Source organism: Actinotalea soli, from assembly GCF_017565425.1.
GTDB lineage: Bacteria > Actinomycetota > Actinomycetes > Actinomycetales > Cellulomonadaceae > Actinotalea > Actinotalea soli.
This window is the reverse complement of record NZ_JAGEMK010000008.1, coordinates 111,812-168,426: the sequence shown is the minus strand read 5'-3', so window position 1 is coordinate 168,426 and position 56,615 is coordinate 111,812. Positions and strand designations below refer to the sequence as shown.

52 protein-coding genes, 1 tRNA gene and 1 riboswitch (2 of these 54 running past the window's edge) are annotated in these 56,615 nt (G+C 73.2%); of the genes, 35 read left to right on the top strand and 18 right to left on the bottom strand.

What is annotated here, in order from left to right:
* Together J4G33_RS14115 and J4G33_RS14110 are read right to left on the bottom strand one after the other, a co-directional pair.
* Positions 1–608 carry the 5' portion of a glycoside hydrolase family 6 protein gene (locus J4G33_RS14115; protein WP_208056623.1) on the bottom strand. It extends 1,327 nt beyond the left edge of the window, so the window shows 608 of its 1,935 coding nt (coding positions 1–608); the start codon lies at positions 606–608; its stop codon lies off the left edge, out of view.
* Between the two features lie 405 nt (positions 609–1,013).
* Positions 1,014–1,316 (bottom strand): GNAT family N-acetyltransferase, encoded by a 303-nt coding sequence (locus tag J4G33_RS14110; RefSeq protein WP_208056622.1) that lies wholly within the window; start codon positions 1,314–1,316, stop codon positions 1,014–1,016.
* 217 nt (positions 1,317–1,533) lie between these two features.
* On the opposite strand from J4G33_RS14110, the gene J4G33_RS14105 reads away from it, so the two are divergent.
* The 4 genes from J4G33_RS14105 to J4G33_RS14090 all read left to right on the top strand — a co-directional run bounded on the left by J4G33_RS14105 (position 1,534) and on the right by J4G33_RS14090 (position 7,082).
* A complete protein-coding gene (locus tag J4G33_RS14105; protein WP_208056621.1) occupies positions 1,534–3,555 on the top strand; it encodes a SpoIIE family protein phosphatase in 2,022 nt (673 codons plus the stop codon).
* Positions 3,556–3,569: 14 nt separating this feature from the next.
* A complete protein-coding gene (locus J4G33_RS14100) occupies positions 3,570–4,559 on the top strand; it encodes a pirin family protein (protein ID WP_208056620.1) in 990 nt (329 codons plus the stop codon).
* 91 nt (positions 4,560–4,650) lie between these two features.
* Positions 4,651–6,096 (top strand): MFS transporter, encoded by a 1,446-nt coding sequence (locus J4G33_RS14095; RefSeq protein ID WP_208056619.1) that lies wholly within the window; start codon positions 4,651–4,653, stop codon positions 6,094–6,096.
* The gene (locus J4G33_RS14090) at positions 6,093–7,082 is read left to right on the top strand and encodes an alpha/beta hydrolase (protein ID WP_307793911.1); all 990 of its coding nucleotides are present in this window, start codon (positions 6,093–6,095) and stop codon (positions 7,080–7,082) included. Before J4G33_RS14095 ends, J4G33_RS14090 begins: the two co-directional genes overlap by 4 nt.
* Here the strand turns inward: J4G33_RS14090 and J4G33_RS14085 are convergent.
* Positions 7,079–8,302, bottom strand: coding sequence for an MFS transporter (locus J4G33_RS14085; protein ID WP_307793910.1), 1,224 nt, complete (start codon positions 8,300–8,302; stop codon positions 7,079–7,081). The two genes, J4G33_RS14090 and J4G33_RS14085, sit on opposite strands and share 4 nt — an antisense overlap.
* A 128-nt stretch (positions 8,303–8,430) precedes the next feature.
* Between J4G33_RS14085 and J4G33_RS14080 the strand changes: the two genes are divergently transcribed.
* The 9 genes from J4G33_RS14080 (at position 8,431) to J4G33_RS14040 (ending at position 17,594) form a co-directional block, all read left to right on the top strand.
* Positions 8,431–8,967 carry a UTRA domain-containing protein gene (locus J4G33_RS14080; RefSeq protein ID WP_208056617.1) on the top strand — a complete coding sequence of 179 codons (537 nt, stop codon included), beginning with the start codon at positions 8,431–8,433 and terminating at the stop codon, positions 8,965–8,967.
* A gap of 469 nt (positions 8,968–9,436) precedes the next feature.
* Positions 9,437–10,867: an LLM class flavin-dependent oxidoreductase gene (locus J4G33_RS14075; RefSeq protein ID WP_208056616.1), complete on the top strand. Its 1,431-nt coding sequence runs from the start codon at positions 9,437–9,439 to the stop codon at positions 10,865–10,867.
* Entirely contained in the window at positions 10,864–12,090 is a 1,227-nt protein-coding gene (locus tag J4G33_RS14070; RefSeq protein WP_208056615.1) for an acyl-CoA dehydrogenase family protein, read from the top strand. The genes J4G33_RS14075 and J4G33_RS14070 overlap by 4 nt, the downstream gene beginning before the upstream one ends.
* Before the next feature lie 50 nt (positions 12,091–12,140).
* Entirely contained in the window at positions 12,141–13,541 is a 1,401-nt protein-coding gene (locus tag J4G33_RS14065; RefSeq protein ID WP_243759110.1) for an ABC transporter substrate-binding protein, read from the top strand.
* Positions 13,531–14,487 (top strand): carbohydrate ABC transporter permease, encoded by a 957-nt coding sequence (locus J4G33_RS14060; RefSeq protein ID WP_243759109.1) that lies wholly within the window; start codon positions 13,531–13,533, stop codon positions 14,485–14,487. The genes J4G33_RS14065 and J4G33_RS14060 overlap by 11 nt, the downstream gene beginning before the upstream one ends.
* On the top strand, positions 14,484–15,401 hold the full coding sequence (locus tag J4G33_RS14055; protein WP_208056614.1) for a carbohydrate ABC transporter permease: 918 nt from the start codon (positions 14,484–14,486) through the stop codon (positions 15,399–15,401). Before J4G33_RS14060 ends, J4G33_RS14055 begins: the two co-directional genes overlap by 4 nt.
* A 29-nt stretch (positions 15,402–15,430) precedes the next feature.
* Positions 15,431–16,678, top strand: a complete 1,248-nt coding sequence (locus J4G33_RS14050) for an acyl-CoA dehydrogenase family protein (protein ID WP_208056613.1) — start codon at positions 15,431–15,433, stop codon at positions 16,676–16,678.
* On the top strand, positions 16,675–17,307 hold the full coding sequence (locus J4G33_RS14045) for a malonic semialdehyde reductase (protein WP_208056612.1): 633 nt from the start codon (positions 16,675–16,677) through the stop codon (positions 17,305–17,307). Before J4G33_RS14050 ends, J4G33_RS14045 begins: the two co-directional genes overlap by 4 nt.
* 122 nt (positions 17,308–17,429) lie before the next feature.
* Positions 17,430–17,594, top strand: a complete 165-nt coding sequence (locus J4G33_RS14040) for a hypothetical protein (RefSeq protein WP_208056611.1) — start codon at positions 17,430–17,432, stop codon at positions 17,592–17,594.
* Between the two features lie 38 nt (positions 17,595–17,632).
* Here the strand turns inward: J4G33_RS14040 and J4G33_RS14035 are convergent, their stop codons facing one another.
* Both J4G33_RS14035 and J4G33_RS14030 read right to left on the bottom strand, forming a co-directional pair.
* Positions 17,633–18,130, bottom strand: coding sequence for a hypothetical protein (locus J4G33_RS14035; protein ID WP_208056610.1), 498 nt, complete (start codon positions 18,128–18,130; stop codon positions 17,633–17,635).
* 133 nt (positions 18,131–18,263) lie between these two features.
* The gene (locus J4G33_RS14030; RefSeq protein ID WP_243759108.1) at positions 18,264–18,629 is read right to left on the bottom strand and encodes a winged helix-turn-helix transcriptional regulator; all 366 of its coding nucleotides are present in this window, start codon (positions 18,627–18,629) and stop codon (positions 18,264–18,266) included.
* A 100-nt stretch (positions 18,630–18,729) separates the two neighbouring features.
* Between J4G33_RS14030 and J4G33_RS14025 the strand changes: the two genes are divergently transcribed.
* The 3 genes from J4G33_RS14025 (at position 18,730) to J4G33_RS14015 (ending at position 22,872) form a co-directional block, all read left to right on the top strand.
* Positions 18,730–20,946: an LLM class flavin-dependent oxidoreductase gene (locus tag J4G33_RS14025; RefSeq protein ID WP_208056609.1), complete on the top strand. Its 2,217-nt coding sequence runs from the start codon at positions 18,730–18,732 to the stop codon at positions 20,944–20,946.
* Between the two features lie 115 nt (positions 20,947–21,061).
* Positions 21,062–22,243 (top strand): RtcB family protein, encoded by a 1,182-nt coding sequence (locus J4G33_RS14020; protein WP_208056608.1) that lies wholly within the window; start codon positions 21,062–21,064, stop codon positions 22,241–22,243.
* Positions 22,244–22,377: 134 nt separating this feature from the next.
* Positions 22,378–22,872 carry a DUF6584 family protein gene (locus J4G33_RS14015; RefSeq protein ID WP_208056607.1) on the top strand — a complete coding sequence of 165 codons (495 nt, stop codon included), beginning with the start codon at positions 22,378–22,380 and terminating at the stop codon, positions 22,870–22,872.
* Between the two features lie 2 nt (positions 22,873–22,874).
* Here J4G33_RS14015 and J4G33_RS14010 read toward each other — a convergent pair whose 3' ends face one another.
* Positions 22,875–23,630: a TetR/AcrR family transcriptional regulator gene (locus J4G33_RS14010; protein ID WP_208056606.1), complete on the bottom strand. Its 756-nt coding sequence runs from the start codon at positions 23,628–23,630 to the stop codon at positions 22,875–22,877.
* A 109-nt stretch (positions 23,631–23,739) separates the two neighbouring features.
* On the opposite strand from J4G33_RS14010, the gene J4G33_RS14005 reads away from it, so the two are divergent.
* From J4G33_RS14005 to J4G33_RS13980, 6 genes are read left to right on the top strand one after another with little or no spacing between them, the layout of a single operon-like run.
* A complete protein-coding gene (locus tag J4G33_RS14005; protein ID WP_243759107.1) occupies positions 23,740–25,257 on the top strand; it encodes an ABC transporter substrate-binding protein in 1,518 nt (505 codons plus the stop codon).
* A gap of 3 nt (positions 25,258–25,260) precedes the next feature.
* Positions 25,261–26,226 carry an ABC transporter permease gene (locus J4G33_RS14000; protein ID WP_208056605.1) on the top strand — a complete coding sequence of 322 codons (966 nt, stop codon included), beginning with the start codon at positions 25,261–25,263 and terminating at the stop codon, positions 26,224–26,226.
* Positions 26,223–27,041: an ABC transporter permease subunit gene (locus tag J4G33_RS17285; RefSeq protein WP_208056604.1), complete on the top strand. Its 819-nt coding sequence runs from the start codon at positions 26,223–26,225 to the stop codon at positions 27,039–27,041. Before J4G33_RS14000 ends, J4G33_RS17285 begins: the two co-directional genes overlap by 4 nt.
* Complete coding sequence (locus tag J4G33_RS13990) at positions 27,038–28,447, top strand: ABC transporter ATP-binding protein (protein WP_208056603.1); 1,410 nt, start codon at positions 27,038–27,040, stop codon at positions 28,445–28,447. Before J4G33_RS17285 ends, J4G33_RS13990 begins: the two co-directional genes overlap by 4 nt.
* Complete coding sequence (locus tag J4G33_RS13985; protein ID WP_208056602.1) at positions 28,444–30,186, top strand: ABC transporter ATP-binding protein; 1,743 nt, start codon at positions 28,444–28,446, stop codon at positions 30,184–30,186. The genes J4G33_RS13990 and J4G33_RS13985 overlap by 4 nt, the downstream gene beginning before the upstream one ends.
* Positions 30,186–31,946 carry an ABC transporter ATP-binding protein gene (locus J4G33_RS13980; protein WP_208056601.1) on the top strand — a complete coding sequence of 587 codons (1,761 nt, stop codon included), beginning with the start codon at positions 30,186–30,188 and terminating at the stop codon, positions 31,944–31,946. The genes J4G33_RS13985 and J4G33_RS13980 overlap by 1 nt, the downstream gene beginning before the upstream one ends.
* 30 nt (positions 31,947–31,976) lie before the next feature.
* On the opposite strand, the gene J4G33_RS13975 is transcribed toward J4G33_RS13980, so the two are convergent.
* A tRNA-Gly gene (locus J4G33_RS13975) sits at positions 31,977–32,047 on the bottom strand.
* A gap of 668 nt (positions 32,048–32,715) precedes the next feature.
* On the opposite strand from J4G33_RS13975, the gene dcd reads away from it, so the two are divergent.
* The 3 genes from dcd to J4G33_RS13960 all read left to right on the top strand — a co-directional run bounded on the left by dcd (position 32,716) and on the right by J4G33_RS13960 (position 35,804).
* Positions 32,716–33,291, top strand: a complete 576-nt coding sequence (gene dcd / locus J4G33_RS13970) for a dCTP deaminase (RefSeq protein ID WP_208056632.1) — start codon at positions 32,716–32,718, stop codon at positions 33,289–33,291.
* Positions 33,292–33,376: 85 nt separating this feature from the next.
* Entirely contained in the window at positions 33,377–34,453 is a 1,077-nt protein-coding gene (locus J4G33_RS13965; protein WP_208056600.1) for a hypothetical protein, read from the top strand.
* A gap of 103 nt (positions 34,454–34,556) precedes the next feature.
* Entirely contained in the window at positions 34,557–35,804 is a 1,248-nt protein-coding gene (locus J4G33_RS13960) for a serpin family protein (protein ID WP_208056599.1), read from the top strand.
* On the opposite strand, the gene J4G33_RS13955 is transcribed toward J4G33_RS13960, so the two are convergent.
* Together J4G33_RS13955 and J4G33_RS13950 are read right to left on the bottom strand one after the other, a co-directional pair.
* The gene (locus J4G33_RS13955; protein ID WP_208056598.1) at positions 35,786–36,193 is read right to left on the bottom strand and encodes a hypothetical protein; all 408 of its coding nucleotides are present in this window, start codon (positions 36,191–36,193) and stop codon (positions 35,786–35,788) included. The genes J4G33_RS13960 and J4G33_RS13955 overlap by 19 nt on opposite strands.
* 34 nt (positions 36,194–36,227) lie before the next feature.
* Positions 36,228–38,603 carry a (Fe-S)-binding protein gene (locus tag J4G33_RS13950; RefSeq protein WP_208056597.1) on the bottom strand — a complete coding sequence of 792 codons (2,376 nt, stop codon included), beginning with the start codon at positions 38,601–38,603 and terminating at the stop codon, positions 36,228–36,230.
* Positions 38,604–38,814: 211 nt separating this feature from the next.
* On the opposite strand from J4G33_RS13950, the gene J4G33_RS13945 reads away from it, so the two are divergent.
* Genes J4G33_RS13945 through mnhG form a run of 6 tightly spaced genes read left to right on the top strand, consistent with a single transcriptional unit; the run spans position 38,815 to position 45,550 of the window.
* Positions 38,815–41,934 (top strand): Na+/H+ antiporter subunit A, encoded by a 3,120-nt coding sequence (locus J4G33_RS13945; protein ID WP_208056596.1) that lies wholly within the window; start codon positions 38,815–38,817, stop codon positions 41,932–41,934.
* A complete protein-coding gene (locus J4G33_RS13940; RefSeq protein ID WP_208056595.1) occupies positions 41,931–42,398 on the top strand; it encodes a Na(+)/H(+) antiporter subunit C in 468 nt (155 codons plus the stop codon). The genes J4G33_RS13945 and J4G33_RS13940 overlap by 4 nt, the downstream gene beginning before the upstream one ends.
* On the top strand, positions 42,395–44,011 hold the full coding sequence (locus J4G33_RS13935) for a Na+/H+ antiporter subunit D (RefSeq protein ID WP_208056594.1): 1,617 nt from the start codon (positions 42,395–42,397) through the stop codon (positions 44,009–44,011). The genes J4G33_RS13940 and J4G33_RS13935 overlap by 4 nt, the downstream gene beginning before the upstream one ends.
* Positions 44,008–44,700: a Na+/H+ antiporter subunit E gene (locus J4G33_RS13930; RefSeq protein WP_307793909.1), complete on the top strand. Its 693-nt coding sequence runs from the start codon at positions 44,008–44,010 to the stop codon at positions 44,698–44,700. Before J4G33_RS13935 ends, J4G33_RS13930 begins: the two co-directional genes overlap by 4 nt.
* The gene (locus tag J4G33_RS13925) at positions 44,697–45,089 is read left to right on the top strand and encodes an MrpF/PhaF family protein (RefSeq protein ID WP_307793908.1); all 393 of its coding nucleotides are present in this window, start codon (positions 44,697–44,699) and stop codon (positions 45,087–45,089) included. Before J4G33_RS13930 ends, J4G33_RS13925 begins: the two co-directional genes overlap by 4 nt.
* A complete protein-coding gene (mnhG, locus tag J4G33_RS13920; RefSeq protein WP_208056593.1) occupies positions 45,086–45,550 on the top strand; it encodes a monovalent cation/H(+) antiporter subunit G in 465 nt (154 codons plus the stop codon). Before J4G33_RS13925 ends, mnhG begins: the two co-directional genes overlap by 4 nt.
* Here mnhG and J4G33_RS13915 read toward each other — a convergent pair.
* A complete protein-coding gene (locus J4G33_RS13915; RefSeq protein WP_208056592.1) occupies positions 45,543–45,791 on the bottom strand; it encodes a DUF4235 domain-containing protein in 249 nt (82 codons plus the stop codon). The two genes, mnhG and J4G33_RS13915, sit on opposite strands and share 8 nt — an antisense overlap.
* 74 nt (positions 45,792–45,865) lie before the next feature.
* Positions 45,866–46,309 carry a hypothetical protein gene (locus J4G33_RS13910; RefSeq protein WP_208056591.1) on the bottom strand — a complete coding sequence of 148 codons (444 nt, stop codon included), beginning with the start codon at positions 46,307–46,309 and terminating at the stop codon, positions 45,866–45,868.
* 120 nt (positions 46,310–46,429) lie between these two features.
* Positions 46,430–46,550, top strand: a riboswitch (TPP riboswitch).
* Positions 46,551–46,634: 84 nt separating this feature from the next.
* On the opposite strand from J4G33_RS13910, the gene J4G33_RS13905 reads away from it, so the two are divergent.
* The 3 genes from J4G33_RS13905 to J4G33_RS13895 all read left to right on the top strand — a co-directional run bounded on the left by J4G33_RS13905 (position 46,635) and on the right by J4G33_RS13895 (position 50,633).
* Entirely contained in the window at positions 46,635–47,747 is a 1,113-nt protein-coding gene (locus J4G33_RS13905) for a thiamine ABC transporter substrate-binding protein (protein ID WP_208056590.1), read from the top strand.
* A gap of 151 nt (positions 47,748–47,898) precedes the next feature.
* The gene (locus J4G33_RS13900; protein ID WP_307793907.1) at positions 47,899–49,584 is read left to right on the top strand and encodes an ABC transporter permease; all 1,686 of its coding nucleotides are present in this window, start codon (positions 47,899–47,901) and stop codon (positions 49,582–49,584) included.
* Entirely contained in the window at positions 49,584–50,633 is a 1,050-nt protein-coding gene (locus J4G33_RS13895; protein ID WP_208056588.1) for an ABC transporter ATP-binding protein, read from the top strand. The genes J4G33_RS13900 and J4G33_RS13895 overlap by 1 nt, the downstream gene beginning before the upstream one ends.
* Before the next feature lie 39 nt (positions 50,634–50,672).
* Here J4G33_RS13895 and J4G33_RS13890 read toward each other — a convergent pair whose 3' ends face one another.
* Positions 50,673–51,782, bottom strand: a complete 1,110-nt coding sequence (locus J4G33_RS13890) for a GNAT family N-acetyltransferase (protein ID WP_208056587.1) — start codon at positions 51,780–51,782, stop codon at positions 50,673–50,675.
* A gap of 117 nt (positions 51,783–51,899) precedes the next feature.
* Here J4G33_RS13890 and J4G33_RS13885 point away from each other — a divergent pair, with 117 nt between their 5' ends.
* Entirely contained in the window at positions 51,900–52,640 is a 741-nt protein-coding gene (locus J4G33_RS13885) for an SRPBCC family protein (protein ID WP_208056586.1), read from the top strand.
* A gap of 40 nt (positions 52,641–52,680) precedes the next feature.
* Here J4G33_RS13885 and J4G33_RS13880 read toward each other — a convergent pair whose 3' ends face one another.
* From J4G33_RS13880 to J4G33_RS13855, 6 genes are all read right to left on the bottom strand, one after another.
* Positions 52,681–54,003 carry an RNA polymerase sigma factor gene (locus tag J4G33_RS13880; protein ID WP_208056585.1) on the bottom strand — a complete coding sequence of 441 codons (1,323 nt, stop codon included), beginning with the start codon at positions 54,001–54,003 and terminating at the stop codon, positions 52,681–52,683.
* Positions 54,000–54,344, bottom strand: coding sequence for a YciI family protein (locus J4G33_RS13875; RefSeq protein WP_208056584.1), 345 nt, complete (start codon positions 54,342–54,344; stop codon positions 54,000–54,002). The genes J4G33_RS13880 and J4G33_RS13875 overlap by 4 nt, the downstream gene beginning before the upstream one ends.
* On the bottom strand, positions 54,341–54,775 hold the full coding sequence (locus tag J4G33_RS13870) for a YciI family protein (protein ID WP_208056583.1): 435 nt from the start codon (positions 54,773–54,775) through the stop codon (positions 54,341–54,343). Before J4G33_RS13870 ends, J4G33_RS13875 begins: the two co-directional genes overlap by 4 nt.
* A gap of 88 nt (positions 54,776–54,863) precedes the next feature.
* On the bottom strand, positions 54,864–55,496 hold the full coding sequence (locus J4G33_RS13865; RefSeq protein WP_208056582.1) for a YdeI/OmpD-associated family protein: 633 nt from the start codon (positions 55,494–55,496) through the stop codon (positions 54,864–54,866).
* Positions 55,497–55,570: 74 nt separating this feature from the next.
* Positions 55,571–56,389, bottom strand: a complete 819-nt coding sequence (locus J4G33_RS13860) for an ABC transporter permease (RefSeq protein WP_208056581.1) — start codon at positions 56,387–56,389, stop codon at positions 55,571–55,573.
* Positions 56,386–56,615, bottom strand: the final stretch of a protein-coding gene (locus tag J4G33_RS13855) for an ATP-binding cassette domain-containing protein (protein ID WP_208056580.1). The gene runs 868 nt beyond the window's last position; the window shows 230 of its 1,098 coding nt (coding positions 869–1,098); its start codon lies beyond the right edge, outside the window — the gene reads right to left on this strand; the stop codon is at positions 56,386–56,388. Before J4G33_RS13855 ends, J4G33_RS13860 begins: the two co-directional genes overlap by 4 nt.

The window sequence follows — 56,615 nt, the reverse complement described above, 5'->3', positions numbered from 1 at the left end:
GAGCGCCACACGGCCCGCGCGCCGGCCCAGAGGACGAGGTCGCCGTCGGGCTGCATGCGGAGCTCGTGGGACCCGTCGGCGGTGCTGATGGCACCGCCGGACACGAGCATCCCGCCCGAGGCGATGCGGTCGGTCGGTGCGACCTCCCCGACGTCGTGCTTGGCCTGGGTCGACCAGATGACGGTGTGCGCGACGGAGATGCCGTAGAGGTACCCGTCGGGCTTGACCACCAGGCGGGCGCCGGGGGAGCTGACGCGGGTGGACCACAGCACGACGTCCTCGGTGGAGAGCACCTCGAGGGCTCCGTGCCCCTGCATGACGAGCCGGGCGCCGGGATGGCCTGCTGTGCCCGTGCTCCACCGCGTCGCCGCTCCCTCGAGGAGCCGGACGTCGCCGTCGAGCTGGACCACCAGACGGTGGGTGCCGATGTCGCGGTGCTCGCCGGGGCCGAGGGTCTGCCCGCTGAGCAGGCGGTCGGTGAGCACGGTGACCTCGGTGCCGGTCGGCAGCGGGACGAGGACGGCGGCACTGGTCGAGATGCCCACGGCGGTCGTGACGAGGAGGGCCAGGACGGTGCGGATGAGCCAGGGACGGGTCGGGGACGGCATGGGGTGCTCCAGCGGGACGGGGGGCCGGGGAGCTCGACGACGGCCCCCTGTCACAGTGACTTCGACCGTGGGTCAGCACTTGTGAAGGATCGAGCTGCGAGGAGTGGGCGCAGCGCGGCGGGCTGCGGCGCGTCGTCCACAGCCTCGGTCCACAGGGCTGGGGATGCGGCGCATCCTGGGCCCCCAGCCTGTGGACGGGCCTGTGGGCGACCGGTGAGGCGGCGGCCGGCTCGGCCTGGACGAGTCGAGGCCCCTCGGACGCTTACTCCGAGGGGCCTTCAGCGACCACGGTAGGCAGTGAGGGGTGACGGGGGGACGACCGACACGCGGCGGGTCGATGACCTCTCGGTGACGCCGTGCCGACGTCAGCCGGCCCTCTCCCCGCGGAGCCCTGCCGATGAGACCTCAGACCGGGTCGACCAGGTCGTCGAACTCGTGGTGCCGACGCAGGAAGGCCGCGACGAAGGGGCACTGCGGCACGATCCGCAGCCCGCGCCCCCGCACGTCCTCGAGGGCCTTGCGCACCAGGGTGGTGCCGAGCCCGTGCCCGTCGTAGGCGTGGCGGACCTCGGTGTGGAAGAACACCGCCCGGCCGTCCTCCTCGCGGAACTGCGCGTAGCCGGCGGCCTCCTCGCCCAGCCGGAGGATGTACCGCGACCGGTGCTCGTCACGCGTCACGACCGGCTCTGCCGGGTACGTCTCGACCATGCTGTCTCGACCGCCTCTGATCGCCCACGGGGGGATGCGCCGCCACCAGCCTAGTCGGGGCCGAAGCCTTCACCTCGGCGCGTAACGTGCCGATAGGTAGTGAGATCCGGTTCGTGGAGCTGAGCCGTCGCAGGACGCGACGGTGCCCCGCGGGCCTGAGTCCCTGGGTTCGAGCAGGAGGCACGGCACCCAGCCTGCGGGAGCTGGTGCACCCCCCATGGCACGACGACGCGCGTTCGGTGTGACCGCCGTCTTCACCCTCGCGTACGTGATCGCCGTCTCGGTGGGCCGCGAGGCCCTGGTCATCGGCGACAGCGGCGTGAGCCTCGCGACCCCTGCCGCGGGCGTCGCCGCCCTGTGGTTCGTGGTCCGTGCGGCGGCCCAGCGCTGGTGGGTCGACGCCCTCGTGCTCACCTGCGCCACCGCGCTCGTCCTCGCGCTCAGCGGCTCCAACCACGCCCAGACGTTCGTGCTCGTCGGTGCCACCCTGACCCAGGTGGGGGTGTTCTGTTGGCTGCTGCGCCGCTGGTGCCCGCGGGTGTGGGCCGGCGGTGGCCGGCAGATGCTGCGCAAGGTCGACGAGCTCTGGTTGTTCCTCGCCGCGACGGGGGCGAGCTCCCTGGTCTCGGTGCTGCCCGCCGCGGGGGCCACGGTCCTGGACGGTGGTGCCTGGTCCTGGCAGGTCGCGGTGCTCTGGTTCATGCGCAACACCGTGAGCATCCTCGTCATCGTCCCGCTCGGCCTGGTCGTCGGCTCGTGGATCGAGGAGCGCCGTCGTGCGGGGGTCCGGGTCCGGTGGCAGGACCAGGCCGTGACCGCTGCGGGCACGGGGGAGTACCTCGCGGCCATCGTGCTGGCCCCCGTGATGTACGCCGTGTGGTTCGTGGCCCTGCAGGATCTTCCGCTGGCCTTCCCGCTGATCACCTTGACGATCTGGGCCGGCGCCAGGCTGCGGACCCGCTTCGTCGTCCTGCACGACACGGTCATGGGGGTCACCGCCATCGCCTTCACCGTCGCCGGCATGGGCCCCTTCGCCTCGATCGGGGACCGGATCACCCAGGTGGTCGTGGCCCAGGCCTACGTGGCGATGGTCGCGGTCATCGGGTTGGCCCTGGCCCTGGCCCGGGACGAGCGGAACCGCCTGGTGGAGGACCTCAATGCTGCGCGCCGGGACGCCGAGTCCCAGGCGGTCCTGCTGCTGACCATCGTCGACACCATGAGCGAGGGGGTCAGCGTGGTCGACGCCGAGGGCGAGACCCTGCTGCGCAACCCCGCGGCCCGGCGCCTCCTCGGCGCGGGCCGTGACCCGGCCGACAGGGTGGGGTCGAGCAGCTTCTACGGGTTGCGCCGGCTCGACGGCACCGTCCTGGACGAGGGTCTGCTGCCCTCCCGGATGGCCCTCGCGGGGAACCCGGTGCGCGAGACGGACCTGCTCGTCCAGCACTCGGGGGAGGACCTCGCCCGGGTGCTGCGGTTCAGCTCGACCGTCCTGCCCAGCCAGCGCGGCGCCGTCACCGTGATGCGGGACGTGACCCTCGAGCGCGAGGAGCTCGAGCGGGCGGCCTACGTCCAGGCCAGCCTGCTCCCGGCCCACGCCCCGGTGGTCCCGGGGTACGAGGTGGCCTCGGGGTTCGTCCCGGCCCGCACCGTGGGCGGGGACTTCTACGACTGGCGCGTGACCGCGGACGGGCTGGTGGTGACCCTGGCGGACGTCATGGGCAAGGGCATGGGGGCGGCGATCCTCGCGGCCGCCTGCCGCACGGCGATCCGCGGGGTGGCCGGGACGGGCGACGTCGCAGCCTCGCTGGCCGTCGCCGAGCGCGCCCTGCACGAGGACCTCGCCCAGGCGGGGGCCTTCGTCACCGCGATGCACCTGGCGATCGACCTGCCCACCGGGGCCCTCAGCTACGCCGACGCGGGCCACGGACTGACCCTGGTGCGCGCGGCCGACGGCGGGGTGCGCCGTCTGACCTCGACGGGGCTGCCCCTGGGCATCAGGCTCGACGAGCCCCGCGAGGTCGCGGTGGACCAGCTCGAGCCCGGCGCGCTGCTGGTCACCTTCAGCGACGGGGTGCTCGACGCCATGGGTGGCTCGATCGAGGACCTGGGCCGGCTCGACACCGTGCTGCGCGGCGCCGCTACCGCGCAGGACGCGGTGGATGGGATCCTGGCGGTGGCCGCACTGGGCGGAGAGCTGCCCGACGACCTCACCGTCGTCGCGGTCCGCCGGTCGGCCTGACCCCGGGAGGCATCATGACGAACCTCGAGACCGCACCCCCCGAGGTGGTGTGCGAGGACGGCACCGCCCCGGTCGCCGAGGTCCTCGAGGCACGGGAGGTCCCGCTCGGCGGGATCCGTGCGATGACCGTGCGCCGCACCCTGCCGCAGCGCCGTCGCTCCTTCATCGGTGCGTGGTGCTTCGCCGACCACTACGGGCCCGACGACGTCGAGGTGACCGGCGGCATGCGCGTCCCGCCCCACCCGCACACCGGCCTGCAGACCGTGAGCTGGTTGTTCACCGGCGAGATCGAGCACCGCGACAGCCTGGGCACCCGGTCGATGGTCCGGCCCGGAGAGCTCAACCTCATGACCGCCGGCCACGGCATCAGCCACTCGGAGGACTCGACCCCCGCGACCTCGGTGCTGCACGGGGTCCAGCTGTGGGTCGTGCTGCCCGAGCAGCACCGGGACGTGCCGCCGGCCTTCACCCACCACGTGCCGCCGGTCACGCAGCTCGGTCCCGCGCAGGCCCGGGTGTTCCTCGGGAGCCTCGCGGGGGCGTCCTCTCCCGTGCCGACCTTCTCGCCCCTGCTGGGGGCCGAGCTCACCCTGCCCGCGGGGGAGCAGGTCCGCCTCGACGTCGACCCGACCTTCGAGCACGGCGTGCTGGTCGACGCGGGGACTGCCGAGCTCGAGGGGGTGCGCGGCGAGCGCAGCGCCCTGGTCTACCACCCGCCGGGCGCCACCAGCCTGACCCTGCGGTCGGTGGGCCCTGAGCCCGTGCGCGTGGTGCTGCTGGGTGGCGAGCCGCTGGGCGAGAAGATCGTCATGTGGTGGAACTTCATCGGCCGCGACCACGAGGAGGTCGTCGCGGCGCGGGCGCGCTGGCAGGCCGAGATCGGCGCCGACGACGGCGAGCACCCGGGCGAGCCGGCCCGTCGTTTCGGCGTCGTCCAGGACTACCCGGGCGACCCCCTGCCCGCCCCGGCCCTGCCGCACCAGCGGCTGCTGCCCCGCCGCTGAGCGTGTCGCGGGGGTGAACAGTGCCTGACCATCCCCGTCCCCCGTCCCGTCAGCGGGCTGACGCGCGGCCCGCCGGCCGTACGCTTCCCGCGTGACCGCGACCACGGAAGCACCGAGCGCCCCCCGGATCCACCGAGGCCAGGTGGGCGCCTGGGCGCTGTGGGACTGGGGGTCGGCCGCGTTCAACGCGGTCATCACGACCTTCGTCTTCACCCGCTGGATCACCAGCAGCGACTTCGTGACCCCGTCGGTCGTGGCGGCCGCGGCGGCCGAGGGCGAGGCGGGCGGTCCAGCGACCGCGCAGCTGGACGCGGCCCTCGCCCAGCACTCGACCTGGCTCGGCTGGGGCCTCGCGCTCGCGGGCCTGGTCATCGCCGTCGTGGCCCCCGTGCTCGGCGCCCGGGCCGACGGGGCGGGGCGTCGCAGGCTCTGGCTCGGCATCCACACCGCGGTCACCGTCGCGCTCAGCGCAGCGATGGTCCTCGTGCGGCCGGACCCGGACTCGTCGACCTTCAACCTGCTGCTGGGGATCACCCTGCTGGGGCTGGGCAACATCGCCTTCGAGCTCGCCAACGTCAACTACAACGCGATGCTGCGGCAGATCTCCTCGCGTGAGGCGATGGGCCGGATCAGCGGGATCGGCTGGGGGGCGGGCTACCTCGGGGGCATCGCCCTGCTGCTCATCCTGTTCGTGGGCTTCATCAACCCTGAGGTCGGCTGGTTCGGGGTCACCGGTGAGGACGGGATGGACATCCGCATCTCGGTGCTGGTCGCGGCCCTGTGGTTCGGGCTCTTCGCGATCCCCGTGCTCGTGGTGGTCCCCGAGGCACCGCAGACCGGCCCCGCGGGCCCACGCACCGGGGTCCTCGAGTCGTACCGGATCCTCGGTCGTGACCTGCGCGGCCTGTGGCGCCACGGACGGTCGCTGCTGGCCTTCCTCGTCGCGAGCGCCGTCTACCGTGACGGCCTGGCCGGGGTCTTCACCTTCGGGGCGGTGATCGCCTCGGTGACCTTCGGGTTCAGCGCCGGCGAGGTCGTCGTCTTCGCCATCGCGGCGAACGTGGTCGCGGGGGTGGCGACGATCGGCTGCGGGTTCCTGGACGACCGCGTAGGCCCCAAGGCCGTGATCGTCGCGAGCCTGATCGGCCTGCTCGTGGCCGGTACGGCGGTCTTCCTGCTGCACGACGCGGGTCAGACCGCCTTCTGGGTCTTCGGTCTGCTGCTGTGCGTGTTCGTCGGTCCCGCGCAGTCCGCGAGCCGGTCCCTGCTGGCCCGCGTGGTCCCGCCCGGGCGGGAGGGGGAGATGTTCGGCCTGTACGCGACCACCGGTCGCGCCGCGAGCTTCCTGGCCCCCCTGGCCTTCTCGACCTCGATCGCGATCGCCGGGGCCCAGCACTGGGGGGTGCTCGGGATCATGGTCGTGCTCGCCCTGGGGCTGGTCCTCCTGCTGCCGGTGCGGGTCGAGCGCGTCGCGGCGCGGGACCTCGAGGCGGTCGGGGACGAGGCAGCGGACGCGACCGGGGACGGCGCCCGGTGACCACCTCCCAGGTCGAGGACCTGGTCGGCGGTTGGGAGGAGGACGCCCTCGTCGCCGGGTGGGAGAGGCTGAGGCTGCCCGTGGGCCACGACGCGGGCGGCCCCGTGGCGGCCACCCTGCTGCGCCCGGCACGGGTCCTGGCGGACCCCGCGGCCCCCGCCCTGCTGCACGTGCACGGGTACAACGACTACGTCTTCCAGGACCACGTGGCCGCGTGGTGCGCGGCGCAGGGGCTGGCCTTCTACGGCCTGGACCTGCGCCGGTGCGGACGGTCCCGGCGCCCCGACCAGCTCCCGCACCACACGACCGACCTGAGCGAGTACGACGCCGACCTCGACGCCGCGACGTCGGCGGTCCGCGCCCTGGGCCACCGGCAGGTCGTGGTGGTGGGCCACTCGACGGGTGGGCTGGTCGCGAGCCTGTGGGCAGCGGCGCGTCCTGGTGCCGCGGGGCCGGACGCCCTCGTGCTCAACAGCCCGTGGCTCGACCTCAACGGCGACGGGTGGCGACGTCTGCGCACCAGGCTCTCCCTCGGTGTGGTCGGCAGGCTCACGCCGCAGCGTGTGGTCGGGGACGGCGCGGTCTCCGCGTACTCCCAGCACCTGCACGTCGCGCACGGCGGGCGCTGGGAGTACGACCTCGAGCTCAAGCCCCCGGGTGGGTTCCCCGCTCGCGCCGACTGGCTGCTCGCGGTCCGCCGCGGGCAGGCCCGCATCGCACGCGGCCTGGGCCTGGGCGTGCCGGTCCTGGTCTGCACCGCGGCGCAGAACGGTCCCAACAGCCTGGACAACCCGCACCTGGACAGCCAGGAGACCGTGCTCGACGTGCACCACATGTGGCGTCTCGCCCCCCGGTTGGGAGTGGACGTCGTCGTGGTCCCGGTCGAGGGCGGGATCCACGACCTGAGCCTGTCGGCCGAGCAGGCCCGCACCACCTACCTGAGCACCGTCCTGGAGTGGCTGCGCGCTCGCGGGGTCGCGGGCTAGGGGCGGCGCGCCGACCAGGCGACCACGGGGACCAGGAGGAGCGCGAGGACACCCCCTGCGAGGGACAGCGTCGCGAAGCTCGTCGAGGCGACGACGAACCCCGAGGCCATGCCCGCCCCGGCCCCCGCGACCGCGATGGTCAGGTCCACCGACCCCTGGGTGCGGGCGCGGGTCGAGAGCGGCAGCTCGTCGGCGAGCATCGCGGTGCCGCTCACCAGCCCCAGGCTCCACCCGAGGCCCAGCAGGGCGAGGGCCGCCGCGAGCCCCACCAGGGACCGCACCGGCGTGAGCGCGGCGACCAGCCCCGAGGCCAGCAGGGTGACCCCGGCGAGCCCTGCGACCACCCGAGCCCCGACCCGGTCCACGAGCCACCCCGCGAGCGGGGACGGCAGGTACATGGCTCCCACGTGGATCGCGATGACCAGGCCTGTCGCCCCGACGTCGTGCCCGTGGGCCTGCATGTGGATGGGGGTCATCGTCATGATCGCGACCATCACGAGCTGGGTCACGACCATGACCGAGCCGGCCAGGGCCACCACCCGCGGGCGCGCGGGCACCTCGGTGGGGGTGGTCGTCCCGGCGGCGTGGGCACGGGCCTGCGCGCTCGCGGCCAGGGACCGGGCCAGCAGCAGCGGGTCGGGTCGCAGGAGCACCCCGAGGGTCAGTCCGGCGGCGGCGTAGGCGGCCCCGGCCAGGACGAAGGGCCCCGCGAGGGCGGGGATCCCCCAGCCGAGGGCCACGTCACCCATCACGGTCACGAGGTTGGGCCCGACGACGGCGCCCGCGGTGGTCGCCACGAGCACGGTGCTCAGGGCGCGGCCGCGGCGCGACGGCGCGGCGAGGTCTGCCCCGGCGTAGCGGGCCTGGAGGTTGGTGGCGGTCCCCGCGCCGTAGACGACGAAGGCCGCGAAGAGCAGCGGCACGCTGTCGAGGGCGGCGGCGAGCACCACCCCCGCCGCGCCGAGGGCGCCGGTGGCGTAGCCGAGGGCCAGGCCGGCCCGACGCCCGGCGCGCTGCGAGACCCGCCCGACGGCGACCGCGGCGCCGGCCGAGCCGAGGGTGAACAGGGCGACGGGCAGGCCGGCGAGGCTCGTGGCCCCGAGCATCTCCTGGGCGAGCAGGGCGCCGACGGTGATGCCCGCCGCGAGACCGGCCCCGCTGAGCACCTGGGCCAGGACGAGGACGGCGAGGGTGCGGCGTTGCTCGGGGGGCTCGACCACGTGCTCCTCGGTTCTGGGTGAGCGGCAGGCGACCGTGGGGTGGCCAGGGGATGACGGTTGGGAGGCTACTCGGCGCACAGCCCCGCCGGGACGCGTCGGGCGGGCGGGGCCGACCTACAGTCGACAAGGTGCGAGGGGTCATCGATGCGACGGGTCGGCCCGTGGACGTCGAGCTCGACCAGGGCAGGGTCGACGCGGTGGACGAGATCCTCGCCCGCTCCGCGGCCCTGCGCGGCCGGAGCTACATCGAGCGGCTCCTGGGCACCTCGATCGAGGACTCCCCGGTGGTCCGCCGTGATCTCCAGCGGCCCCGTGCTCGGCTGCGGCGCCTGGAGACGCTGATCGAGATCGGCGACGAACCCTGGGTGGTCAGCACCTACTGGGTCGTGGACCGCGACTTCCCCGACCTCGCCGAGGGGTGGGAGCGGGGCCAGACGCTGGTGGGGGCCATGGCCGCGGGGGCCGACCTGGGCCTCGAGTACGGCTGGCGCTCCTTCTCGGCCGCGCAGGCCTGCCCCGAGGACGCCGGCCTGCTGCAGATCCCCACCGGTGACCCGGTGCTGGTGCGGGACGGTGTGAACGTCGACCGGGACGGGCGGCCCGTGGTGCGCGTGCACCGTCGCTGCCGTGCGGACCGAGCCCGATGGGTGCTGCGGTACCGCTGAGCAGCACCCGTGATGTCCACCAGGTGGAACGCGTCTTCCCACATGCAGGGACGCCTGTCATCGTCGGCGTCATGGGGCAGAACCGAGAGCACAACGCACCGCGCGACGTCGCCGGTACGCGAATGTGCATGCCGGGTCTGACCTCGGTGTGCTGTCACTGACCAGCACCACCCCCGAGCCGCTCACCCGCTGAGTCGCTCCACCGAGCCAGTCCCGGAACGCTCCGCGCCCTGACGCGTCGATCGCGCAGCGGCGACCAGCCGACCTCCGTCGTCGGCCCCTGACACCTCCCGCCCTCACGGCCCGAGGTCGTCGACCCGCACCCCGGCACCCGCCGTCCCGTGCGCACCAGCCCTGCCCGGACCACCTCCGGCGCGGTCGGTGCGTCCGGGTGCGCTGCCGTCCCGTCCCGCGGCCCCGCGCCGTCCCGCCAGCCACGGCCACCCGGCCGTCCTCCCGCAGGAGCACCATGCCCAAGCGCATCAGCCTCAACGCCTTCGACATGACCACGCCCACCCACCAGAGCCCCGGCCTGTGGCGCCACCCCGACAACCGGGCCGACACGTACAACACCCTCGAGTACTGGACCGACCTGGCCCGGACCCTCGAGCGCGGACGGTTCGACGCCCTGTTCATCGCCGACGTGCTGGGCGTGTACGACGTCTACCGCAACTCCTCGGCCCCCGCCCTGATCGACGGGGCTCAGATCCCGCTCAACGACCCGTTCCTCCAGGTCCCGGCCATGGCTGCGGTCACCGAGCACCTCGGCTTCGCCGTCACCGCGGCCCTGACCTACGAGCAGCCGTACTCCTTCGCCCGCAAGCTCTCGACCCTCGACCACCTGACCGGCGGGCGCATCGGGTGGAACGTCGTGACCTCCTACCTCGACAGCGCCGCCCGCAACCTGGGCCTGGACCGGCAGATCCGCCACGACGACAGGTACGACCTCGCCGACGAGTTCCTCGACGTCACCTACAAGCTCTGGGAGGGCTCCTGGGAGGACGGCGCCGTGGTCAAGGACCGGGCCCGGGGCATCTACACCGACCCCACCAAGGTGCATCCCATCCGCCACGAGGGCCAGCACTTCCGGGTGCCCGGCATCCACCTGTCCGAGCCCTCGCCCCAGCGCTCCCCGGTGATCTTCCAGGCCGGCGCCTCGCCGCGCGGCCGGGACTTCGCGGGGCAGCACGGTGAAGGGGTCTTCATCAACGCCCTGCGTCCGGACCTCACCCGGCTCACCACCGACGACATCCGTGACCGCGCCGAGCGCCACGGCCGCAGCCGGGACTCGGTCAAGATCTACGCCCTGCTCACGGCGATCGTCGCGGACTCCGACGCGGCGGCCGAGCGCAAGCTCGCCGAGTACCGGTCCTACAGCAGCGCCGAGGGGGCCCTGGCCCTCTACGGCGGGTGGTCCGGCCTGGACCTGGCCTCCTTCGACCCCGAGCAGCCCCTCAAGTACGTGGACACCGACGCGGCCCGCTCCGCCCTGTCGATCTTCACCAAGGCCGACCCGACCCGCGAGTGGACCCCGCTGGACATCGCCCAGCACGTCGGGGTGGGTGGCATCGGGCCCGTGCTGGTGGGCAGCCCCACCACCGTCGCGGACGAGATCGAGCGGTGGATCGACGACGCGGGCCTGGACGGCATCAACCTCGCGTACGCCATCACCCCGGGCTCCTTCGAGGAGTTCGTCGACCTCGTCGTCCCCGAGCTGCAGCGACGCGGGCGCGTGTGGCGCGAGTACGAGGGCTCGACCCTCCGTGAGTACCTCTACGGCGCGGGCCACCACCACGTCGCCGACACCCACCCGGCCGCCGCGTACCGCGGTGCCTACGCCGGCCAGCTGAGCGCCGCGGACGAGCAGGTCGTCCCGGCACGGACCAAGGAGACGGTATGACCGAGCACGCAGTCGTCGAGCGTTCCCCCTGGCACGGCGCGGCCGACGCCACCGAGCTGGACCACTGGCGCGCCGTCGCCCAGGCCGCGGCCGAGCACCTCGGCGCCGACGCCTGGGAGCGGGACCGCGCCAACGAGCAGCCCTTCGCCGAGCTCGAGCACCTGCGCGGCACCGGGCTGGTCAACCTGCTGGTCCCCGCCGAGCACGGCGGCGCGGGAGCCCACTGGCAGACCGCCTTCGAGGCGGTGCGCATCCTGGCCCGCACCGACGGGTCCATCGCCCAGCTCCTCGCCTACCACTACATCAACCAGGCGACGATCGTCTTCTACGCCGAGCCCGCCGACCAGGGCCCGTGGTGGCGACGCTCGGCCGAGGGGCAGTGGGTCTGGGGGGACTCGGTCAACCCCGTCGACCCGACCCTCGAGCTCACCCCCGACGGCGACGGCTACCGCCTCAACGGGCTCAAGCGGTTCTCGACCGGCTCCTCGGTCGGTGACGTCATCATCATCAACGCGACCGTGCGCGGCGGCGACCAGGACGGCGCCGTGCTGGCCTTCGTCGTCGAGCGCGAGCGGGAGGGGCTCGAGCTCCTCGACGACTGGGACTTCCTCGGTCAGCGCCTCTCGGCCAGCGGGTCGGTGCGCTACCACGACGTGCGCGTGGACCCCGCCGACGTGCTCGGTGAGATCGAGGACGAGGATGCCTTCTCCACCCTCGTCACCCCGGCCATCCAGCTGGCCTTCGGGAACTTCTACCTCGGTGTGGCCCAGGGGGCGCTGGCCCGCGGTCGCGAGCTGGTCCTGGCCCGCCCGCGCTCCTGGTTCCTCTCCGCTGCACCCACCTACGCCGAGGACCACCTCGTCCAGCGCACCGTGGGCGAGCTCGTGGCCCGGACGGCAGCGGTCGAGGCCCTCGCCGACGTCCTGAACGCCGAGTTCGACGCCGTCCTCGGGCTCGGCGGGCAGGTCACGGCCGAGCAGCGGGCCGCGCTCGCGATCAAGGTCGCCGGGCTCAAGGTCGTCTCGACCGAGGTCGGGGTCGACGTCGCGAACCGCATCTACGAGGTGACCGGCTCGAGCTCGGCCCGCAGCGGGGTGGGCCTGGACCTCTTCTGGCGCAACGTGCGCACCCACTCCCTCCACGACCCGGTCGACTACAAGAAGCTCGAGGTCGGAGCGCACTTCCTGCTCGGCCAGGTCCAGCCCATCTCGCTCTACACGTGAGTGCCGGCCCCGCGCCGCACCCTCACCCCGAACCCACCAGGAAGACGACCATGACTGCCACCCGCAAGCCCACCGCCCACACGTCAGCCGCCCACAAGTCAGCCGCCCACAAGCCCACCACCCTCCTCACCCGGCGGCCCACCAGCCTGCCCGGCCGGCGCTCGACCGTCGGCGCCCTCGCCGCCCTGGCCGTGACCCTCCCGCTGGGAGCCTGCGCGGCAGGGGCCGCGGACGCCGCCGGCGGCGAGGAGCTCACCGTCCTGCTCATCTCCTCGCACGAGGGGGCCTCGGAGTGGTTGGCCGAGACCTACGAGGAGGAGACCGGCGTCCGCATCAACCCGGTGATCGTCCCCTACGACGAGATCGCCGCGAAGCTCACCCTCGACCAGCAGTCGGGGGCCAACACGATCGACGTCGCGGCACCCTGGTACGTCTCGATCGGCGACCTCGCGGCCGACGGCGTCATCCAGGACCTCACCGACTGGATCGAGGAGACCCCCGAGCTCGACACCGAGGACTTCATCCCCTCGATCTACGACGCGTACACGCAGGTGGGCGACCGCCGGTACGGGCTGCCCTTCGACGGGGACACCCACGTGCTCTTCTACAACACCGAGATCCTGTCCCGGAACGGCTTCGACGCCCCGCCGGCCACCTGGGACGAGTACCTCGATCAGGTCGAGACCATCACCGAGAACGAGTCCGGGGACGGCGTCTACGGCGCGGCGGTCTTCGGGCAGAAGTCCCCGCTGATCCTCGGGGCGAGCTACGCCAACCGGCTCGCCGGGTACGGCGGCTCCTTCCTCGACGAGAGCGGCGCCCCGTCGGTCGACACCCCCGAGGCCGTCGCCGCCGCGCAGGCCCTGGTCGACATCTGGCCGCACGCCTTCCCGACGCCGGGGGAGACGGCCTTCGGCGAGGGCAACAGCGCCTGGCTCGACGGCTCGGTGGCCTTCATCGAGAACTGGACCGACCTCGGCGTCGTCTCCCAGAGCGCCGAGTCCGGCTCGACGGTCGCGGACGGCTGGGGTGTGACCACCCTGCCCGTGGGCGGGGATGCGACCGAGTCACGCGCCTCGCTGGTCGCCGGCTTCACCTGGACCGTCACGGCCAACACCGAGGAGACGGAGCTCGCGCAGGACTTCATCGCCTGGGCGGCCTCCTCCGAGGTCAACGAGGCCCTGCTGACGGCCGAGCCGCCCACGGGCATCGACCCCAACCGCATCTCCTCCCTGGAGAGCGAGTCCTACGGCACGGCCTTCCCCGAGCTGCAGGAGGCCAACCGCGCGACCCTGACCGACAGCCTGGCCTGGCCCACCGGGGAGCACGCGGCACAGCTGGCCCAGATCCTCACCGACGAGCTCGCCAAGCTGCTCGCCGGCCAGGGCGGCACCGCGCAGGAGACGATGGAGCGGGTCCAGGCCGAGTGGGAGCGAACCCTTGGCGACTGACCTGGCGACCGGCCCGGCGGCCGGCCCGGCGGTCTCCGGGCCGGTCCCCGCCGGGCAGCGCGTGCCACGACCGCGCCGCCGCGCCCAGACCTGGCAGCACCGGCTGATGGTCAGCCCGCTGATCCTCACCGTCCTGGTGCTCGGGGCCTACCCGCTGGTGTTCATCGTGGGGGCCTCCCTCACCGAGTCCACCCTCGGCAACCCCTTCCAGGAGTGGGCCGGGCTGGCCAGCGCGCGGGAGGTCGTCGCGAGCAGCGACGTGACCGACGCGCTGGCCCGCGGAGCGGGGTACGCGGTGGGGGTCGCGGCCCTGAGCACGGTGCTCGGGGTGGTGCTGGCCCTCGCGCTGTCAGGCCTGCGGCGTGGGGGAGGGCTCGCGCGCGGGCTGCTCCTGCTGCCGCTGATGACCCCACCGGTCGTCGTGGCCATCGTGTGGCGGCTCGTGTTCAACCCTGCGGGTGGGCTGCTCGCGACCCTGCTGGGGGCCGTGGGCTACGAGGGGCAGGCCGTCGCGGTGCTGTCCTCCCCGGGGCTTGCCCTGCTGGGGGTCGCGATCGCCGACACCTGGCAGTGGACCCCGCTGGTGATGCTCCTGGTCTACGCGGGGCTGCTCGGCCTGGACCGCGAGGTCCTCGAGGCCGCCGCCCTCGACGGCGCGCACGGTCTGCGCCTGGTCCGGCACGTGGTGCTGCCCTCGGTCGCGGGGGTCGTGCTCGCGGCCTTCTTCGTCCGGCTGGTGCTGGCCTTCAAGGTCTACGACCTGGTCGCGGTCATGACCGCCGGCGGGCCGGGCCAGTCCACCACGGTGCCCTCCTACCTGATCCACCAGGCGGCCCTGCAGCAGTTCGACCTCGACCGTGCCGCGGTGATCACGCTGCTGCTCGCCGTCGTGGTGACGGTCGTGACCGTGCCGGTGGCCCTCCTGACCCGAAAGGTCGAACGATGACCAGCACCCTCTCCACGCGCCCGGCCCCGGCGCCCCCGGTCCTCGCGCGCCCCGCCGTCGGCCCCCCGGTCCGGACGCGACCGGTGCTGCGGACCGGAGCGCGGCGCCGTCGTCCGCGGCTGCTGGCCCCCGTCGTGGTGGTCCTGGGGGTGGTGCTCGCCGTCGTGCCCCTGCTCTACCTGTTCTCGGTGTCCCTCATGGGGCGCAACGAGCTGGTCGCGGGGGTGCTCGTGCCGAGCGACCTGCGGTGGTCGAACTGGGGCGACGCGGTGGTCGGCACCACCCTGACCCAGGCCGTGCTCAACTCGGTGCTCGCCGCCGTGGGCGGGGCGCTGCTGTCCCTGGCCCTCGCGCTGCCGGGGGCATGGGCCCTGTCGCGTCGGGGCACCGGCGGGCGCACCCTGCTCGCGACGGTGATGAGCCCGTGGCTGCTGCCGCCCATCGTCGCGGTCGTGCCGCTGCTGACCCTGCTGCGCATCCTCGGGCTGACCAACAGCCTGCTCGGCCTGACCCTGGTGTACGGGCTGGTGAACCTGCCGGTCGCGGTGTGGCTGCTGCAGGCCTTCCTGCACCGGATCCCCGGGGAGATCGACGAGGCCGCACAGCTCGACGGCGCGGGCCCGCTGCGGGTGCTGACCTCGATCGTGCTTCCCCTGGCCGGGCCCTCGCTGGTCGCCGTCGGGCTGATCGTCACCCTGCTCGGCTACAGCGAGTTCCTCCTCGCGAGCTTCCTCACCCAGGACGCCGCCTCCCAGACCCTGCCCGTGCACCTGTCCCTGCTGCTCGGGGAACGGGTCGCCGAGTACGGGAAGATCGCCGCCGCCGCGATGGTCGGCATCCTCCCCGTGCTGGTGATCGCCCTGACCCTGCAGCGCCGCCTCGTCGAGGGGCTCACCGCCGGGGCCGTGAAGTGACCGCGCCCCTCACCCTGGAAGGACCTGCCATGACCACCACCTACGAGGCCGCCGCAGCGACGTACCGGCCGATCCTGGACAAGATCGCCGAGCGAGCCGTGGAGGCCGAGCGCACCCGGGCCCTGCCCCACGAGCAGATCGGCTGGTTGCGGGAGGCCGGGTTCGGCGCTGCTCGCATCCCGGTCGAGCTGGGAGGCGACGGCCTGACCTGGCCCGAGTACAGCCGGCTGCTGGTCGACCTGGCTGCGGCGGACAGCAACATCCTCCAGGCCCTGCGCGGGCACATCGCCCTGGTCGAGGACCAGCTCTTCCACCACCCGGGCCAGGACCGCAGCCGGTGGATCTCACGGTTCGTCGCGGGGCAGATCGCGGGCAACGCGTGGACCGAGCCCGGGGCCGGCGGCGTCTCGACCACCCTCGACGACGGCCCGGCAGGGCTGACGGTCACCGGGCGCAAGTACTACACGACGGGGTCGATCTACGCCGACTGGATAGACGTCACCGCGCGCGGGGCCGACGGCACGGACCTCGCGCTGATCGTCGCGGCCGGGGCGGACGGCGTGACCACCACCGACGACTGGGACGGCTTCGGCCAGCGTCTGACCGGCAGCGGGACGACGGTCTTCGACCAGGCGCCCGTCGAGCCGGACGCCGTCTTCCCCTTCGCCGGGCGGTTCCCGTACCAGACGGCCCTCTACCAGCACGTGCACCTCATCACCTTGGCCGGCATCGCTCGGGCGGCGGCGCGGGACGCAGCCGACGAGGTGCGGGCACGGACCCGGACCTTCGGCCACGGCAACGGGCCCCGGGTGCGTCAGGACCCCCAGGTGCTCCAGGTGGTCGGGGAGATCGAGGCGACCAGCTTCGCGGCCGAGGCCCTGGTGCAGCACGTCGCGGGGTCCCTCGAGGCCGCCTACGCGAGCCGGGGGGCAGGGCTCGAGGAGCAGCGGGCCACGAGCGAGGGGGCAGAGCTCGCCACGGCCCAGGGGCAGGTCGTCCTCAGCGCCTCGGTGCCTCGGGCGGCGACGGCGATCTTCGACGGGCTGGGGGCATCCGCGACCAGCACCACCAAGGCCCTGGACCGGCACTGGCGCAACGCCCGCACGGTCGCGACCCACAACCCGGCCATCTACAAGGCGCGTGTGGTGGGGGACTGGGCCGTCAACGGCGCGGCGCCGCCCACGGTGTGGAGCATCGGGGTGCAGCCCGTCGGAGGTGAGGCGGACTCCGTGACGACGGGGAACACGGCAGCCCCCGCGGTGTTGCAACGGTCATGAGCATCGACACGAGCCAGTCCGCCGTGGTCTCGGACGAGGTCCTCGACCTCGTGTTCCGCGAGGCCCGCACCGTCAACACCTTCAGCGACGAGGACGTCTCCGACGAGCAGGTGCGCGAGGTGTGGGAGCTGGTGCGGTGGGGGCCGACGGCCTTCAACTCGCTGCCGATGCGCATGCTCCTGGTGCGGTCGACCGAGGCCCGCGAGCGGCTCGCCTCCCACATGAGCGGGAGCAACGCGGCCAAGACCCTCCGTGCGCCGCTGAGCATCGTGCTCGCGGCGGACCTGGACTTCCACGAGCACCTGCCGCGGCTCGCACCGCACCTGGCTGCCCTGCGCGACCAGCTCGCCGACGCCCCCGACTCCCGCACCGCGACCTCGCGGGACAACACCTTCCTCCAGGCCGGCTACCTCGTCGTCGGCCTGCGCGCCGCGGGACTGCACGTCGGGCCGATGACCGGCTTCGACGCCCCCGGGGTCGACGCCGACCTCTTCGCCGGCTCGCCCTGGCGCTCGATCATGGTGCTCAACGTCGGCGCTGCCCCGGCCGACCACGAGGGCTTCTCGACGCCCGCGACCCGCGACCGCCAGGCCCGCCTCGACTTCGAGGACGTCGCCCGGGTCGTGTGAGCGTAGGCCGTCCGAGTGGTCTCGCGCGGGTCCGTGCGGGCGGGGACCACGACAGCCGCCTGCACCGGTCGCCGGTGCCCTAGCGTTCAGCCACCAGCAGGATGGCATCCAAGGGGGGCGTGATGGGCGAGACCGCGCACGGCACGAGACGAGGCTTCTGGCGTCGGCTGGGCCGAGGGCTGCGCAACGGGTGGGAGCTCATGTGGTTCCTGGAGTTCCTCGGCTTCGTCGTACGCCTGATCCTCGTCCCGTTCCGCATGCTGGGCCGGGCGCTCTCGGACCTGTAGCGGGACACCTGACCTACCCGGGGTCCCCGTCGGTGCGGTCAGGACGGCGGCGTGAAGACCGGGACGACGAACACGGTGGTCGTGCTCAGCCACAGCCCCTCGATGTCCTCCGCCTCCAGGTCGATGTCCCGTGCGGCGCCCGCGTTGATGCCCTGGTAGGCATAGGTCCCGGCGAAGGTGGCTACCACGTCGCACGCGCCGGGTCCGTCTGGACTGGTGGGATGGCACCACGTCGGCGTCACGGTCGCGCCGACGCTCGTCAGTGCGCCGACCAGGTCCGGGAGCGCGTCCTCGGGTCGGCGGTCGGTCGTCCAGCACCGCGCGCCGTCGACCGAGAACAGCTCGTCGCAGGGAACGGGGGCGTACCCGTCCCCGAGCGCCACGGCGGCGGCGGCGTCCACAACGCGCTCGCGGTCCTGGGGCCAGGCCCGCTCGGCCCGCCACTCATGGATGGCGTGCGACAGCGGCCCGGCGACCACGAGGCCTCCGCCCACGACCAGCACGGCGAGCAGGGCGATCTTGCGGGGGCGCGGCACTAGGTCATGATCGGCACCCCGCCGTCACTGTCGAGGCGCTGCCCTGTCGCTTCGAGTCTTCCCCGGAAACCCCTGGGTCGTGGATCCGTGAGGCGCGATCATGATCGGCGCACACCACGGTGGATCACGATGGTCACTGGCCGCGGGGGCTGGCGTCGATGCGAGGCCCTGAGCCCTCGTCTGCCGGTGGTTCCCAGCGTCGAACGTACTGTGCCATCGGTTGGAGCGAGCGCAGTAGCTCCATCCCCCTCTGCGACAGGTGGTAGCGGACGCTGACGGGGGTGGTGGGTTCGACCGTGCGTTCGACGAGTCCGGCGTTGTCGAGCTCGCGGAGCCGGACGGTGAGCATCCTCCCGGAGAGCCCTTGGACGCGGCGCTCGATCTCGGAGTAGCGCTCTGCACCCGTCCCGAGGGCAAGGAGGATGCCGCTGGACCAGCGTCTGCCGACGATCTCCATCACGGCCGCCAGACGCCGGCACTCCTCGTCGTCGATGCGCAACGGCTGAGGTTGCTTCGACCTCTCGGCGCCTGTCACGCACCGAAAGTAAGTAGGTTACCTACGCTTTGTCAACGGTGTCGCGTGCGCGGAGGGTGGAGACATGGCTGACTACCTCCACCCGCTGCGCTTCGGCAGCTTCGTGACTCCGATCGCTGCGTCACCGCGGCATCCCGTCGACATGGCCATGCTCAGCGAAGAGCTGGGCCTGGACCTGGTGACGTTCCAGGACCACCCGTACCAGGCGGCCTTCCAGGACACCTGGACCCTGATCGCGTGGGTCGCTGCCCGGACGTCCACGATCCACGTGTCGGGGAACGTGCTGAACCTGCCGCTGCGGCAGCCGGCGGTGCTCGCCCGTGCGCTGGCGAGCCTCGATCGTCTCAGCGATGGCCGGGTCGAGCTGGGGATCGGCACGGGTGGCTACTTCGATGCGATGGCGACGATGGGCGCACCGTTGCTGACGCCGGCGGAGGCGGTGAGCGGTCTGGATGAGGCGCTGGACATCATCCGGGGCATCTGGGACACGAGCACGCAGGCGCCCCTGCACGTGGAAGGACAGCACCACCGTGCGGTCGGGGCGGCGCGGGGTCCGGCACCCGCGCATGGCATTCCGATCTGGGTCGGTGCCTACAAGCCCCGCATGCAGCGGATCCTCGGCCGGAAGGGAGACGGGTGGCTGCCGAGCCTGCCATGGCTGAAGCCGGGTGACATCGAGCGAGGGAATCGAGTCATCGACGAGTCTGCTCGGAAGGCCGGACGTGAGCCTCGGGATGTCACCCGGCTGATGAACGTGACTCCGCAGCACGACGCGGACGACATGGCGGAGCTCGCGATCCAGCACGGGATCAGCGTGTTCATCATGGGTTCCGACGACCCCCAGGAGATCCGGAAGTTCGCGCAGGAGAGCGCGCCGCGCATCCGGGAGCGCGTCGAGAAGGCCCGCCGCGGCAGGTCCTCCGCACCTTCGCTCTCCGGGGCCCGGGTGTTCCGAGACGCCCCTCTCCCGGAACGGATCACGAGGCGGGGCCTGCTCCCGGGAGATCGCGGATATGCCCGGTACACGTCCAGCTACTTCCGGGGCGCCAGGCCGGGTCTGGTGATCCGTCCGGAGTCCACGGACGAGGTGCAGGAGGCGGTGCGGTTCGCGGGCCGGCACCGGGACGTCCCGCTGGGGCTGTTCAGCGCAGGGCACGGACTGTCCGGTCGTTCGCTGAACGACGACGGCATCGTGATCGCCCTGGACGCCCTCGACGAGATCACCGTCAGCGCAGGCGGTCGAGTACGCGTAGGCCCGGGCGCCAGGTGGGGGGAGGTCGCGCAGGCTCTCGCGCCGCACGGGCTGGCGATCACCGCCGGCGACCACGGCGGCGTCGGCGTCGGCGGGCTCGCGACGACAGCCGGGATCGGCTGGTTCGTCCGCGAGCACGGCCTGACCATCGACCACCTTCGCTCGGTGGACGTGGTCACGGCCGACGGTGGGCTGGTCCACGCCAGCGCCGACGAGAACAGCGACCTGTTCTGGGCCGTGCGCGGAGCCGGAGCCAACCTCGGTGTCGCGGTCTCGTTCGAGTTCGACGCGCACCCGGTCGCCGACCAGGTCGGATTCGCGATGCTCGTGTTCGTCCCCGACGACGTCGCCTCCTTCCTCACCGCCTGGGGTACGACGATCGAGAACTCCGACCCGACCGTGACGGGCACGCTGATGATGAGCCCGACGGGTCCCTGCTCACCCACCGCCGTGCAGGCGCTCATCGTGGTCGACGAGCACGACCCCGACACCGTCGTGGAGCGGTTGCAGCCGTTCGCGGGGCTAGCGCCGATGGCGAACCAGTCGGTGCAGATGGTTCCCTACGAGGCCCTGCTCCAGCTGCCTCCGGGCGGGGAGCAGCAGCACGGTCGCAGCGAACCGCACGGTCACGCGGGCCTGGCCCGCCATCTCGACGGCGACGTGTCGCAGGGGTTGGCGGAACTGCTCGCCTCCCGGTCGCCGTTCGTCCTCAGCATCCGTTCCGCGGGCGGCGCCGTCGCGAACCAGCCCGCCGACGCCACCGCATATGCCTGGCGGGACGCGAACTTCCTCATCGCGATGCTCGGCGGTGGCACGGGTGAGATCGAGCAGCGCTGGGCCGACCTCGTCCCCCACCTGGAAGGCATGTATCTCAGCTTCGAGACCGACACAGGCCCCGACGTCCTCTCCCGCGCATTCCCGCCCGCCCACCTGAGCCGTCTGCGCCAGCTGAAGGCGACATGGGATCCCACCGGCCTGTTCCGCGACAACTTCTACATCGCACCACAAGGCGCAGGCGTCGAGTCGTGAGCGCGGGGTGCGGCACCCGAGGTGGTCCTGAGGTGCGGCCTCGAAAACCCCTGGGTCGTGGACCTACGAGGCGCCATCATGATCGGCGCACACCACCAGGGAAGAGAGGAATGTCATGACCCGGCACCTGTCCGCGTCGTTGATCTCATGGGCGTCCATCCTCGAGGACGGGACCCGTGAGCAGGCGCTGCGGACGAGCGAGATGCCCTTCATCTACCCGCACATGGCGCTGATGCCTGACGCGCACCTCGGCAAGGGGGCCACGGTCGGGTCCGTCATCCCCACCCGGGGCGCGATCATCCCGGCGGCCGTCGGCGTCGACATCGGGTGCGGCATGGACGCGGTGCTGACGCAGTGGACCAAGGACGACGTCGCCGCCACCGGTGCGCCGCTGGTGGACCTGCGTGAGGGGATCGAGCGGCGCATCCCCCTGTCGGCTGGTGGCCGCAACCAGACCCTCACGCCGTCAGCGGAGGAGCGGGTCGGTGCTCTCGCGACCCTGGCTGAGCAGCTCGAGATGCCCGACCCTGCGTCCTTCGTCGGCGGATGGGCGCTCCAGCTGGGATCGCTCGGGTCAGGGAACCACTTCATCGAGGTCAGCCTCGACGAGCAGGACCGGGTGTGGCTGTTCCTGCACTCCGGGTCCCGGGGCGTGGGCAACAGGATCGCGCAGCACCACATCAGGGTCGCCCGGGAGCTCATGGAGCGGTACTTCATCCGGCTCGAGGACCTCGACCTCGCGTACCTCGTGGAGGGTACCGACGAGTTCTGGGCGTACGTCCGCGCACTGCGGTGGGCCCAGGAGTTCGCTCGGCAGAACCGGGCCGAGATGATGGACCGGGTGGTGGACGCCGCAGCCTCCTTCATGGGGGAGGACGTCGAGCGCCGCGAGGAGATCTCCTGCCACCACAACTACACCGAGCAGGAGAGGCACTTCGGCGAGAAGGTCTGGTTGTCCCGCAAGGGGGCGATCGACGCTCACGAAGGGGTCATGGGCCTGATCCCTGGCTCGATGGGTACCCGGTCGTACGTCGTCGAGGGCAAGGGCAACCGGGACTCGCTCTGCTCGGCGCCGCACGGTGCGGGCCGTGAGTACAGCCGGTCCCGGGCGCGCCGGACCTTCACGGTCGAGCAGCTGGAGGAGGCGATGGTCGGCATCGAGTACCGGCGGACCGACGCCTTCATCGACGAGATCCCCCAGGCGTACAAGGACATCGACGTCGTGATGGCCGACGCCGCTGACCTCGTCCGGGTGCGGCACGAGCTCCGCCAGATCGTCAACGTCAAGGGCGACTGAGGCGTCGTCCGCGTCGCATCGGCTGGCGCAGCGGGGGTACGGGCGCGGGCCGGTCGAGGGTCTCTCTCGGGGGAGAGTCTCGACCGGCCCGCAAAGAGGGTGAGGTCCACGCCTGGCCCCTCTACGTTGTGATCATGTCCACCCCCGACGACGGCGCCGACGGGGCCGACCTCACCCCCGCCGAGAGGCTGCGTCGACGTCGCCAGTGGCTCAAGCAGAAGGTGGACGCCGAGCCGCAGCGCCTCGACCTGCGCGAGGAGCTGGCCGCCGTGTACCGGGCGGAGGGGCACGCCGACCAGGCGGGTCGGTGGAACTACCTCTCGGAGGACGCTGAACCGGCGGAGTCGGAGGCCTTCGTCCGCGCCTCCCAGAGCGATCCCGTGGTGATGATGCGGGCCTTGTGCTGGACGGGTTCGGAGAACGACGCCGAGACGGCGGTCGCCCGCGAGCGTCTGGGGGAGCTGCGTGCGGCCGCGCGGGGCCCGCTGGGGCGTCGGCCCTCCTGGGAGAACCCCGTCCGCGATTCCCTGTGGCCTTTCGCCCTAGGGTGCGTGGGCGTGCTGGTCGTCCTCGGGTTCGCCATGGTCGGCGCGATCGTGACGGTGCGGTGGCTCGGCGAGGTGCTCTGAGGTCAGGTCTCCTGGGTCACGGTGCGACGGGCGTCGCCGCTCCTCTCGACGGCCCGATCCAGTGGGCTTCTGGCATCAGGCGGCTGTGCCGAGGGCGGCTCCTCGGGCACACGACCGGCACTGACGCCGATCCCGGCCAGGATCCAGTCGAGGCCCGTGTCGAAGATCTCCTCCATGCCGAGGGTGAAGAAGGTCGGGCCGACGCGGGCAGCGGTCGGGTGCTCGGTGGGGTCGATCTGGTCCAGGCCGGTCACGAAGGCGCCCGCTCGGCTCGGCTGGTCGGCGGCTCGGCGGGCATCCGCGCTGTCCTCGATGCTGATCCGGGAGAACGTCCAGCTCATGATGAGCGCCGATCCCCGGGCGACCGTGGCATCGTCGAGCTCGGCGTCGGCGAGGCTCGCGGTCAGGAGCTCGAGGAGTCGGTAGGCCTCCGTCCCTGCCGGTCCGTTCTGCATCAGCCAGGCGGCCACGCCGGGGTGCTGTCGAAGGACCGCGCGTTGTGCCACCGCCCAGGCCCGCGCCCGGTCGTGCCAGTCGGCGTCGTCCGGCACCTGAGGGCGCACCAGCGTGCCGATCTGGTTCGCGACCAGGCGCACGAGCTCCTCGCGGTTGGCCACGTGACGGTAGAGCGCCATGGCGGTCACGCCGAACCTGGCGCCGACGGCCCGCATGGTCAGCGCAGACAGCCCGGCGTGCCGGGTGATGTCGACCGCGGCCTCGACGATGGCGTCCCTGTCCAGCGGTGCGGAGGTGGCCATCTCGGGATCCTAACCAGGGACGAGCGATGAGACTCGTTCTCAACTGGTGCTAGTATACGACGTAAACACCGGCAGGGTGCCGGAGGCGGATCCTGGAAGAAGGTGCCGGATGGCGACGAGCACGATGCGCAGGCGCGGTGTGGTGGGGGCCACCTCGGTGCTGGTGGCCCTGGCACTGGCCGGATGCTCCGGCAGCCACGAAGCCGAGCAGGCGGCCGAGCCGGTGACCGTGGACGGGGGTGTGCTGCGCGCCGCGTTCGCCGGCGGCTCGACCGAGACGCTGAACTACCTCCAGGGTCCGACCGCCCTGGACTACGTGCGGGCACGACTGGTCCACGCGCCGTTGTGCGAGCTCGACCCGACCGCGCCTGACGGGGTCGCCTACGGGGTGGTCGAGTCGATCGAGATGAGCGAGGACCTCTCCGAGTACACCCTGCGCGTCCGGGACGGGGTCACCTTCACCGACGGCACGGCCCTCACCTCGGCAGACGTGCTCTACTCGCTGCGCGCCCCCGTGCTGCTCGAAGGGCTGCCGTTCACCCGACTCGTGTCACGCAACGTCGACCTGGACGCCGCCTCCGCGCCGGACCCCTCGACCGTCGTCCTGCCGGCCCTCGCGCCGCTCGCCGACGGTCGCGAGCTGATCTGCCAGAGCATGCTCGCGATCAAGGACGGAACCACTGAGTTCACCCCGCAGACGCCGTCGTCAGGCCCGTTCACGATCGCCGCCTTCGAGCCCGGGCAGTCCACCCTGCTGGAACGGAACGACGGCTTCTACGGGCAGGCTCCCACGCTCGACGAGATCGAGCTGATGTCCATCGCGGACGGCACCGCACGGGTGAACGCCCTGCGGCAGGGCCAGGTCGACTACATCAGCGGGCTGTCCCCCGCCCAGGCGCAGAACCTCGAGGGCGAGGGCGGGCTCTCGGTCGCGACGAGCGAGCTGCCGTACGCCTCGTACCAGTTCTTCGCGATGAACCTCGAGCATGAGCCCTTCGCCGACCCACGCGTGAGGGAGGCGTTCAAGCTCGCCGTCGACCGCGAGCGGATCGTCGAGAACGTCTACTTCGGTCACGCGTTCGAGGGCAACGATGTGCCAGCCCTCGGGTTCGGCAGCTACGACGACTCGCTCGAGCAGCGGACCCACGACCAGGACCGAGCCCGTGAGCTGCTCGACGAGGCCGGTCGGACGGGCATGAGCGTCGAGCTGACGGTCGGGCCCGAGCTGCCGGGGATGGTGGAGACCGCGACGCTCGTCGTCGAGGACCTGAAGGCCGTCGGGGTCGACGCGACCCTCGCCGAGCTCGCCCCCGGTCAGCTCTTCGCCGACTACCCGGCGTACCTCGCTCTCCCCTTCAAGGCGGGCTACACCCCACCCGCACCGTTCGAGCCCAACCACACGCCCGGGACCTTCCCGGAGGTCGACGCGCTCGTCCAGACCGCGCGCAGCGCCCCGACGGCCGAGGAGAGGCTGAACGCCTCGCACGCGGCGCAGCAGCTGCTGTGGGAGAAGGGCAATCAGATCGCCCCGGTCTTCGTCCCCACGATCAGCGCAGCGTCGACCGCGGTGTCCGGGGTGCGCGAGCTGCAGTTCCCGGACTTCGCGCAGGCGACGATCACCCCCTGACCCGTGCGGCTGGACCTCTGGATCGCGGTGAGGGTCGTGGCAGCCCTGGCGACCCTCACCGCGCTCTCGGTCGTCGTCTTCTGGGCCACCGAGGTCCTGCCCGGTGACGCCGCGGGCGTGCTGTCGGGTCCGCACGCCACGGACGCCGAGCGGGAGGCGATCGGCGTCGCCCTCGGACTGGACCGTCCGGGTGCCGAGCGATACCTCGAGTGGATGCGCGGGGCGCTGGGTGGCGACCTCGGGACCTCGCTGGCCACCGGCCGCGACGTCGCCGGGATCGTCGGCGCGCGTCTCGTGACGAGCCTGGCCGTGCTCGTGCCCGCCGTGATGATGATCGTGACGCTCGCGGGTGTCCTGGGCACTGCCGCCGGGCTGCGCCAGGGCGGTCGACTGGACCGCTGGCTCAGCGGCACGACCCTCGGGCTCATCGGCACCCCGGACTTCCTCGTCGCCACCGTCCTGCTCGCGGTGTTCACCGCCTGGTGGCCCGTCCTGCCCGCCGTCGCCCTCGTCCGGCCCGGGGAGTCGCTGTGGCAGCACCCCGAGCTGGTGCTCCTGCCCGCGGTCGCCCTCGCACTCGGTGGGTTCGGCGCGACGATGCGCTTGCTGCGTGCCTCCGTCGCGCACACGGTCGCCACGCCTTTCGCCGAGTTCGCGCGGCTCAACGGGGTGCGAGGCCTCCGGTACGTCTGGGGAGTGGTCGTCGCGAACGCGCTGGCTCCTGCCGTGATGGCCCTGACCGTGATGACCGCAGGCCTCCTGGGCGGTGCGATCGTCGTGGAGACCCTGTTCAACGTCCCCGGCCTCGGGTCCGAGCTCACCCAGGCGGTCGCCCACCGCGACGTGCCCCTCGTCCAGGGACTGAGCCTCGTGCTCGGTGCCATCACCCTGCTGCTCCTGCTCGTAGGCGACGTCACCGCGCGCCTGCTGGACCGCCACGGCCCGACGGCGACCGGACCGGCCCGGTGACCCGGCGCACCGTGGTGCTCGCCCTGCCCGTGGTGGCCGTGCTGACCATCGCGCTCGCCGGCCCGTGGCTCGCACCCGGTGGCGCGACCACCCCCGTCGGCAGCTCCTTCGAGGCGCCGACCGACAGCTACCCGATGGGTACGGACGTCCTGGGCAGGGACGCCCTCGCACGGCTGCTCGTCGGCGGCCGGGTCCTGGTGCTGCAGGCGCTCGCGGCCACGTTGCTCGGCAGTGCCGTCGGCCTCGGTGCGGGTGTCTGGGCGGGGATCACCCACCGCCGACGGCTGGGACTCGCGCTCATGCGCTCCGTCGACGCCCTCGCCGCCCTTCCCGCCCTGCTCCTGCTGCTGCTGCTCGCCACGGGCGCCCCCGGTGACGACGTCGTGGTCGCCGTCGGGATCGCGATCGTCAGCGCACCGTTCTCGGTCCGCGTCGTGCACGCGGGCACCGCGCGGCTCGTCGGAACCGAGTACGCCCGCCACGCCGCGGCCCGGGGCGAGCCGCTCCTCGCGAGGGTCCGCCGCGACATCGCCCCCGGGCTCGCGCCGGTGGCCCTCGCGGAGGCAGGGATTCGCTTCGTGGCCGCGACCCAGCTGGCCGCGACCGCCGGGTTCCTGGGGCTCGGTGCGGGGGCCCCCACCGCGAACTGGGGCCGGATGGTGCGCGAGAACAGCGTCGGCGTCACGATGAACGCCCTTCCGGTGGTGGTGCCGGCGATCCTGCTGGTCGCGCTCGCGGTCAGCCTGACGGTCCTGGTCGACCGTGCCTCGGTGCCCACCCGGCTGGCGCCCGAGCGGATCGACCGAGCGGCGTGAGCGGCCTCGTCGACGTCCGCGGGCTGAGCGTGGCGACCCAGCACGGCGCCGTGATCCTCGACGGCGTGGACCTCGAGCTCGCCGACGGCACGGTGACGGGCCTCGTCGGGCCGTCGGGCGCCGGGAAGACCACGCTCGCGCACGCCCTGCTCGGGCACCTCGGTCCCGGGCTGCGCCGCACGGCGGGCACCGTGCGGGTCGCCGGTCTCGACCCTTTCACCCTCGACGGCCGGCGCGCGCTGCGGGGCCGCGTCACGGGATACGTGCCCCAGGACCCCGCCAGCGCGCTCAACCCGCGCCACCGCGTGCTGACCCAGCTCGACGCGGCCGACCGCATCGCCCACCCCGGCGCAGACCGTCGTGACCGAGCGAGGAGAGTTGCCGAGGCCGCCCGAGCGGCCTCGCTCGACGAGCACCTGCTGCGACGACACCCGGGGCGGCTGTCCGGCGGTCAGGCCCAACGGGCGCTGCTGGCCCGGACGCTCCTGACGGAGCCGCGGTTGATCGTTCTCGACGAGCCCACGAGCGGCCTGGACCCCGCCACCGCGCACGCGGTCGGCTCAGCCTTCGCCGATCTGCCCTGGCGGCCCGCCGTCCTGCTCGTGAGCCATGACCTCTCGGTCATCACCCGGATGGCCGACAGGACGTTCACCGTCGCGGCGGGCCGCATCGCGCCGGCTCCGAAGGCCACGGCCCCGCCCGCCGTGGTCCGGGCCCCGGTGTGCCGCCCGGACCACGGCCAGGCATCGATGCTGTCGGTGACGGGCCTGACCGTCCGGCGCGGTGAAGCGCGCATCCTCGACGACCTGAGCCTCGCGATCGCGCAGGGCGAGATGGTCGCCGTGCGTGGTGACTCCGGCAGCGGCAAGACCACGCTCGCTCGTGCACTCGCGGGGCTCGCGCCCCCGGCCGCCGGACAGCTCCGGCTGCACGGCAGGCCTGTCGGCTGGGACGCCTCGGCCCGGGCGCGGACAGGTGGGCCGTTTCTCGCGTACGTCGGTCAGGACGCCCGGGCCGCCCTCAACCCGCACGAGCCCGTGCACAGGACGCTCGGCCGAGCCCGGGCGTCCGCCGCCCGCAACGGCCGGTCGTGCGGGTGGGGGCCGGAGGAGGTCCTCGACCGCTTCGGCCTCGACCCCGCCCACCTGGAGCGGAGGCCGGACCAGCTCAGCGGAGGGCAGCGGCACCGTGTCGCCCTCGCCCGGGCGATCACCGCCGCGCCCGCGGTGCTGCTGTGCGACGAGAGCACCGCGTCCCTGGACCCGGCCACCGAGGAGCGGGTCCTCGAGGCCCTCGACCGCTACCGGCGCGAGCGTGGCACCCCGGTGCTGCTCATCACCCACCGTGACCGTGTCGCCTCCCGGGCGGACCGCGCACTGACCCTCAGCGAAGGAACCCTGCGATGACATCCCTCGGTCTGCTTCGGCCCGTCCGCGGGGTGCTGATCCTCGCCATGGCCTTCCAGGGCCTCGCTGCGGTCCTGACCCTCGTGCCTCTGCTCGCGCTCATCGCCTTCACGGGCGCCTGGATGAGCGGTGAACCGGCCCCCGGCACGGTCGTCCTGCTCGCTGCGGTCGGTGGTGCGCTGGGGAGTCTCGGCGCGGCCAGCGCGGCGACGGTCCTGAGCCACCGTGCCGACGCGGACCTCACGCGGCAGCTCCGGGCGCGCCTGGTCCGCACCATCCGGGACCTCCCGGTGCCTGCGGTGACCGGGCAGGGCGCGGGTCGCATCAAGACCGTGCTGCACGACGACACCGGCGCGTTGCACCACCTCGTCGCCCACACGCTCCTGGACGTGACGGCGCTCGTGGTGACCTCGCTCGTCGGCCTCGTGGCCCTCGCCCTGCTCGACTGGCGGCTCGCCCTGCTGGCCGCGCTGCCGCTGATCCTCGGAGTCGGGTGCTTCGCTCGCGCGATGCGCGGATCGGCCGCGGGCTTCGCCGAGTACGCCGCGCAGCAGCACCGCATCGGCAGCGCGGTCGTCGACTACGTGCGAGGCCTGCCCGTCGCCAAGGTGTACGGCGGCGCGGGCGGTGCACGGTCCCGGTTCCGCGCCGCCGTCACGCAGTTCCACGACTTCTTCAGCGCATGGTCCCGTCGCACCTCGGCCGCGACGACGGCGTCCTGGCTCGTCGTCGCTCCGGGCGTCACGACGGCCCTGCTCGTCCTGACCGGCGCGCTAGGCCTCCATCTCGACAGGGTCACCCCCACAGCCCTCGTGGCCGGCGCGCTCCTCGGGCCCGCCGTCTCCGCGCCCGTCGCCGTCGTCGGCCCCCGGATCCAGGCGATCCGCACGGGCCTGTCCGCGCTGGGGTCGATCAGCTCCTTCCTGGCCCAACCTCGCCTCACCTGGGGCGGGGCCGCTCCCGAGGTGGGGGGTGCGCTGCGCCTCGAGGGTGTCAGTCATCGCTACGGCGAGGACGAGGTGGCCCTCGACGGCCTCACCCTCGAGCTGCCCACGACCGGGCTCGTGGCGGTGGTGGGGGAGTCCGGCAGCGGCAAGAGCACCCTCGCCGGGGTGCTCGCACGGTTCTTCGACCCCACGCAGGGCCGGGTCCTGCTCGGTGACGTCGAGCTCGGGGAGCTGAGCGAGCCCGGCCTGTACGAGCGGGTCGCCTACGTCTTCCAGGACACCGGGCTCCGTGAGGCCAGCGTCCGCGACAACCTGACCGGGGGGCGCACCGTCCCGGAGCAGGACGTGATCGCGGCCGCTGTCGCCGCAGCGATCCACGAGGAGATCCAGGCTTTGCCCCGCGGCTACGACACGGTCCTCGGCGAGGAGGTCGAGCTGTCCGGTGGGCAACGCCAGCGGGTCTGCCTGGCGCGCGCGCTGCTGCGCCGCCCGACCGCCCTCGTGCTCGACGAGGCGACCTCGGCCCTCGACCCCCCGACCCGCGCTGTCCTCATGGAGACCCTGACGCGCGAGGCGGGCTCGCGGCTCGTCCTGCTCATCACCCACCAGCTGCGCACGGTCACCCACGCCGACCGGATCGTGGTGCTCGACCGCGGTCGGCTGGCCGGGCAGGGCACCCATGCCGAGCTGCTCGAGGGATGCGCCGCGTACCGCCGGCTCTGGGACTCCGCAGCGTCCCCCTCGGCGTGGCGCCCCTCGATGTCTGCCGCCGCCCCACGGAAGGACTCCTGATGCTCCGCGCCCTGCACCGCCTGCTGCCCGCCGTTGATGCCCGAGCCGTGGTCGCGCTCACGGCCTGGCTCGCCACCGCCGCCGTCCTGCAGGGAGTCGTGCTCGGTCTTGCCGGGACCTCCGTGGCGGTGCTCGTGGGCACCGGCTACGAGGCGGCAGAGCCGTGGTTGGTGGCGCTGACCCTGACCGCCCTCGGCTTCGTTGTCGTGCAAGGAGTGGCGCAGTCGGCCGCCTTCCGCACGGGGAGCCAGACTGCGCGTGCTCTCCATCTCGCGCTCGGTGACCACATCGCGCACCTCCCGCTGGGGTGGTTCACCCCGACGCGGCAGGCGGAGGTCGTCGACACCGCGACCACCGGGGTGCCCCGGCTCATGTCCTACCCGGCGATCCTGCTGCGCCCTGCGATCACCGCCATCCTGACCCCGGTGGCCGCCGCCGTGACGGTGGCCTTCCTGGACTGGCGCTTCGGTGTCGCGCTGCTCGCCGCGAGCCTCGTCGCGTGGTGGGCCAGCACGCTCAGCCAGCACCTCGCTCGGACCGTCGACCTGCGGCGGCACCGCGCCGACGTGGAGGCGGCCAACCGCGTGCTCGAGTACGCCGTCCGTCAGCCGGTGATCCGTACGGACCGACGGTCCGAGGACGACGACGCGCTGGAGCGTGCTCTCGGCGAGGCGGCACGTGAGGCGCGCCGGTCGACGGCCACGGTGCTGCCCGGGCTCCTGCTGTTCAGCGTGACGCTCAACGTGCTCTTCGCCGCGCTCGTCGCGGTCGGGGTCCTCTGGGTCGCCGGGGCGACGCTGTCCGTACCGGCGTTCGTCGGGCTGCTGGTGACCACCTCCCGGCTGACCGCGGTAGCCGCTGCCGGGGCCGAGCTCGCTGCCGGGCTTCGCCTGCAGCGCGGAGCCCTGGACCGTGTCGCGGACGTCCTGTGCGTGCGGCCGCTCCCCGTCCTCGATCTGCCGCCGGAGGACCCACCCGGGACGGACGTGCTCGTGGACGTTCAGGGCGTGTCCTTCCGCTATGGCGACGTCCCGGTGATCCAGGAGGTCAGCTTCGCTCTTCCGCGCCGCGGCCTGACCGCCGTCGTCGGGCCGTCAGGCTCGGGCAAGACGACCATCGCTCGGCTCCTCGCCCGCTTCTGGGACCCGTCGGCGGGCCGGATCCTCCTGGACGGCGCGGACCTGCGTGGCCTCGAGACCGGCGCGCTCTACCGCAGGATCGCGGTGGTCCTCCAGGACGACCACCTCGCCGACGGGACCATCGCCGAGAACATCCGTGCGGCGGCCCCCGAGGCCTCGCCGGCGGATCTTGCCCGGGCGGTGCGTGCCGCCGGGCTGGACTCCGCACTCCACGACCTCCCTGCCGGGCTCGACACGGCCAACGGGCCCGGCGGGGCGCGCCTGTCCGGAGGGCAGCGTCAGCGCGTATCGATCGCCCGCGCGCTCCTCAAGGCGGCACCTCTGACGATCATGGATGAGGCCACCTCAGCGCTGGACCCGGAGAACGCCCGGCTGGTGGGCGTGGCGGCGCGTGATCTTGCGCGCACGAGCAGCGTCCTGGTGATCGCCCACCACCTCGACACGGTCGTCCACGCGGACCAGGTCCTGGTGCTCGACCGCGGTCGGATCGTCCAGCAAGGGACTCACGCCGAGCTCGTCGGCCAGCGCGGACGGTACCGGGAACTCGTCGCCGCTCACCTCGAGGATGCGGAGGACGGCCGTCGAGCAGACCGCGGCGTACCGGGTGAGGGAGAGGGCTGAGCTGCCCGCCGAGGGGGCCGACGTGCTGGGAGCGGGTGACGGGAATCGAACCCGCGCTATCAGCTTGGGAAGCTGATGTTCTACCATTGAACTACACCCGCGAGCGCCCGTTGCTGGGCGGCGCGCGACGATCATACCCACCATCGACGCGCCCTGGCCAAAGCGCCCCTCGCCGGGTCCCCTTCCTCGCCGTCGTCCCGGCTGTGCCTGTGGACCCGGTCCCGTGCCCCGCCGTCGTGCACAGATCTTGTCCACAGCCATGTGGGTGATTTCGTGCGGCGCACGTCACCCTGTGGACGAACCTGTGTAGAACTGTTGATCACGATTCGGGTGCGCCGAACCCTTGTGGGCTCCGCCCGCGGGGGTCTAGAACTGGGTTCCGGCAGTCGTTCAGAACCGGGACGTACCAGGGCAACCTGGGCTCCGGGGGCGAACGGCCGTCGGGACTGACCGGAGAACGGTGGACCACCTCGCGGGGGAGACCCTGCGAGCTGCGGATGGCGCCGCAGGAGTCCCAACGGACCGGAACGTCGGGTCGTCAGGTGGTGGCTGCACGGGAGACCGCGCGGCAGCCGCCCGTAGCGCCGGAGCGGGACCGCAGCAGTCGGGCAACCGGCTGTCGGGTCCGACGACCACAGCAGAGCCCCTCGAACGCTTACTTCGAGGGGCTCTCGCTGTGCCTGGCCCCGCGCGGACCCCCGACCTCGCCCGCCAGGTCCTCCTGCTCGACGCGCTCCCAGCCCCCGGGCCCAGCCGCTACCGTGGCCCCGTGCTGCTCTCCGACCGCGACATCCGCGCCGAGCTCGACTCCGGACGCATCCAGCTGGACCCCTACGAGCCGGCCATGATCCAGCCCTCGAGCATCGACGTGCGGCTCGACAAGTTCTTCCGGCTGTTCAGCAACCACAAGTACCCCTTCATCGACCCAGCCCTCGACCAGCCCGACCTGACCCACCTGGTCGAGGCCGACCCCGACGAGGCGTTCATCCTGCACCCGGGTGAGTTCGTGCTCGGCTCGACCTACGAGGCCGTGACCCTGCCCGACGACGTCGCGGCCCGCCTCGAGGGGAAGTCCTCCCTGGGCCGGCTCGGGCTGCTCACCCACTCGACCGCGGGGTTCATCGACCCGGGCTTCACCGGGCACGTGACCCTCGAGCTGTCCAACGTCGCGACCCTGCCGATCAAGCTGTGGCCCGGCATGAAGATCGGCCAGATGTGCTTCTTCCGCCTCTCCTCGCCCTCGGAGCACCCTTACGGGTCGAGCGTCTACGGCTCGCGGTACCAGGGTCAGCGCGGACCGACGGCCTCCCGTTCCTCGACGAGCTTCCATCGCACGCAGGTGTGACTCGGCTGCTCCGGCGCTGTGACCAGGCCCGTCTGGGCAACACCGCCGAAGCACAGCCGCAACACTGGCGACCTAGGCTCCCCCCATGGCACTCCCGGCTCTCGACCCCACCTCGACCGACGTCACTGGTCGGCACGTGCTCGTGCTGCCCGAGGACGTCGGCGCTGACGAGGTCGAGACCCTCGCCGCGAGCCGATTCCCGCGGGCCGTCTGGGAGACGACGTCGGGCGTGACTCCGCCCCGCCCGGCCGGTGGCGCGCGCGGACTGCGCCAGACCGTCGCGCCTCCCGGTGCGCTGCGCCTGTCGCGGCACAGCGTGCTGCAGGGCCCCTTCACCCTCGACCGTCCCGCGACCAGCGCCCTGGGCGTGCCGGCCTCCGCCGCGCTGGCCTACGTGATGCACGCCCCCGTCGAGCGCGGCACCCCGCCCTGGCCGGGGGGCGGGGACCGTGACGGGCTCGGCCGCGCCTTCCCGGCCGGGCTGCCCGTCCGCGACGAGGAGCGGGTGGTGCGATGGCTGGTCGACGTCGCGCGCCGGCTGGGTGGAGCGGTGCGGGTCGCCCCGGCCGCCGACCAGGCCCCCGCGGTGCTCGTGCCCGACCCCTCGGCCGCCGTCGACCTCACGGTGTGGACGGACATCTGGCTCGAGCCCGACGCCGCGCTGACCGTCATGCGCCAGGCCGTGCCGCGCGCCTACCTCAACCTGCCCGACGGGCGCTGGAACGGACCGCCCCAGGGCACCGGGCTGCAGGCCGTGCCGGGGGCCGAGGTGATCAACGCCGAGCAGCGTCACGCCCTGCACGTCGCCGCCGACCAGCGGGACATCGCCGCCCTCACCGACCCCGAGCCCATGCAGGGGTACGGCGCCCTGGTGGACCTCGACCTCGACGGGATGATCGCCCTCGAGGTCACCGGGGAGACCGCGCTGCCCCCCGTCATCGCCGGCATCCCGTGGGCTGAGCGCGGCGCCGTGGGCTACACCGTCCGCTGGGAGCCCGAGGACCTCGCCGACCTCGAGTCCGAGCGCCCGAGCCTGAACCTGCGCGTGGCCCGAGGCCGAGCCACGCCCCTGGTCATCGCCATCACCCGCGCCGTGCACAAGGCCGTCGGCGGGGAGATCACGGACATGATGGGCTTCGTCGTGGACCCCGCCGACCTCTGAGAGGGAGCGCCCCGGTGGGTGCAAGCGCGGTGAGCGTCGGGACACGGTCAGGGTAGGGGTGAGGATGTCGCCGCTCCCCTCACGCTGACGAGAGATGGACGCCATGGTCCCTGTGAGGTGCACCAGGCTCGTTGCCGCCGCGGCGGCGGGAGCCCTCGCCCTGGCGGCATGTGCTGGGGTCGACGGCGCGGCAGACGACGGCTCGCGCGCCCCCCTGGGCACGGCCCTCGCGGGCAGTCTCTCCGCTGAGGACGCCACGGCAGCAGCGGACGCCGCCAACGCCTTCGGCTTCGACCTGCACGCCGCTGTCGCGCAGGAGGGCGACACCACGGTCACGTCGCCGCTGTCGGCCTCGGTGCTGCTCGGGATGCTGGCCGCGGGGGCCGGCGGGGACAGCGCCGAGGAGATGGTCCGACTCCTGCGCCTCGACGGTCCGCAGGACACCCGCAACGCAGCGCTGCTCGCCGACCTGATCGACACCGACGACGTCACCCTGGAGATCGCGAGCTCGCTGTGGGCGGCCGAGGGGTATCCGCTCGAGGACGACTACGTGTCCTTCGTCCAGGACGCCTACGGGGCGACGCTGGACGAGGTGGACCTCGGCTCGCAGGGCGCGGCCGCGGCGATCGACGACTGGGTCGAGGGGAACACCAACGGGCTGGTCGAGGAGATCGCGGCGGCCCTCGGTCTTCCCGATCCGCACGCGGTGCTGGTGCTGCTCAACACGGTCTACTTCCTGGGCACCTGGACCACCACGTTCGACGAAGCCCAGACACGGGACGCGCCGTTCACCCTGGCCGGCGGCAGGAAGGTGCAGGTCCCCACGATGCACCGCGGCAACGCCGGGGCGGAGACGTCCTCCGGTGCCGGTTTCGAGATGCTCCGGCTCCCCTACGGCGACGAGGAGCGCTTCGGCATGGAGCTGATCGTGCCGGAGCAGGGCGTGGACCTCGACGGGCTGCTCGACGACCTCGACGCCGAGGCCTGGCGCAGTGCTGTCGACGGCCTCCGGCCCGCCACCGTCTCCGAGATCGCCCTGCCACGTCCAGAGCTCGAGTGGGAGGCAGACCTCACCGCGCCCCTGCAGTCCCTCGGGATGGTGGCCGCGTTCCGCGCCGGGGACTTCACGCCGATGTCCTCGGCCAACCCTCACCTCGACACCGTCGTGCAGAAGACCTACATCCGGGTCGACGAACGGGGCACCGAGGCAGCGGTCGCCACGGGCGCGGTCATGACCGAGTCCGCCGGGTCACCACCGTTCCGGGTCGACCGCCCGTTCGCGTTCACCGTGAGCGACCGCGAGACCGGTGCCGTGCTCTTCCTCGGCAGCGTTCACGACCCCCGCGGCTGACCTGCGCCCCGCAGTGCCGCGCGAGCGAGGGCGACCTGCACCGCCGTGAGCACCGCTCCTGCGATGCAGGCGACGATCGCCACCACGGACACCGTGGACAGGACGTCGTCGAAGGACTGCCTGAGGAACCCTTGGATGGCGGCGAGGCAGAGGAGCATCAAGGCGGTCCAGTACCCGCGCGCCCAGCCTCGCGCGAGCCGGATGCTTGCCGACCGCTGAGGTTCGCCCCCCGCCAGCCTTCCACGCAGGAGGGACCTCGCGGCCTGTCGCGCTACCTCCCGGTCCACGGGCTCGGGCCAGTGCTTGACGACGGATGTGATGCTGGCGAACGCGAAGACGATCACGAGCGCGCTGAAGAGGATCACCGCCCCGAAGCTGAACGTGTCCATGCGCGCTCCTGTCCTTCGCCGAGTCCGAGCAGGGTCAGTCGGGCAGCACCGCGTCCCGCAGCATGATCGCGACGTCGACCACCTCGACCGGGCCCTGACCAGTCCCGGCCCCGGTGGCGCTCGCCGCCGCGACGCCATCGGTGAGCATCACCGTGCAGAACGGGCAGCCGGTCGCGATGGTGCGGGCCCCGGTGTCGAGGGCCTCGGTCGCGCGGTCGGTGCTGATCCGCGTCCCGGTCGACTCCTCCATCCACACCCGGGCGCCCCCGCCGCCGCAGCAGAAGGACCGCTCCTGGGTGCGGGGCATCTCGGTGAGGGTGACCCCGGGCAGGGCGCCGATCAGGTCGCGGGGCGGGGTGTAGATCTGGTTGTGCCGGCCGAGGTAGCACGGGTCGTGATAGGTCACGGTGCCGGCGGAGGCGTCGTCGTCGGGCCGGGTGGTGGGGGTCAGGCGGCCGTCGGTGACCAGCCGGTCGAGCAGCTCGGTGTGGTGCACCACCTCGAAGCGCCCGCCCAGCTGGGGGTACTCGCGGCTGATGGTGTTGAAGCAGTGCGCGCACGTCACCACGATGCGCTGGGCCATGACCTCGGTGAGCACCTCGACGTTGGCCTGGGCGAGCATCTGGAAGAGGAACTCGTTGCCTGCGCGTCGGGCCGGGTCCCCCGTGCAGGACTCGCCGTCACCCAGCACCGCGAAGCTCACCCCGGCGGCGTGCAGCAGCTCGGCCACGGCGCGGGTGGTGCGCTTGGCGCGGTCCTCGTAGGCCCCCGCGCAGCCGACCCAGAACAGGTAGTCGACCTCGCTCGCGTCCTCGACGTCAGCCCCGATCACGGGGACCTCGAAGCCCAGGCCCTGGGCCCAGTCCAGGCGCCTGCGCGGGGCCATGCCCCAGGGGTTGGCCTGCTTCTCGAGCTTGGTGAACATGGGGCCGAGCTCCTCGGGGAAGGCCGACTCCATGAGCACCTGGTTGCGGCGCAGGTCGACGATGTGGTCGACGTGCTCGATGTCCACCGGGCACTGCTGGACGCAGGCCCCGCACATGGTGCAGTCCCACAACGCCTGCGGGTCGATGACGTCCCCCACCAGCGCGAGCACGTCCACCCCCGCATGGCTCGTGTCCGAGCTGGAGGCCGAGCTGGTGGCCGAGCTGGTGGCCGAGCTCGTGTCAGAAGCTGGGATACCCCTGGCACCCCCACGTTCTGACACGAGGCCGGGGGGGAGGTGGCCGGTGGTGGTCGTGAGGCCTGTCGGGGCGGTGGCTGCGTTGGGAGCGGGCTGCAGGTACGGGGCGCTCGCGTAGGCGTGGTCGCGCAGGGCGGTGATCATCAGCTTGGGGGACAAGGGCTTGCCGGTGTTCCACGCGGGGCACTGCTCCTGGCACCGCCCGCACTCGGTGCAGGTCGAGAAGTCCAGCAGCCCCTTCCAGGTGAAGTCCTCGAGCTGCCCGACGCCGAGCCGCGCGTCCTCGGGCAGGTCGTCGATCGCCTCGAAGTCCACGACCTTGCCCGCGGCCCGCACCGGCGGCACCGGACCCAGGGCGGGGGAGCCGTCGACCTCGCGCCGCGCCCACACGTTGACCACCGCGAGGAACCGGTGCCACGAGACCCCCATCGCCGGCCGACGCCCGACCACGACCATCCAGGTCATCGACGTGAGGATCTTCAGCAGGGCGACCAGCACCACCGCCGTCTCGAGGGCCTCGGTGCCCGCCCCGACCCACCAGGAGCCGAACCACGCCGTCAGCGGGTGCTGCAGCGCGAGGGCGGAGGCGACGTCGGCGGAGACCCCGCCCGGCGCACTCATCGCGAGCGCGTACTCCAGCCCCCGCAGCACCAGCACGCAGAGCACCACCGCCGCGATGATCAGCTCGACGAAGTACGCCTGCCCCGCGTTCGACCCGAAGAACCGCGAGGACCGCGCCCCCTGCGGCCCGCGCCGGCCCGACGGCGAGTCCTGCACGGCCGACGGCGCTCCGGCGGCGGCCTCCCCGCGGCGGGGGTGGGCACGCTGCCGCACCAGCACCAGCGCCAGGATGCCCAGCAGCCCCAGCCACGCGAACCCCTCGACCAGCCACCCGAGCGGGGCGACCCAGAGGACCGCCGGCAGGGCCAGGTGCGGGTCGACGATCTGCCCGTACCCGGCCACCAGCGTGAAGAACAGCACCGGGAAGCTGACCATGACGACCCAGTGCGCGACCTTGACGAACGGTCGGTGCTGGAAGCGTCCGTGCCCGAGCAGCAGCCCGAGGGCCAGCCTCGTCCGCAACCACCGGTGGTCGGTGCGCTCGGGGGCCGGGCCGCCCTGCGCGACGGTGCGCACGATCGCGCGCACCCCGAGGGAGAAGACGGTCACGCCGACGACGGTCGCCAGGACCGCGACGACGAGGGCGGCGAGCTGCAGGGCGTCCACCCCGCCACGCTAGTCGGTGCCTCAGGCCCGGAAGGTACGATGGTCCTGTTCAGTGACGCACCCCCGTGGCACGTCTGCGGGTGCGTGCTCGCGTTCATCGTCTTGACAACACGACGCCCCTCCAAGGCCCGCTGACGCCTGCGCGACGGCGGGCCTCGACAGGCACTGACCATCCCGACCGACCACCGCCCCCGACCGGACGGAGCCGGACGTGCTCCTGCTGCTCGCCGCCCACCTCGTGGTGGCTCTCGGCGCGCCGCTCCTGGTGCAGTGGCTCGGTCGTCGAGCGTTCCTCGTCATGGCCCTCGCCCCGGCCTCGGCCGCCGCCTGGGCCCTCAGCTGGACCAGCGAGGTGATGGCCGGGGACGGCCCGGTCGAGGTGGTCCAGTGGGTCCCGGCCCTCGACATGGAGCTGGCTTTCCGGCTCGACACGTTGTCCTGGCTCATGGTGCTGATGGTCGGCGGGGTCGGCGCCCTGGTCCTGGTCTACTGCTCGCGCTACTTCTCGGCGACGGCGGGTGGCCTGGGCCGCTTCGGCGGGGTGCTCGTGGCCTTCGCGGGTGTGATGCTCGGCCTCGTCGTGACCGACGACATGCTCCTGCTCTACACCTTCTGGGAGCTGACCACGGTCTTCTCCTACCTGCTGATCGGCCACTACGCCGAGCGCAAGGCCTCCCGCCGCGCCGCGATGCAGGCCATCATCCTGACCACCGCGGGCGGGCTCGCGATGCTCGTCGGGATCGTGCTGCTGGGCGAGACCACCGGCACCTACCGGATCTCCGAGGTCGTGGCCCTGGCCAGCGAGGGCGGCGGCATCCCGGCCGGGACGACCACCACCCTCGCGACGGTCGCCGTCGTCCTCCTCCTCGCCGGGGCCGCGACCAAGTCCGCCCTCGTCCCGCTGCACTTCTGGCTGCCCGCCGCGATGGCCGCCCCGACCCCCGTCTCGGCGTACCTGCACGCCGCCGCGATGGTCAAGGCCGGCGTCTACCTCGTGGCCCGCTTCGCCCCCGGCTTCGGCGAGCTCGGGGTGTGGCGCGGGATCGTCATCGTGCTGGGCTGCGGCACCCTCGTGGTCGGCGGCTACCGAGCCCTGCGCCAGAACGACCTCAAGCTCATCCTCGCCTTCGGCACCGTGAGCCAGCTCGGCCTCCTGGTGCTCCTGGTCGGCCTGGGCTCCCGCGCCGCCGCGCTCGCGGGTCTGGCGATGCTGGGGGCCCACGCGATGTTCAAGGCCTCCCTCTTCCTCACCGTCGGCGTGGTCGACGCCGCGACCGGCACCCGCGACCTGCGCCGCCTGACCGGGGTGGGGCGCGAGCTGCCCATCACCGCGGCCGTCGGCGCCCTCTCGACCGCGTCGATGATCGGGCTCCCTCCCTTCGCGGGGTACGTCGCCAAGGAGGCCGCCCTCGAGGCCTTCGTGCACGACGGCGGCACCGCGGTCGGCCTGTTCGTCCTCGTCTCCATGGTGGTGGGCTCCACGCTGACCGTGGCCTACGGCCTGCGGTTCTGGTGGGGGGCCTTCGCCACCAAGCGCACCCACGCGACCTCCGACGACGCGACGGCCCCGCACGCCGCGGCGGTCGCGGCCGGGGTCGCCGGGGACGACGGCCCGCTCGCGATCAAGCACCCGCCCCTCGTGCTCGTCGCGCCGGCCGCGGTGCTCGCCGTGCTCGGGCTGGTCCTGGCACTGACCCCCGAGGTGGGCGAAGGGCTGCTCGCCCCGCACGCCGACACCTACCCGGGGGACCCGGGCCACCTGGTGCTGTGGGCAGGCTTCTCGCCGGCCCTCGCGCTGACCGTCGTGATCCTGACCGTCGGCGCGCTGATGTTCTGGGCGCGGGCCCGGGTCGAGGGCTGGCAGGCCCGGGTGCGGATCCCCTGGGACGCCGACCGCGGGTACCGCCGCGGCATGCGACGCCTCGACGAGCTCGCCGGGGACGTCACCGCCGTCACCCAGCGTGGGTCGCTGCCCTTCTACCTCGGCACGATCCTGCTGGTGCTGGTCGGCCTCGCCATCACCACCCTGGCCGCCGGCACCACGCTGCCCGGGGCGGACGGCGTGCGCCTGTGGGACAGCCCTGTCCAGCTGGTCGCGGGGCTCCTGGCGGGGGGCGCGATGATCCTCGCGGCCAACGCCCGGCGCCGCCTCAAGGCCGTGGTGCTCGCCGGGATCAGCGGGTACGCGGTCGCGTACCTCTTCCTGCTGCACGGGGCCCCCGACCTCGCGCTGACCCAGGTGCTGGTCGAGACGATCATGCTGGTGATCTTCGTGCTGGTGCTGCGGCGCCTGCCCGCGTACTTCTCGGTGCGCCCCCTCGCCGCGAGCCGCTGGGTCCGCCTGGCCATCGGCCTCACGGTCGGCCTCACCGTCGGCGCCCTGGCCCTGATCGTCCCCGGGGCGCGGATCCACCCGCCGGTCTCGGTGGACTTCGCCGAGGAGGCCTACGTCTTCGGCGGCGGCAAGAACGTCGTCAACGTGGCCCTGGTCGACATCCGCGCCTGGGACACGGTCGGCGAGATCTCCGTCCTGCTCGCGGCCGCGACCGGTGTGGCCTCCCTGATCTTCCTGCGCCGCCGCGGCGGCGAGCTCCAACGGGCCGACGACGCCGCCGACGGCACCCGGGTGTGGGCCGGCGACGTCCCCGACCCCATGCACGTGCTGCGCGTGCGCGACGCGGGCCGTGCCGAGGGGGCGAGCGAGGCCGAGCTCGGCCTCGGCGGCTCGACGCGCCGCGCACGGCCCCGCACCGAGTGGCTGCGTGGTGGCCGGACCCTGGCCCCGCAACGACGGTCGATCATCTTCGAGATCGCCACGCGGCTGCTCTTCCACTCGATGATCATGTACGCGCTCTTCCTGCTCTTCGCCGGGCACAACGCCCCCGGGGGCGGGTTCGGTGCGGGCCTCGTCGTCGGGATCGCGCTGATCGTCCGGTACCTCGCGGGGGGCCGCTACGAGCTCACCGAGGCTGCCCCGATCCACCCCGGCCTGCTGCTCGGCACCGGCCTGTTCCTCTCGGCCGGCGTCGGGCTGCTCGCCCTGCTCGCCGGAGGGTCGGTGCTGCAGAGCCTGATCATCGAGGTGACCGTCCCCCTGCTCGGGGACATCAAGCTGGTGACCTCGCTGTTCTTCGACATGGGGGTCTTCCTGCTGGTGGTCGGCCTGGTGCTGGATGTGCTGCGCAGCCTGGGCTCGGAGGTCGACCGGCACGGCGAGGCCCAGGACGGCGACCCCGAGACCGAGCACCCCGAGGGGGAGGACCGGGCCACGGCCGACGCCCCCTACGGCGCGGCCCCGGACGAGCACCTCGGCGCGGAGGTGCAGCGATGATCGACACCTCCCCGAGCCTGGCCCTGGTGCTGGCGATCGTCGTGCTCATCACGGTCGGTGTGTACCTGCTGCTCGAGCGCAGCCTGACCCGCGTGCTGCTCGGCTTCATCGCGATGAGCAACGGGATCAACCTGCTGTTCCTCGTCGCCGGGGGCGCCGCCGGCGGGGCGCCCATCACGGGCCAGACCGCCCCGGAGGACATGAGCGACCCCCTGCCCCAGTTCATGATCCTCACGGCGATCGTGCTCACCATGGGCATCTCGGCCTTCCTGCTCGCCATGGCCTACCGCTCGTGGCAGCTCAACCGGCACGACGAGGTCCAGGACGACCTCGAGGACCGCCGCGTCGCCCGCCGTGCCGCAGCGGACCTCGCGGCCTTCGAGGACAGCGACACCGAGGTCACCACGACCCTCGACGAGGACGCCGCCTCGGCCCACGACGAGATGGGAGGTGACCGGTCATGACCCCGCCGGACCTCCTCTGGCTGAGCCTCACCGACCTCAGCTGGGTGGTGCCCCTGCCGGTGCTGGTCCCGCTCTCGGCCGCGGGCCTGGCCCTCGCGCTGTGGCGGCACCCCAAGGCCCAGCAGATCATCAGCGTCGTCGCCCTGACCGTGGTGCTCCTCGCCTCGCTGACCCTGCTCGTCGCGGCCGACCAGGGGCCTGTCGTCCTCGACGTGGGGAACTGGGCGGCACCCGTCGGGATCGACCTGGTCGCCGATCGCCTCTCGACCCTCATGCTCACCGTCTCCGCGGCGGTGACCCTGTGCGTCCTGATCTACTCCCTCGCCCAGGGGCTCGCCGACGGCAACCGCGGCACCCCCGTGGCGATCTTCCACCCCACGTACCTGGTGCTGAGCGCGGGCGTGGCCAACGCCTTCCTCTCGGGGGACCTGTTCAACCTGTACGTCGGCTTCGAGATGCTCCTCGCGGCCTCCTACGTGCTGCTCACCCTGGGCGGCACGGGGGAGCGCATCCGCGCGGGGACCATCTACGTGGTCGTCTCGCTGGTGTCCTCGATCATCTTCCTCCTCGCGATCGGCCTGATCTACGCCGCGACCGGCACGGTCAACCTGGCCCAGCTCGCGATCCGGCTGCCCGAGATCGACCCGGGGGTGCAGCTCGTGCTGCAGCTCCTGCTGCTGCTGGCCTTCGCCATCAAGGCCGCGATCTTCCCGCTCTCGGCCTGGTTGCCGGACTCCTACCCCACGGCCCCTGCCCCCGTCACGGCGGTGTTCGCGGGGCTGCTGACCAAGGTCGGCGTCTACGCGATCATCCGCACCCAGACCCTGCTGTTCCCCGACGGCCGGGCCGACACCCTGCTCATGGTCGCGGCGCTGCTCACCATGGTGGTCGGGATCCTCGGGGCCGTGGCCCAGAACGACATCAAGCGGCTGGTGTCCTTCACCCTGGTCAGCCACATCGGCTACATGATCTTCGGCATCGCGCTGTCCAGCGAGCAGGGGCTGGGCGCCTCGATCTTCTACGTGGCCCACCACATCACCGTGCAGACGGCGCTGTTCCTCGTCGTCGGGCTGGTCGAGCGCCGGGGTGGGTCCACCAGCCTGGACCAGCTCGGCGGGTTGGCCCGGCTCGCGCCGTTGCTCGCCGTGCTGTTCTTCGTCCCGGCGATGAACCTCGCCGGGATCCCGCCGCTGTCGGGCTTCCTCGGCAAGGCCGGGCTGCTCCAGGCGGGGGTGGCCGACGGCGGGCCGCTGGCCCTCACCCTGGTCGGGGCGGGGGTCGTGACCTCGCTGCTGACCCTCTACGCGATCGTCAAGGCCTGGAACAAGGCCTTCTGGCAGGTCGCCCCGGTCGAGCCCGCACCCATGCGGCTGCCGCGGGCGATGGTCGGCTCGGCGGCCTCCCTCGTGCTCCTGGGGGTCAGCATCACGGTCGTGGCCGGGCCCATGTACGACTACACCCAGCGGGCCGCCGCCACCCTGCGGGACCCGAACCAGTACATCGTCTCGGTGCTCCCGGACCGCGCCCGCGGCGCCGGGGTGTCCTCCGACCTCGCCGAGGACACCCCCGACGCCGAGCTGCCCGACGAGCCGGTCGAGGAGGAGGACGAGTGAGCCTCCACCCGCGCCGCCGCTCCTTCGGCGTCAACCTCGTCATGACGGTCTGGCTGGCCGTCATCTGGGTGCTCGTCTGGGGTGACCTCTCGATCGCCAACGTGCTCAGCGGCCTCGTCCTGGCGGTCGTGGTGACCCGGCTGATGCCCCTGCCCGCGGTGGACTTCCACGGCCGGGTGCACCTGCCCTCGGTCGCCTACCTGGCGTACCGGTTCGTCGTCGACCTGGTGGTGGCCAGCGCCCAGGTGGCCTACCAGGCCTTCCGGGTGGGCAGGACCCCGCGCAGCGCGGTGCTCGCGGTCCACCTGCGCAGCCACTCCGACCTGTACCTGACCCTGACCGCCGAGCTGTGCTCGCTGGTGCCCGGGTCGATCGTCGTCGAGGCGCACCGCGTCTCCGGGGTGCTCTACATCCACGTGCTCGACGTCGACATCGCCGGCGGGGTCGAGGCGGCGCGGCGCAACGTCCTGGACACCGAGGCGCGCATCCTGCGGGCCCTCGCCTCGGACGCCGAGCTGGCCGAGGCCGGGCTCACCCGTCGACCGCAGCGCGGGGTCGCCGACCCGGGCCTCCAGGGGGCTCCGTCGCAGGCAGCCGCCCCGGTCTGCCTCACCGAGATCGGAGAGGTCGCGCCGCCCGTCGAGAAGGGCGGCGACGGGGCCGTCGAGGAGAAGGGGGAGCGCCCGTGATCGTCGTCGTCATCATCTGCGCGGTGCTGCTCACCATCAGTGCCGGACTCGCGCTGGTCCGGGCCGAGAAGGGCCCCAGCATGCTCGACCGCACCATCGCCCTGGACATCGTGACCAGCACCATCGTCGGGGCCATCGCCCTCGAGGCGGCGTGGTCGCGTCGCATCGACACGGTGCCGATCCTCGTGGCGGTGGCCCTCGTGGGCTTCGTCGGCTCGGTGACCATCGCGAGGTTCGCCTCGGTCGAGCCCGAGGGCGAGGGGCGCGTCCTCACCCGTGAGGAGATCGCTGCCGCCGAGAGCGAGCGTCTCGACGCCGAGACCACGGCACTCGAGTCCAGCGACCCCGAGCACCACGGCGGGCCGGCCCAGGGGGAGGTGCGCGAGTGAACGAGACCCTGGACGTGGTGCTCGACGTGCTGGCCGCGGTGTGCCTGCTGGGCGGCGCCGTGCTGACCCTCGCGGCCGGGGTCGGGCTCGTCCGGTTCCCCGACCTGCTCGCCCGCATGCACACCGCGACCAAGCCGCAGGTGCTCGGGCTCATCCTCATGATGCTGGGCCTGGCCCTGCGACTGCGCAGCGGCCCGGTGATGTGGATGCTGCTGCTCGTGGCCCTGTTCCAGATGCTCACCTCGCCCGTCGCGGCGCACATGGTGGCGCGCGCGGGATACCGCACCGGGAAGGTCCGCAAGGAGCTGCTCGTCGTCGACGAGCTCACCCGCGACCTGGAGCTGGCCCACGCCGAGGTCGCGCAGGCAGAGGTCGCGCAGTCCGCGCCCGACCGAGCGGCGCAGGACGAGGCAGACCCTCCGGCCCGCGCCGATCAGGACGGCGACGGACCCGTCAGCTGAGGAACTTGGCGGTCCCTCGCGTGGCCAGCACGCGGGCCAGCGCGACCATGGCGCTCGACAGCACAGCCGCGCCGATCACCTCGGCCAGGCGGGAGTCGTCGTCGTCCTCCGCGTGGGGCGGCTCGTGACCGCTGACCATCTTCCAGGCGCTCGCGACGGCCTTCTGGGCGGCCCACACGCCGACCAGGGTGACGACACCGCCGATGACCTTGGCTGCGACGCCCTGCTTCTTGTCCGACACGATCTACCTCCGCCGATGGGTGAGCTGCTCCGCTCACCGTAGCCCTGCCTACCGGGTGGCGCAGTGCGGCCGGGTCACCCCTCGGCGGTCCACAGGTAGAGGCGCTCGCCGGTCTTCTCCGCCAGCAGCACCAGCGCGACGATCGAGCGCAGCACCGGGAGCAGCTCCGTCGCCGAGGCGTCGACCTCCTCGGCCTGCGCCCACTCGGTCGCGACCTCGGTCGCCAGGTCCGGGTCCTCGCTGCGGCTGAGCTCGGCCAGGGCCTCGCACAGGAAGTCGGGGAGGAGCAGCAGCGCCTCGTGGTCGAGGTCCACCTCCTCGAGCTCGAGGTCGCCCGAGCCGAAGCGCACGGCCCGCGCGACGATCTCGCCGAGGGTCTCGAGCTCGATCGGTCCGAGGTCCACGAGGGCCAGGTGGGAGGCGTCCCCTGTCGGGGTCACGCCACCGGCCTCGAGGGCCTCGGAGCGTGCCAGGGCGGCAGCGTGCTTGGCGGCGAACAGCTCAGCCTGGACGGCCACGGCTCCTCCTCGGTCGGATGTTGCAGGTCGGGCCCTGCCCGCCCCGAGCGTAGCCGCGGACGCGGCGTGGTCCGTGGCACCACGGCGGCCGGGGCACCGGCGTCGCGGCGGTAGGCTCGGGGTGAACGACAGGGGAGCGTCGTCCGGTTCGCCGGACGCTGGACGCTGAGAGTGCGGACATCCGCAGACCCTCGAACCTGATCCGGTTGGTACCGGCGTAGGGAGTCGGGACGTCTCAGGCCTGCCACCGTCGTCGTCGACGGGTGCTGCCGGTCGACGACGCTGGTGCTGGGCCCCCCTCCTGCCACCACGAGGAGGACACACCATGGCGAGGACCCTCGCCCACCCGGCCAGCACCGGGAACCACCTGCGCCTCGGCGCGTTCGTCGCGGCGGGCGCCCTGCTCGCGGGCTGCTCGACCATCGGCACGGGCAGCGACGACGACGGCGCATCCGAGGACGGCGCCACCACCGGGGAGGGCGGCGGCACCGTCGTCCTCGTCACGCACGACTCCTTCGCGCTCAGCGAGGACGTCATCGCGGACTTCGAGTCGTCCTCGGGCCTGACCCTCGAGACCCAGGCCCCGGGGGACGGCGGTGCCCTGGTCAACCAGCTGATCCTCACCAAGGACTCGCCCCTGGGCGACGTCGTCTTCGGGATCGACACGACCTTCGCCTCGCGCGCGATCGAGGAGGGGGTCCTGGACCCGTACACCTCGCCGAACGCCGGGCCCGACGTCGAGGCCCTCGCGGTCGACGACGAGGGGTACCTGAGCGCGGTCGACGTGGGCGACGTGTGCCTCAACATCGACCACGAGTGGTTCGCCGAGGAAGGGCTCGAGGAGCCCACGAGCCTGACCGACCTCACCGACCCGGCCTACGTCGACCTCGTCGTGACGACCAACCCCGCGACCTCGTCCCCCGGGCTGGCCTTCCTCCTGGCGACCGTCGCCGAGTTCGGCGAGGACGGGTGGGAGCAGTACTGGGCGGACCTGAGCGCCAACGGTCTCAAGGTGGTCAGCGGCTGGTCGGACGCGTACTACGTCGACTTCTCCGGCCCCTCGAGCGAGGGTGACCGGCCCATCGCGCTGTCCTACGCCTCCTCCCCGCCGTACGAGGTCGGCGAGGGCGCCGAGGAGGCGCCGACCGGCGCGATGCTCGACACCTGCTTCCGGCAGGTCGAGTACGCCGGGGTGCTGGCCGGCGCTGCCAACCCCGAGGGCGCGCAGCAGGTGATCGACTGGCTGCTGAGCCCCGAGGTCCAGGCCGACATCCCCGAGAACATGTACGTGTACCCGGCGGACTCCTCGATCGAGCTGCCCGAGTCCTGGGAGCGGTTCGCCCCGCTGCCCGAGGACCCGTACACCCTCGACCCGGCCGTCATCACCGAGAACCGCGAGGCCTGGATCCAGGCCTGGACGGACACGGTCATCGGCTGACCGTGCCCACCCCCACCCCCACCCCCACCCCCACCCCGGCCCCGGCCCCGGGCCCGGCCCCGGCCCGCCGAGGTCGCACACTCGCACCGAGGTCGCACGTTCAGAAGTGCGTCCCCGGTGCAGATGTGCGACCTCGCGGGGGTGCGGGCGGGTGAGAGGCCTGGGGCGAGGCCTGGTGTGGGGGCTGGCGGCCGCTGTGCCGCTGGCCTTCCTGGGGCTGTTCTTCGCCCTGCCGGTGGGGAGCCTGGTGCTGCGGGGCTTCGTGGCCGACGGCGGCCTGGACCTGGGCGGGTTCGCGGAGGTCTTCGGGCGGCCGCGCACCTGGCGGATCATCGGGCTGACCCTCGCCCAGGCCACCGTGGGCACGGCGATCGCGGTGCTGGTCGGCATCCCCGGTGCCTACCTCCTCTACCGCTGCCAGTTCCGCGGCCGCGCCGCCCTGCGGGCCTTCGTCATCGTGCCCTTCGTGCTCCCGACGGTCGTGGTCGGGGTGGCCTTCCGGTCGGTGCTCGCCCCCTCCGGGCCGTTGGGCTTCCTCGACTGGGACGGCACCTTCGCGGCCGTCGTCGCCGCGCTGGTCTTCTTCAACTACGCGGTGGTGGTGCGGACCGTCGGCGGGTTCTGGGCGCACCTCGACCCGCGGGCCGAGCAGGCTGCCCGCTCCCTCGGCGCCCCGCCCTGGCGGGCCTTCCTCACCGTGACCCTGCCGGCGCTGACCCCGGCGATCGCCTCGGCCGCCTCGATCGTCTTCCTCTTCTGCGCGACGGCCTTCGGGGTGGTCCTGGTGCTCGGTGGCACGGGCTACGGCACGGTCGAGACCGAGATCTGGGTGCAGACCACCCAGTTCCTCGACCTGCGAGCCGCCGCCGTCCTCTCGGTGGTGCAGCTCGTCGTCGTCGCGGTCGCCCTCGGCACCGCGGGGCGGGCCCGGGCCCGGCGGGAGCGCGCGCTGCAGCTGGGTCGGCCCGAGCGGGTGGCCCACCGCCGGCTCGCCCTGCGCGGACCCGAGCGCAGCGCCGGCGACCTGCTCGCGGTCGGGGTGACCGCCGTCGTCGTCGTGGTGCTGCTCGCGTTGCCGCTGGTCACGGTGCTGGTGCGGTCCTTCCGGACGCCGACCGGCTGGGGCCTGGGCAACTACGTCAACCTGGGCACCACGGGGGGCAGCAACGCGCTGAGCGTGACCGTGTGGGAGGCGGGGCTCAACTCCCTGCGCATCGCGGTGGACGCGACGGTCATGGCCGTGGTGGTGGGCGGGCTCGTGGCCCTCGTGGTCTCGCGCCGTCCTCGGGGCCGGGGGACGCGGCGCGCGGTCCGGGCCCTGGACGCGGTGTTTATGCTGCCCCTCGGCGTCTCGGCCGTGACCGTCGGGTTCGGCTTCCTCATCGCCCTGGACCGTCCCCTCGGGCTCGACGTCGACCTGCGCACCCACCCGCTGCTCATCCCCGTCGCGCAGGCCGTGGTCGCGACCCCGCTGGTGGTGCGTACCGTGCTGCCCGTGCTCCGCGCGATCGACTCCCGGCTCCACGAGGCCGCCGCCGTGCTCGGCGCCTCCCCGGGAAGGGTGCTGCGGCTGGTGGACTGGCCGATCGCCGCGCGCTCCCTCGGGCTGGCCGTGGGCCTGGCCTTCGCGGTCAGCCTCGGGGAGTTCGGCGCGACGTCCTTCCTGGCCCGGCCGGACCGGCCGACACTGCCCGTGGTGATCTTCCGCCTGATCGGACGCCCGGGGGCCGAGAACCTCGGCATGGCCCTGGCCGCCTCGGTGCTGCTGGCGCTGGTGACCGCGAGCGTCATGGCCCTCACCGAACGGCTGCGCGCCGGCGCGGCAGGGGAGTTCTGATGACACCGCAGCACCCGTCGCCCACCGACCCGTCGTCCACCACCTCGGCCGGCCGCGGCCTGGCCGTCCGTGACCTCGTCGTGCACTACCGGGACGACGACGGCACGACGGCGACCGCTGTCGACGGACTGAGCCTCGAGGTCGAGCCCGGTGAGGTGCTGGGCCTGCTCGGGCCCTCGGGCAGCGGCAAGTCGAGCCTGCTGCGGGCCGTCGCGGGGCTCGAGCCGGCCTCCTCGGGGTCGATCACCTGGGACGGCGCGGACCTCGCCGGGGTGCCGGTGCACCGCCGCGGGTTCGGGCTGATGTTCCAGGACGGGCAGCTGTTCCCGCACCGGGACGTCGCCGCGAACGTGGCCTTCGGCCTCGAGATGGCCGGGGAGCCGCGGGCCCGGCGCCGCGAACGGGTGACCGAGCTGCTCGAGCTGGTGGGCCTCGGCGGGTTCGCGGACCGTGCGGTCTCGACCCTGTCCGGCGGGGAGCGGCAGCGGGTGGCCCTCGCCCGGTCCCTCGCGCCGCGGCCCCGGCTGCTGCTGCTCGACGAGCCGCTCTCGGCCCTGGACCGCGCGCTGCGCGAGCGTCTCGCGGCCGAGGTGCGCGAGGCGCTGACCACCACGGGCACGACGGCGGTCTTCGTGACCCACGACCACGACGAGGCCTTCGCGGTGGCCGACCGGATCGCCGTGATGGACCTCGGTCACCTGCTGCAGGTCGCCCGGCCCGTCGACCTGTGGCACCGCCCGGCCTCGCAGCGGGTCGCGGAGTTCCTCGGCTACGAGGCCTTCGTGCCGGCCGGGGTGCTCCCCGGGGTCGAGGACGACGCCCTGGTGGCCCTCGGCCCCGGCTCCCTGCGGCTCGACCCGGCGGGGGACCTGCGCGGGACGGTGCGCAGCGCGGGGTTCCGACGCGGTGTGGTCGAGGTCGTGGTCGAGGTCGAGGGGATCGGACCGGTCACGGTGGTCGAGCCGAGCGCCCCGGACCGCGCCGTCGTCGGGCCCGGGGAGCAGGTGCGGCTCACGGTCGACGTCGACGCGGTGCCGCGGCTGGGCTGACGCCGCCCCCTCCCGGCCCTCGCGGGCCGCGCCCGGGGCTCAGGTCAGGTGCTTCTGCCACTCACCCGAGACGCCGGTCGGCCGGAAGCCGAGGGCCACGTTGATGGCCAGCATGTAGCTGTTCTCCTCGGCGTTCCACGTGTGCACGCGCTCGGCGCCCGGGTGGGAGGCGGCCAGGCGCCGCAGCATGTCGGCCTTGACCAGCATGCCCAGCCGGCGACCGCGGTGCTCCCGCAGCACGAGGGTGTCCTCCTGGAACACCACGGCGGGTCGGTCGTGGGGCATCTCGACCATGGTGAAGGCCGCGAGGGTGCCGGTGGGCTCGTGCTCGGCGGCCACGACGAGGAACGCGTGCCCGGCGGCGGCGATCCGTTCCTCGGCCGCGCGCACCCGGGCGGCGTCCCACACGTCCTCCTCGAGCTCGAGGCCCGCAGACGGCGCATCGGTGGACATCCGCGTCTCGAGGACGGCGAAGTGCTCGAGCCACTCCTCGGGGAGACTGTCCCTCCAGGCGTGCAGGCGGTAGTCCGCGCCGGCCCGGTCGGCGGCCTCGGCGTGCATCCGGTCGAGCAGGTCGGGGTCGACGGGCAGGTCCAGCACGCTGTAGCGCTCGGCCTGCTCGAGGACGAAGCCGTGACGGTGGGCGAAGGCGGCCCCGGGCTCGGCGCTGTCGATCCGCCCGCTGCCGGTCGGCGCCTCGAGGGCACCGGGGGCGTCGGCGGCTGGCTCGCCGCGGTGGTCGGAGCTCGCGATGACGACGCTCCGCCCGTGGGCCCGGGCCACCTGCTCGGCCTCGGCCAGGAGGGCGGCCCCGACCCCCTGGCGTCGGTGCTCGGGGTGCACGACGAGCTCGACGTAGGCCATGCGCTCGTTGCTCGCGCGCTGCATGTGCAGGTTCGCGAGGCCGACGACGTCCTGGGCGGTGGGGGAGGCCAGGTCGCTGCGGTGCGCGACGAGCAGCACCCGCGTCGTGTACTCGGTCCGGGTGAGGCCCACGTGCAGGTACTGAGCGGTGTAGGCGACGTCGTCGTTGCCGTAGGTGTCGTGGTCGACCGCGAAGGAGACCGCGGAGGCGCCGTGCAGGGCCCAGGCCGCCGGGTCCTCGAGGGACGGTGGGACGGGGGACCGGGTGACAGACCACGTGCGCATGGGGGCCACTGTGCTCCGACCGGCGGCGTCCGCGCCACGCCATTTCGACGGCCTTCGCTCGCGCGCGCGTCGGCCCGGTGCCATGCTCGGGTCGGCCACGTCCACCGAGGAGGAACCATGAGCACCGAGGACCGCGTCCTGGTCGACATCGCGGTGCGCGCGACACCGGACGCCGTGTGGGCGGCCCTGCGCGACCCCGACCAGATCCACCGCTGGTTCGGCTGGGACGACGACGGCCTCGCCGCCGAGATCCAGCAGATCTTCGTCGACGAGCCCACCGAGGACCCTGCCGCCCGCACCCTCGTGTGGCCCGACGGCGACCGGATCGCCCTCGAGCCCATCAGCGAGCTCTCCACCCGGCTGGTCATCTCGCGCAAGGACGGGACCACCGACGGCGACATGGTCGGCGCCTACGACGCGGTCGACGAGGGGTGGATCACCTTCGCCCACCAGCTCCAGTTCGCCCTCGAGCGCCACCCCGGGGCCGAGCGCCGCACGGTCTCAGCCCTCGGGGTGGACCTCGGTTCCGAGGACCACGCCCTCCTGAAGGACCTGGGCCTGCGCCCGCTGGGCGACGCCCCCGTCGGCTCGGCCTACGCGGTCGAACGCGCCGACGGGTCCCGTTTCACCGGCGAGATCGCCTTCCAGACCGACCTGCAGATCGGCCTGACCGTCGCGGAGGAGGAGCACGCCCTGCTCGTCGTCGCGCGCACACCCCCGTCGGCGGCGCCTCCGCACGGCGTCGCGATGTTCGTGCTCAACACCTACGGCCTCGACGACGCGAGGATCGCCCAGGTCGAGCAGCGCTGGACCGCGTGGTGGGCTCCCACCACCGTCGAGGACGACCTGACGCCGTAGGCGTGAGGTGCCCGGCGATGGCGGGCACCGCCTCGACGGTCTAGCCGGCCTCGGCCTCTGGCGTGAGGGCCTCCGTGCGCAGGGCGGCGAGGCGCTCGGTCAGGTGCTCGTGCTCCGGTCCGCCGGGGACCAGGGCGAGGGCTCGGAGGAAACCGGCCGCGGCCTCCTGCGGCCTGCCCGCCTGCCAGGCGAGCTCGGCCCGGACGGCCTCGAGGCGGTGGTGGTCGGGCAGGCGGGTCTCGAGGCCCTCGAGGAGGGCGAGCGCTGCGTCCGGGCCGTCGAGCTCGGCGACCGCCACGGCCCGCGCGAGCCGCACCACCGGGGAGCCCGTGAGGTCCTCGAGCTCGGCGTAGTGACCGGCGATGACGTCCCACCGGGTGCTCGCGGCTGCGGGGGCCGTCGCGTGCTCGGCCGCGACGAGGGCCTGGAGCCGGTACGCCTCGGCCTGCCCGGTGGTGCGGGGAAGTCCACGGAGGAGCGGGAGGGCCTCCTCGATCTCGGTGCGCCGCCAGCGGGAGCGGTCCTGGTCGTGCAGCAGCACGAGGTGCCCGTCAGGGTCCAGGCGTGCGTCGCGGCGTGAGTGCTGCAGGAGCATCAGGGCGAGCAGGGCCCGGACCACGCCGTGGCCGGGGAGCAGGCTGTCGAGCACCCGTGCGAGGCGGATCGCCTCGTCCCCCAGGTCACCCCGCAGCGGCTCGTCACCGGGCTGCGGGTGGTAGCCCGCGGTGAACACCAGGTACAGCACCGTGGCGACGACGTCGAGGCGCTCGTCGAGGCGGCCGGCCGGGGGTACGTCGAACGGGATGCCCGAGGCGGTGAGGCGCTTCTTGGCCCGGGTGATCCGCGCGGCCATCGTCGTGGGCCGCACGAGCATGAGCCGTGCGATCTCGGGGACGTCGAGGCCGATGACGAAACGCAGCGTGAGGGCGACGCGGGCCTCGGCCGAGAGCGCCGGGTGGCAGCAGGTGAAGATCAGGCGCAACCGCTCGTCGAGCAGGTGCTCGTCCTCCGCCGGCCCGGTGCTGGGATCCGTCGCGGAGGCGGAGGCGGCGGCGCGGGTGCGGGCGTCGACCACCATGAGTGGTTCCTTGCGGCGGTGCACGGCCTCGGCCCGCAGCCGGTCGACGACGCGGCGGCGCGCGGCGGTGAGGAGCCACGCCCCGGGGGAGTCGGGGACGCCGTCCTGAGGCCATCGCTGGGCCGCGCTCGCGAAGGCCTCCGCGACGGCGTCCTCGACGAGGTCGGGCCGGGCGAACTGGCCCAGCAGCAGGGCGACGGTGCGCCCCCAGTGCTCCCGCCAGGCCCGCGCGAGGGGGTCGTCCTGGGCGGACGCCTCGTGCGGGCCCGACGGTGGCGTGGTCACGCGACGTCGATCGCCGGACGGATCTCGACGGTGTACTCGGGCAGCTCACGACTGGCCTCGATCACGGCGTCCAGGTGGGGCGCCTCGACCAGGTAGAAGCCGCCGAGCTGTTCGGCGGTCTCGGCGAAGGGCCCCTCGGTCACGCTGACCTGCTCGCCCCGTCGGCGCACCGTCGTCGCGGTCTCGACCCCGGCGAGGGCCTCCCCGGCGAGGATCGTGCAGCCCGTGCGGGACGTGACCTGGGCGAACGCGTCGTGCCGGCGGTAGTACTCCTCGCGCTGGGTGGGTGAGGCGTCCCGCCAGACCTGCTCGTCCTGGTGGAGCAGAACGACGAATCTCACGCCCCCTGCCCGTCGACGTCGTTGGTGGTGGCGCGGATCTCTGCGGTCTCGCCGGGCTCGAGCAGCTCGGTGACCAGGGCGGCGAGGTCGTCCACGTCGCTGCTCTCGACGAGGTAGTAGCCGCCGAAGCGCTCGACGGTCTCGGCGTAGGGGCCGTCGGTCACCGTGGGGAACCCGGCGGCGTCGCGGCGGACCAGGCGTGCGGTGCTGCTGGGGCGGAGCTCGGCCCCGCCCGTGATGCGGTGCCCGCGCTCCTCGCACCGGGTCGAGAACCGCTCGTGCTGGCTGAACACCGCCGCCTGCTCCTCAGGGCTCGCCGCGAGCCAGGCGGCCTCGTCGGCGTACAGCAGGACGACGTACTCGCTCGGCGACGGGGTGGCCGGTGCTGCCTCGTCCGCCGTGCTGTGGTCCGGGGTCGGCGTCGTGGTCATGGTGGTTCCTCCGCGGTGCGGGGCGTCGGGTGCGCCCGGTCATCAGGATGACGCGCGAGGTCGGTCGAGATCGACACCGGGCGTCGACCTAGTTCCCCCGGGGTGCTGCGCTGGGGGCGACGTCGGGGCCCTCGGGCCGACGGCGTTGCGGGTACGGGGTCCGGCCCTCGCTGAGCGCCTCCACGAAGGTCGCGATCCGGCGGGCGCGGGTCTCGGGGCGCTTGGCGTCGTTCACCTGGGTGATCAGGGTGAAGCGGTTGCTCGAGGTCAGCACCTCGAACCAGGCCTGCGCGCGCGGCTCGGCGGCGATCGCCTGCGCGAGGTCCTCGGGGACGACCGCGTCGGCGGGGCCCGGGTAGGCGGCGTCCCAGCGACCGTCGGCCTGGGCGGCCCGCACCTGGGCCCGGCCGGCCTCCTGCATCCGGCCCTCCCGCTCGAGCCGCTCGACATGGGTCACGTTCCGGGCCGACCAGCGGCTGCGGGCGCGGCGCGGCGTCATGCGCTGGGCCGAGGTCTCGGCGTCACGGGACCGGGCCTGGCCGTCGATCCAGCCGAAGCAGAGGGCCTCGTCGAGGGCCTGCGCGTAGGTCAGGGAGGTGACCGTCCCACCCTTCTTGTGCAGCACCAGCCACACCCCGGTCGACTCCGTGTGGTGCTCGCGCAGCCACGTGTGCCACGCCGCGGCGTCGGGGAGCAGCAGCTCGGGAAGCTCGATGGCCATGGGTCCATGGTGCCCCGGGGCACCGACACGACGGGAGGGGCGCGCAGGTGCCCCGGAGCGGGCTCGGGCGCCGGTCAGGCGTTCTCGCGGCGGAAGGTCGCCGTGCCCCACCACACCGCCAGGACGAACATGCCCACCGACCACGCGATCCCCCAGCCCAGGGCCGAGAAGGCGAAGTCACCGGCGAAGGACGCGCGCACGGCGTCGACCACGTGCCGGGTCGGCATGAAGTCGCTGACCCGCACCAGCCAGTCCGGCCCGATGGTCATCGGCAGCAGGATCCCCGAGAGCAGCAGCACCGGCATCATGATCATGTTGATGACCGGGGCCATGACGTCCTCGGACTTCACGGTCAGGGCCAGCGCGTTCGAGGCCGCCGCGCACGCCCCGCCCAGCAGCAGGGTGATCAGCACGCCGATCACGATGCCCACGGCCGAGGCGCGCATGCCCAGGGCCCAGCCCAGGGCCACGAGGATCAGGGCCTGGACGCAGAGCTGGAGCAGATCACGGTAGAGCCGGCCCACCAGCAGGGCCGTGCGGTTGGCCGGGGTGACGCGCTCGGCCTCGATGACCCCCTCGCGCCACTCGCCGATGAGGCTGAACCCCGCGAAGAACGCCCCGAAGATCCCGAGCTGCACGAGCATCCCGGGGACGAAGAACGTGTACGCGTTCGTCGCGCCGAACTGGTCGATCAGCGGCTCGAGCAGCGGGCCGAACAGCAGCAGGTACAGCACCGGCTGGAGCATCCCGATGATGACCCAGGCCGGGTTGCGCAGGTTCATCCGCAGCTGGCGACGGAACACGATGTGGCTCTCGCGCAGGAAGGTTGCCGCGGGGCCGCGCTCGAGCGGGACGTCGAGGCCCGTGCTGGGCGCGCTCGTCGTGGCGGTCATCGGTGGGCTCCTTCGGTGGTGGTCGGGCTGCTGGTCACGGGCGTCGCCGTGGGGGCGCCGGTGCTCGCCCCGGCCGCGGTGGGGTCGGTCTCGTCCTGCCCGGTGCCGCCGACCTGCTCCGAGGCGGCCTCGGCCTCCCGCAGCGAGCGGCCGGTGAGGGTGAGGAACACGTCGTCGAGGGTCGGCCGCAGCACCTCGATGGACTCGAGCTCGATGCTCGCCGCGT

What these genes read in the sequence shown, in the direction of transcription:
- J4G33_RS14110 (WP_208056622.1), bottom strand. Translation starts at nt 1,316, where the DNA reads ATGGTCGAGACGTACCCGGCAGAGCCGGTCGTGACGCGTGACGAGCAC.
- J4G33_RS14105 (WP_208056621.1), top strand. Translation starts at nt 1,534, where the DNA reads ATGGCACGACGACGCGCGTTCGGTGTGACCGCCGTCTTCACCCTCGCG.
- J4G33_RS14100 (WP_208056620.1), top strand. Translation starts at nt 3,570, where the DNA reads ATGACGAACCTCGAGACCGCACCCCCCGAGGTGGTGTGCGAGGACGGC.
- J4G33_RS14075 (WP_208056616.1), top strand. Translation starts at nt 9,437, where the DNA reads ATGCCCAAGCGCATCAGCCTCAACGCCTTCGACATGACCACGCCCACC.
- J4G33_RS14070 (WP_208056615.1), top strand. Translation starts at nt 10,864, where the DNA reads ATGACCGAGCACGCAGTCGTCGAGCGTTCCCCCTGGCACGGCGCGGCC.
- J4G33_RS14065 (WP_243759110.1), top strand. Translation starts at nt 12,141, where the DNA reads ATGACTGCCACCCGCAAGCCCACCGCCCACACGTCAGCCGCCCACAAG.
- J4G33_RS14055 (WP_208056614.1), top strand. Translation starts at nt 14,484, where the DNA reads ATGACCAGCACCCTCTCCACGCGCCCGGCCCCGGCGCCCCCGGTCCTC.
- J4G33_RS14050 (WP_208056613.1), top strand. Translation starts at nt 15,431, where the DNA reads ATGACCACCACCTACGAGGCCGCCGCAGCGACGTACCGGCCGATCCTG.
- J4G33_RS14045 (WP_208056612.1), top strand. Translation starts at nt 16,675, where the DNA reads ATGAGCATCGACACGAGCCAGTCCGCCGTGGTCTCGGACGAGGTCCTC.
- J4G33_RS14040 (WP_208056611.1), top strand. Translation starts at nt 17,430, where the DNA reads ATGGGCGAGACCGCGCACGGCACGAGACGAGGCTTCTGGCGTCGGCTG.
- J4G33_RS14025 (WP_208056609.1), top strand. Translation starts at nt 18,730, where the DNA reads ATGGCTGACTACCTCCACCCGCTGCGCTTCGGCAGCTTCGTGACTCCG.
- J4G33_RS14020 (WP_208056608.1), top strand. Translation starts at nt 21,062, where the DNA reads ATGACCCGGCACCTGTCCGCGTCGTTGATCTCATGGGCGTCCATCCTC.
- J4G33_RS14015 (WP_208056607.1), top strand. Translation starts at nt 22,378, where the DNA reads ATGTCCACCCCCGACGACGGCGCCGACGGGGCCGACCTCACCCCCGCC.
- J4G33_RS14010 (WP_208056606.1), bottom strand. Translation starts at nt 23,630, where the DNA reads ATGGCCACCTCCGCACCGCTGGACAGGGACGCCATCGTCGAGGCCGCG.
- J4G33_RS14005 (WP_243759107.1), top strand. Translation starts at nt 23,740, where the DNA reads ATGGCGACGAGCACGATGCGCAGGCGCGGTGTGGTGGGGGCCACCTCG.
- J4G33_RS13985 (WP_208056602.1), top strand. Translation starts at nt 28,444, where the DNA reads ATGACATCCCTCGGTCTGCTTCGGCCCGTCCGCGGGGTGCTGATCCTC.
- J4G33_RS13980 (WP_208056601.1), top strand. Translation starts at nt 30,186, where the DNA reads ATGCTCCGCGCCCTGCACCGCCTGCTGCCCGCCGTTGATGCCCGAGCC.
- J4G33_RS13965 (WP_208056600.1), top strand. Translation starts at nt 33,377, where the DNA reads ATGGCACTCCCGGCTCTCGACCCCACCTCGACCGACGTCACTGGTCGG.
- J4G33_RS13960 (WP_208056599.1), top strand. Translation starts at nt 34,557, where the DNA reads ATGGTCCCTGTGAGGTGCACCAGGCTCGTTGCCGCCGCGGCGGCGGGA.
- J4G33_RS13955 (WP_208056598.1), bottom strand. Translation starts at nt 36,193, where the DNA reads ATGGACACGTTCAGCTTCGGGGCGGTGATCCTCTTCAGCGCGCTCGTG.
- J4G33_RS13940 (WP_208056595.1), top strand. Translation starts at nt 41,931, where the DNA reads ATGATCGACACCTCCCCGAGCCTGGCCCTGGTGCTGGCGATCGTCGTG.
- J4G33_RS13935 (WP_208056594.1), top strand. Translation starts at nt 42,395, where the DNA reads ATGACCCCGCCGGACCTCCTCTGGCTGAGCCTCACCGACCTCAGCTGG.
- J4G33_RS13905 (WP_208056590.1), top strand. Translation starts at nt 46,635, where the DNA reads ATGGCGAGGACCCTCGCCCACCCGGCCAGCACCGGGAACCACCTGCGC.
- J4G33_RS13895 (WP_208056588.1), top strand. Translation starts at nt 49,584, where the DNA reads ATGACACCGCAGCACCCGTCGCCCACCGACCCGTCGTCCACCACCTCG.
- J4G33_RS13890 (WP_208056587.1), bottom strand. Translation starts at nt 51,782, where the DNA reads ATGCGCACGTGGTCTGTCACCCGGTCCCCCGTCCCACCGTCCCTCGAG.
- J4G33_RS13885 (WP_208056586.1), top strand. Translation starts at nt 51,900, where the DNA reads ATGAGCACCGAGGACCGCGTCCTGGTCGACATCGCGGTGCGCGCGACA.
- J4G33_RS13870 (WP_208056583.1), bottom strand. Translation starts at nt 54,775, where the DNA reads ATGACCACGACGCCGACCCCGGACCACAGCACGGCGGACGAGGCAGCA.
- J4G33_RS13865 (WP_208056582.1), bottom strand. Translation starts at nt 55,496, where the DNA reads ATGGCCATCGAGCTTCCCGAGCTGCTGCTCCCCGACGCCGCGGCGTGG.
- J4G33_RS13860 (WP_208056581.1), bottom strand. Translation starts at nt 56,389, where the DNA reads ATGACCGCCACGACGAGCGCGCCCAGCACGGGCCTCGACGTCCCGCTC.